Below are 50,329 nucleotides of genomic sequence, written 5' to 3' on the forward strand. Positions count from 1 at the left end.
TTGCAAAAGGATATGAAGCAGGTGTTGCAAAGGCCAAGAGCTTAGCAAAGTCACAAGAATTTCCAAAAGGATATGAGCAAGTTAAGAGCGAGACTTTCTCAAGTAAACCAACAAATAGAGTGATGTTATCAAATAGTGTTAACGGAAGCCTTTTCTTAGAGAAAGCCTTCTCAATGGCACAAGAATTTGTTTCACCAGCTTTTGAAGCATTAGATTTTATCGCTCCTGAATACACAGCGTCTCCTGAGTCTTTAAGCTCAGCTTTCAACTCTAAAGTTGATCAAGAGATCGCAAAAACTCAAAGAGAGATCGAATCTTATGAAAATGATCGTGCAAAAACAAAAGCGCTTCCTCAGTATGCGTACACTGCGCCAACTCGTATCGATATCGATGAAGACTTCAAAAATTGCTTTGATGTTTACAAAGGTGTTAATGAGTTCAAGAAAGCATGTGGTGCTTCTTACGATGCCGCTTATAAAGCTGAATTTAATGTTAGTCACAAAGATACTTACTTCGCAGGCTACGTGGACTTCTTTGAGAGTTCTCGTGATGAAGCTGCCGCTGGTAACTTTGGGGCCGAAACGCAAAAAGGTTTCGACAAAGCTTACAAGACTGCCTTTGCTGAAGCTCGCTTAGAAGGTGAAGGGGTTGCATTCAAAAATGGTGCAGCTGATGGCCAGGAAGCTGGATTTGATGAAAATATCCAAGCAGCTAAAGAAGAAATGCTTGCTCTTGGTAAGTCACAAGCAAAGAAGCTATTTGCTAGTAACGCTGTTGTTCGCCTTAACCAAGTAGCACAAACAAGTGTTAAAACTGAAGATGCAAAAGGTCTAACTCAAGACGGGAAATTCTCTGTCGGACTTGGGCTAGTAAACTTCGGAAAGCTTGCTTCAAACCGCGGTGCGATTAGTGCAAAAGTAGTTGCAGCAACTTCAAATGTTGAAATCGTAAACTCTCGTGCAAACCTAAGAGTTCTACCTGCACAAGCACAAATTGAGCTAACTGATGTTATCCAAGCGAAGGTTGCAAATAACGCTCGTCCAGGATCAGATATCGAAATGAAGATTGAGTTAACTTACCCAGGTGATGAGCTAAGTGGAAGCTACACGGAAATTGCAACATTCAATGCAAACGTTGTGGTAAATCCAGAAGTTCAAGTAGCCCTTGATTTTGATGACAAGGTTAAGGATCGCAAGTGTACGCTAGGTCTATTTAACTGTAAGTTTAGAAGCCACGATGTAAAAGTAAAACTAACTGGTCTACGTGACTTTGTTCCAGGAAGCTATGATGTTGCAATCAGCGTTCTAGAAGGTGACAAATTTGTTGAACTAAAGAAGGGATCAACTAAGGTTGCAGCTCCTGGTCGCGGTGTAACAGCAACTGGTGCATTAACTTACAAGTTTAAGAAAAAGACAAAAGACGACAAACTTAAGTTTAAAGTCGATGTTTCTTACAAAGGCGAATTACTACAGTCCAAGGTATTCGATGTAAGAGCAAAATAGAAAAAAAGCCTCCGCAAGGGGGCTTTTTTTTTGCTAAAATTTTCCCATGAAAAAACTAATCCTAATTGCAATTTTAAGTCTTAGCTCTTATGCAAATAACTGCTCAAGTCTTGAAGCCATCGCAGACACTTTTAAAAGTGATCTCAAGGCCGAGCTTCAAAAGACATTCTATCCCGAAGACGCCGAAGGCCAGGCCCAATTTCGCACAAGTGTTGGCCAGAAGCTTAACTACCTAAAGGCCCTAAAGCATCAGGTGGATGTGTGTTATCAAGACTATCAAATGAAGGATGAGGTTTATGATTGTGGCCTTTCTGCTGATCTTCTAAAGTCACGCCACCCTGGAGGTCTAACGACAAGTTATACCGGAGCGATCTCTACTGATGGTGATTGCATGGCCTATCTCTTTCTCGGGCATACCATGACTCGAAATCGAGAAGGCAAAGTCGTGCTAAAAAACCTTGGTGGAAAATTTGATCTTAATACACTTTTTAAGTGCCATGGTGCTTACACAACAGAGGAAGATTCATTTCGAAAGATGATCTTATCAGGTGATAATTTCTTTGTGATGGATCAGTACATGATTTATCGCACCGATGTGAAGGTTCTTGGTAAAAAATATGTGACGCAAAACCTTCTTGAGGTTGATTATAAAGATTCGGAGATTGTTTTTAATTACGGCGCAGCTGAACTTGCCATCTCCACAAAGGATGGAAGTGTCATTCGCACAAATTTCCTGACGATGGATGAAGTGAGTGAGGGAAGTTGTGAGACTTCGTATAGCAAAAAGAATAACTCGATCTATCCACGCACAAATATTGACGAAGAGGCGTGGGGATTTAAGTTAGAGTACGTGGCATACTGAGATTTATGATATGAGAGCAAAGAAAGTTTTAATCACAGGCTTTGATGCCTTTGGAAATAATCTCATTAACCCTAGTGGGGAGGTGGTGGAGGCGACTACGGCCAACTTCTCACACCTTGAGGTTCACAAATTAATTCTACCTACAGTTTTTGAAAAGAGCCTGGCCATCTTAAAGAAGGAGGCCTTCTTTTTAAATCCCGACTATATCATCTGCTTTGGCCTTAACGAAAAGGCCCAGGAAGTAAACCTCGAAGTCCTCGCTCACAACCTTAACGATGCAAGCATCGCAGACAACGAAGGCAATTGCCCCGTAAACGAAGTGATCTTTGAGGGAGCAGCTGCAACTTATGATTCCACTCTTCCCATAGGAGAGATTGAAGACGCCCTTCTTGCGGCCCAAATTCCCGTGGCCATCTCTCGCGACTGCGGACGCTTCGTGTGCAATCACGTCTTCTATGGCATTCGCCACATAATTGAAGAAAAGAAGATGCGCGCCAAGGCCGGCTTCGTTCATCTTCCAAGCTTTGAGACCATGGGGCTCGCCGAGCAGGTTGAGGCACTTGAGGTGATTTTGGCGGTGCTTAATCACTAAATTTAAAAGGGCGCAGTTTTCACTACGCCCCCGAAATCACAATTTCCGTAAGATTAAAATAATTTTAACTACATAGATTATGATTTCTACAATTGACCATAAGTCATCCATGACTTTCTCCTTGAACTCCCATCATTGGGAGGAGAAAGTGGAAGCTCGGTCAAAATTATGATACACTCACTTTATAGACGTCCCCGAAAGGATTTCTACAATTGACCAAATCAGAACCCCGTTTTTACGGGGTTTTGCTTTTTCTGGCTATTCAAGTCTATAGAACTCATCAATTATTTCACTTAAAATTGTTTCTATTTCAATTTGGGAGTATTTCGTTTTTGAGATGAGATTGGAGTAGCTTTCGTTAAATTCAATATTTACGAGGGAGACTCTATGAAGAATTTGAGAATTATTTTAAAGAGTTACAAGTAAATTTTGGAAGACCTCAATTTAGAGACTAGGAAAAAGAGAATGAAATTTTCAAATAAAACGAGCTTATATTTATGGCCATGCCTTTTACTCTCACCAGTACTAGGATATTTCTATTCAATTAATTATTTACAGGGGAAGTTTAGCATAAGCATTTCAATCTTATTCTTTCTCATTGCATTTATGATTATCGTTTCAATATTTGGCTTCATTTACAATTCAATATTAGGACATGAGAGTGGGGTTAGTATTGGAAAAATAACCCAATTTAATCAAGTTCGTTCATTATTGGATTTACTAGAATATTATGCTGGCGTTTCACATATTGTTGGTGCGATTACTGTTGCAGGGATAACTTTTTATTACCTTGCTCTGAAAGGTACAAATTTTGAATTGGGAATGGCCTTGGCGGTAAGTGCTTCACTTTTTAGTGGGTTTCTTTATCTCTTTGTTTCCCAGTTACTTGTGGATTTATTTAATTATAGATCAAAGACAAATAAGGAGTAATACGATGAAGGGGATGCATCTTAAAAACTCTGGTAGACCACAGTTTGGAAACTTGGAATAAATTATGAAAAATAAAACATTGAACAATTTAATGATTTTCACTCCACTTATTGCAGCAGCACATTCTGTGATAAAAAGTTATAGTGAGTATTCAAGCCATGACAGTTCAGCTCTCATATGGATATTTATTTTACTTGAGGCTTTGCTTTCTCTGTTTTCTGTTTTTGCAATAGAACTCATTATTCTAGGAGTGATTTATAACACTGTAAGAATTATGAAGCCTGCAGTTAGAAGTGATATAGAAAATTGTAATGAACTTGGCTCTCTATTTAAAAAGGTGGTTTTAAATTCTCACAATGTGGAAATACTTGGTTATATTTTGATACTCAATCTATACCTATATAAGAATGTTGATTTAGAGCTCGGTTATATTCATGGAATTATTCAACCACTACTTGCTGCGATTTTATTAGTATGTTCCCTAGTTCTAATTAAGAACCTGATCTACTTTGGTGCTTCTTTAGTTAATCTAGAAAATGTAGATGAAAAACAAAGATATGTGCACAGCGTTGATTGTCGATGGATTTCTTTTCAGATATGAAATGCTGTGCTATACTGCCGCTTACGTATATTTGTTCCAAATATCCACAAGTCAAAATCTAATGGGGGTGCCCTGGTTTCGACGGGATGGTTGACAGGTATCCGGGCGTGTCCAGGTTGGTCTCCACGGTCCTGGTAAAAAGGAGTCCACCGTTAATTGCAGACGATTATGCAATGCCAATGGCTGCCTAATTAATTAGGATTAGTCTTGTGAGGCGCTACTGCCAAGAAACAGAATGTAGCAATCCAGTTGAATCTGCTGGTTAACTAGGTTTCGAGCCTGCCGGGGCATCTCGTTAATCACTCACCGGGGTTTGCCGAGGTCACGTATCACGGACAGTCTTGTCTTCTGACGATAAATGAAGACTACGCACGTAGGCCGCTATCAAGACGCTATTTCGGACGTGGGTTCGATTCCCACCACCTCCACCATCTAGAAACGGTCTTGGCAAATCACTAAGCCAAGCCGCCAAACTAGCAACAATCATTTTTTGAATTACAACTCTTCGAATTTTCGGTTCTACTCCCTTAATGGTGGAACGCACTGCACTCACGACCTCAACAACAGACATTCAATACTTTCAATCGATAGTTATTAAAGTTCCTATATCCGTAAGCCCGCTTCTGGAGCTGCTTACAAACATTGTTATATCCTTCAGTTCTGGCATTTGTAATACGATTCTCAAAGTAATTCAAGATCTCATCTTTCCATTCCATGAGAGTTCTTCTTAATCTCTGTAATTCTTTAACCTTAGAAAAGGCAAGGCCATCAAGTAAAATTCTTAAACTTCGTCTTGCTCTTTGATAACCTTTACATCGATAGATCTTAAGTAAGGCCTCTTTCGCATAGTAAACTGACTCTAAATCAGGATGATCTTTTAGCCATTTTTCAACGGTTCTTCTCGTATCATAATCAAGTTTAATAGCACTTTTTAAAAGTAGTTTTCTTATTGGATTCTTTCTCTTATCACCAGTAATTTCTTTTCTATATTTATTAATTGCAGGATTCAAAAGTCTCACTACATGGAACTTATCTGCAATTATTTTTGCATTTGGAAAATGATGTTTAATGAAGCTTTTATAGGGCTTTGAGAGATCGCAGACAGCGTTTTTTACACGCTCTCTACCTGGAATATAGCTAACCATTTTACAAAGCTCTCCAACATTTCTTGTAGGAAGAAGCTCCTTTGCTCTCTTGTTATTGTAATCAATAATCAAAGTTGCAAAGTCCATATGGCCACGCTTTTTATTTCTTAACCATGAGTGTTCATCAATACCAATTGTTCTTGGCCAAGGATCATCTTTTCGTTCACGCCACTTGAGTTCTAATTGCTCATAGTGTTTTTTATAAATCGTTTTATTTCCGAGCTTCGTATGATGTGAAACGGCCTTCATGTTTGCAAACTTATCACAAGTATAAAGAACCTCTCTGGCCATTCTAACAGTAACTCTAGCGCGTTTAGGAATCCCATCAATATTTTCAGTGAAGACTTTTTTACAACCAAGACCAACACATCTAAATCGTTTTTTGGTTATTTTAAGCGTTTTGAGTCGACCAGACTGTGGAGCATCTCTTATCTTAACGACGCGCTTGTCGTGTACTTTAGACGTTTCTAAGCCGCAATGAGGGCAGAATGCAGAGCTCGTCGTAGTTTTGCATTCATAAATAACAGATTTTCGAACTTGAACATTCGAAAATCTAGTAAGTTCTAGTTTCGGTAATAGTAAAAAATTAGTAAGCTTTTTATCGGGCATGATAATTTCCTCTGTTTAAAATTAAGTGTGGTAACTCAATTATAAACGATCGAGATTTCATGCCTGTTATCTAGTCTTTAACGCGGTGAAAACACCTTTAAGTGTGAAGAGCCGAATTTTCTCGAATCGTGTTGTGATTTGTCCAAGTTAGTTTCTTGATTTTGAAGATCGTATGAATGGAAGGTGGCTCGGGTTGTTGAGGCGGCAATTAGCATGATGCTAATTGAAGCCGAACATCCCTGACGAGCGAGCAGGATGCGAGTGAGAGAGGGCGGTTCCCTATTTTCGTAAAGGTATGATATATTTCGTTTAATCCAATTTGTAAGTATTGTATTTTAATTGATGAAATTAGAAGGAAGTATTGTGATTGAGAATCTTAAGTATAAAGATTATGTAATTTGTTATTTAGACGTATTGGGCTTTTCAACTAAAGTGAATAGGTCTGTAGATTGTAAGAATAGTCAGTTTGATATAATAGGATCTTATCTTCATACAACATCAACAATAGCAAAATTCTTTGAAACAGAGGATGAGATAGATGAGGATTTGGGGTTAAAGATAGTTGTTATTAGCGACTCTATAATAATTACTGCTCCAATTAAGGATTTACAAAATTCTGATGAACTATCTAAGGCAATTAAAGGAGTTAGTATTTATGCCGGAAGGCTAGTTGTAATGCTAATGAAGCTTAACTACTTCCTTCGTGGAAGTGTGACGGTTGGAAAGATATATCAAAATAAGCACCAGATTGTCGGTCCTGGCTTAATCAGTGCTTACAAAATGGAAGAAGATTTCGCGAAGTTTCCTCGAGTGATATTAGATATGAGTGTTGTAAAGAGATTTTATGGTGGAGACTATGACAAATTTAATCGGGAACTAAATAGGTTTACATATTTTGGCGTTGATACAAATACCTATATTAGACGAACAGAGTTTTGGGATACATATTATCAACCTTATTTTGATGACTGTGTTTTTCTAGATATTTTTTGTATTATTGAATATTTCGAATCTCCTTTTAAGTCTACTTTTAAAAGAATCTATGATTATGTACTGGAAGGTACTTTTGAAATGCCGAACATTGCTGAAAAGTATTGGTGGTTTTTAAGGTATTTAGTTGCGAGGTTAAAGGGACCATATGTAGATAATTCTCTTCCTTTTAAAAATAAAGATTATGAAGAGCTAATTAAAAAGTATGGGGATGTTTAACAATATGAAATCTAATAGTATATTTAAGTTTATTAAACCAGAGTTTCTTGAATCTGTTCTAGATGGAAAATTATACTTTTCAGATTTTAATTCATATAATGATCCTTTCGAGGGAAGCTTTAATCACAATATTATATATAAGAACTCTTCAAACTTGGATCCTGTTGTATTTAATCGATCACATGAGTTCTTTGGTTTTTTTCGATCTTTTCTGGCTACATATAGGTCTTGTTGCTTTTGTAATAACGCGAATGAGATTTTGATGTGGTCGCACTACGCAGATAATCATAAGGGTTTATGTATCGAATTTGATCGTGATGCTATTTGTGAGATTGGAGATTATGTTCAAGATGTTAATTACTCTTTAGATATTTCTAAGGTACATATTTTAAGTTCAACAACAAAAAAAGAATTTGAATTAATGACTTTGGATAGTTTGTTTACTAAGTCTTTGCTTTGGTCATATGAGAAGGAGTTTAGAGTCTTAAAAGAATCATCTGAAAACTTTATAGAATTTCCAATCTCAGCTATAAAGTCCGTTATTTTTGGGATTAGTAATGAGAGTTTTCGTGATCAGAAACTTTTAGAAAGGTTTTCTAAAATGGGGATAACTGTTCAATATGCTAACAAGTCTGTTGATAAGTTCGAGATAGATATTGATAATGTAAGAAGTGTAAAGGGAATGGTCACATATGATTTTGAATCATAATGAAAACCAGTATTAATTCAAATTTTATTTTGTTTCAAGGGATGGATTCATATATGAAACTATTGTTACTAGATTCATAAAAGAATATTCTCCCTATGCCACTTTAATGCTTCTTTTAAAGGTTGTGCATTAGCATTAGATGGAACGGAAATACTCACTTTATTGTATTTAGCAAGCGGAGAGTCTTGGTCAACTTTGGATGAGAGAACAACTTTATATTCATCTGAAATAGAAAATAAACCTAAATCAAATGCCCAATGTAAATCTTTAGACAGTAATAATGAGTTCGCAACATGAAACGTTCCGCCTTTTGACCAGGGAACAATATGAGCAGCATCTAAGCAGTATTTGTTCTCATGTGTAATAGATGTTTTTTTTATTGCACACTGATGTTTATAGTGAAATAGCGCTTGGCTCCTAAATGTTGTTTGCAAAGAGTTATCTCTGGTTTCGGTTTGGGTTATTTTAGATTTTTTTGACTTTACCCCAATAAAGGGACTTTTAATTTTTCCAACATCATTCTCAGTATTACTATGTGATATTTGTTGGCTGTTAGTATGGCCTTTTATTTTTTTTCCTTTTGAACTACCTAACTTTGATTTTACAGAGAGGTACTCATCAGTACCTTTTTTATAGTAGTCTAGTTTTATAACAAAGGGAGAATCTTCATAACTGAACGCAATAATATCATCCTTCTCTATCTGAGACTTTAAAAAATCATTAAGATAAATACGACATTCTCTTTTATTCGGTTTATTGGTAAATGAGTTATATAGTCTGAATGAAATTGGTATAAACACACTGTTGTTAACAAGAATTGTTGTTTCTACGACAGGGTTACTTTCAGTTTCATCAAATTCTAGAAGGTCACACCAGAAAGACTTTGGTACAAGAAGGGCTGTTCCTCTTGTTGATCTTCCTTGAGAGTCTAAACCTAACTCGTTATTATTAACGATTTTAAATACTTGTTCCATAACCTCTTATCGGAAAATAAGAGGTTATATTTAGAGATATTTTTGAATCTGTTTGAAGTTAGTTGACCTTTTTGATTCCATAGCTTCAAGTTGAACAGATAGAACTGTTGCAATCAACTTCGCAAATTTAGGTGGTACAGCATTTCCAATCATTTTATAGTTCGCACCCATACTTTCCGTGAATACAAAGTCATCATCAAAAGTTTGAAGAGCTGCACACTCTCTAACAGTTAAAGATCTTCCTTGTTTATGATCGGGATGGATATGTCTTAAGCCATCTTTATAGAGGTGAGCAACAATTGTTTTGCTCGGTTTATCCCATTCTTGGACACAGTACTTGTGAACGTTAGATTTTTTCCCTGTTAACTCTGTGTATAACGCTTTTAATGACTCTGTTGAATCATATTTTCTAACTTTGTTTAGTTTGTCTTTTGCAAGTAATTGAAAAGCTTTAATATCTCTTTGCGAGTGGAAACGTGGTGTGTGGTTTGGAAAGAATTCATTTGTTAGATGGGAAACCTTCGCATTATCATCTTTCTTGTTGATCGTTAGTTTAGGTAAGTGAGAAATAGCATCTCTAACAGTAGTTTTAGTATCAATTTTAAGAGAAGGCATAAAGTTTTTGTAAAAATCGTTTATAAAAGATTGGGATGCTTTTTTGCCATATCTTTTCGTATCTACACCAACTAAAATAACTCTCTTTCTATCCTGAGGAACTCCGTAATCAGAAGTGTTAAACACAGCTTCTTTAAAGTTCTCAATAATAGTGTATTCCGCATCTTCAAAAGACTCTTTTATTCTTTCAGTAATTGGGATTCCTCCAGGTGAGGCAGATAGCATTCCTGGAACATTTTCGAATACAAAGATTTTCGGCCTAAAGTGCGTAACTAGCTTGACATAACTTTCAAATAAGTAGTTTCTATAGTCATTCTTCATTCCATCTGGACATCTGATTCTTCCTGCAATTGAGTATGCTTGGCAAGGAGGACCTCCAACAATAAAATCAAGTTCACCTTTTTTGAACATTCGACCAATACCTTTCTTGGAGAGAGGATGAGGTTGATCGTTATCTTCATACCAACCAGTAAGAAGTTCAGAAACATCTTGTAGGTCAAACTGAAGTACCGATTCGTTAGGGTCTTTATGATTCCACTTGGTTTTCAATCTATGCTTTAATGTTTGTAAGGGAGCTTTATCCCAGTCTATATGTAGAGGAATATCAAATTTCTTTGTTTGAAGAAAACCTTCTGATAAACCACCGCAACCACAAAATAGGTCTATTGCTTTATACTTGTTCATTGTAAAATCGTTCCTTTAAGTTTTTCTGCTATAGCCTTCGCTAGTAAAGGTGGAACAGCATTTCCAACCTGTCTGTTTTGACTTGTTCTACTACCCGTAAAGATAAAGTTGTCAGGAAAAGATTGAAGCCTTGCATTCTCCCGTACTGTAGGAATTCGATTCCATTTATAGTGGAAATGATTTCTATGGCCAGTATCAATTGTTTTACTTGGCTTTTTGCTGTGGTACCTTGTCCACGCTTCATTAAACTTTCTGCTTTCACCAACTCCTGGCGGAAGATCTTTGTGATTACCACCTTCTGGAACTTGTGAAATTACATTTATCACCTCTGGTGTATGCTTAGAAGCAACATGATTATAGAGAACACTAGACTCAGATCTCATTAACTTTTGATATTCAGACTTAGGCTTCTTTGTATAAGGCTGCTCTTCTTGACCAAACTTAGTCCCGCAACTTAGAGGAGGCAGATCTGAAATAGCATCACCGCAAGTTACTCTTGTATTCTCACAGTTTACTGGTTCAGGGAACTCAAATTCACCAAGTTCTTTTTTTATTCCAACTATGAAAAATCGTTTCCTGTTTTGTGGTACTCCATAATCTGAAGCTAAAAGAATTTTCGAATTAACATTGTAGCCTAGTTTAGTGAAGGTCTGGTATATGTCTTCCTTCACTTTTCCTTTGTATAGAGTAGCAAGTCCAATAACGTTTTCTATGATGAATGCTTTTGGCTTTGCTTGCTTAACAATATCTACATAATACTTATAAAGCTGGTTTCTTTTGTCATTTGGGTCCCTTGTACCTGTTAAAGAAAAACCCTGACACGGTGGTCCACCAATGACAACATCTATCTTACTATTTGCTTGCTTTAGAAGATCCTTTGGACAAACTTCGGTAATGTCAGCACATACACCTTTTGCTCTTGGATGGTTAAGTGAAAATGTTTTAATTGCGTTTGGCTCATAGTCTAGACCTAAAACAACATTGAAACCTGCCTGCTCAAAGCCGTAGGAGAAACCTCCGCAACCACTAAAAAGATCTAATGTATTTAATTCGCTCATATGTCCCTAAATTTTTTGTGTGTTGATACTTATAGATTAGTTTAAAAAATATTAATCGGGAAGATTTATTATTGATAATGTTACTTTTCTCCAGCGGAAGGAGTGCGTTATAAATTTCACATGGCCTATAAACAAAATTCCATCTAAAATAATTAAACTATGTATAATTAAAAACTTATGAGGTTTGTGCAGCACGATGATATATGTAAGACTTGTAAACGCTAATGAAATAGGAATTCGTAAAGCTGGGAAAAGTAAAAGGGCTGGAAGTTTTCTAATGGTTTCTAAAAAGTGCTTAGACTTTCTTCCTGAATTAAACGCTAAGGTACCTGATGATACAATCAGAGTTCAATATATTTCTCCAAATGATCAAAACATAAATTTAGTAGAGTATGTATGGCACAATAAAGCTTTGCATGAAGAAAGAAGTACTCGAAATGAATACAGGCTTTACTTTAGCAGAGACTTAGATGCCCAAAATTATATAGAGCCACAAGATATTGTTGTTATGAAGAGAGTTAAAGAAAGTAGTTTTGATGGCTTGAAGCTATTTTTATTTAAAAAAGAAAAAGATAAAGAATATGATTTGATTACTGAAATCATTGGATCCAAAACTCATTCTCTCCATGAAAAGCTAAACATTGACTATATTGATAATTATACGTTCTGCTCTGAACAGTTAGATTCAAGTGTTGCTATTGATAGTAAAAGAGAGAGTGTAGTACATATGCATGAAAACAAAGATGAAGACCCTGACATCATAAATCCTTCAGCAGCTTCAATGATCGAAAATTTGAGATCATTTGGATATAGCCCAGAAGAAGCTATAGCAGACATAGTTGATAATAGTATATCCGCAGAGGCAACTAATATTCATGTTGATATTCAGTGGCATGGCACAAACTCTTATATATCAATTATGGATGATGGTATTGGAATGACAGAGTCTGAGTTAATTCAAGCGATGAGGCCAGGATCGAAAAACCCAAATGCAGATAGATCCAGTAGTGATCTAGGTCGATTTGGCATGGGGTTAAAAAGTGCTTCATTTTCAATAGGTAAAGATCTAACGGTAACAAGTCTAAAAAATAAAGAGCAAAGCACGAGACGTTGGGATCTAGAATATGTTGCTGAACATAATAAGTGGAAAGTATTAAAGACAGCGAAAGAAAACTCAATGTTTAACTCAGAACTTATTTCGGAGTCGGGAACTATCGTACTTATCGAAAGTTTAGATCGTTTACTAAGTTTAAACGGTTCAAAAACGATAATAAATAATGAGGATTTTTTCAGAATTGCAGAGAAGATATCTTTCCATCTATCATTAGTTTTTCATAGATATTTAGAAAAAGAAAATATTGCAATTTTCGTTAATGGTAAAAAGATAAAAGCATTCGATCCGCATTTTAGTTTTAGTGGAACTCCTTTATTTCACAGCGAAGGAGAAAATGTCGAGATAGAGAGTTTTATTGTTGATCGGGAAGAAAATTTATCAGTGCCGACTCAAAGAACCATTAAGAGAACTACTGGATTCACTCAAATGCAAGGGATATATATTTATAGAGAAGATCGTCTTATTTCTTATGGAGGTTGGCTAAACCTTGGTCGTAGACAACAAATGAAAATAAATGATGATTATGCTCTGGGCAGAGTGATAGTTAATTTAAAGAATTCGGAAGATAAAAATTGGAGAATTGATATTAAAAAAAGTACGGCTCATCCTCCTTTAAATGAACTTCCAAATCTGAATAGAGCGGCTGAGATTGCAAGAAAGACTTCAAGTCAAAATATCAATAAAGTAATTGGTAGAGATAAAAAGAAAGAAAACTTCGAAGGACTTTGGTCAAAAAGTGAGAAAGGAATAAAAATTGACCGTGGTAACTCTTTATATAGGCAATTAGCTAGTGATGATGATGTAGGTGAGAAATTTATGGAATACATTAAAGATTTAGAAAAGAAGCTCCCTCTATAAATAAAGGAAATTAATATGGATATTAATGCAGTTATGGACATGACACGAATTTATATTAAATCGAACTTCGTGGACAAGGGTGAATTACCTACAAAAGAGATTATTCAAAACTCAATAAAAGAAATGTGTGAAAAGTTTGGTCTATCATTATCAGAAGAGGATCTTAAAAAAAATATTGATATATTAAGCTTGAACTTTTCTGTGGAGATAGAAGGTGCTTCTCATGTAATTACTGATAATGAGGACCATATTGAGTGGTTATCGCAGGAAAGAGGTAAAATTGAATGGAAGTTTTGGAACCGTTATGAAAAGTACTTACTCCAGGATAAAGGGCTTCCTGAAAAAAGTGTTAAGTCTATAAATAGAACAACAGATAAAGCACTTTCTTTGCTTGAAAACCCTAATAGAGAAGGAGCCTGGGATAGGAGAGGTTTGGTTGTAGGTAGTGTTCAGTCTGGAAAGACAGGAAATTACACTGGATTAATTTGTAAAGCAGCTGATGCTGGTTATAAAGTAATTGTCGTACTTGCAGGAATTCATAATGATCTTAGAGCACAATCGCAGTTAAGGCTTGATGAGGGATTTCTAGGTTATGAGACTAATATTGATGGAGATGGTCCTAGGAACAAGATTGGTGTAGGATTTATCGACCCAACTCCTAAGGTTAATACGATTACAAACCGTAGTGAAAATGGCGATTTTCAAAGATCAGCTGCAAGTCAGTTTAACATTGAGCCTGATCAGATCCCATTACTATTTGTTGTTAAAAAAAATAAATCAATTCTAGATAACTTAAATAGTTGGGTTTCAACTTTTGCTGATGCAGGTTCTAAGAAAGTAAAAGATACTTCAATACTTGTTATAGACGATGAGGCGGATCAAGCATCTGTTGACACTAGTGAAGATGATCCAAGTACTATTAATAAGTTAATAAGAAAACTTCTAAATTCTTTTGAAAAAAGTGCCTATGTAGGATACACAGCAACTCCTTTCGCTAATGTTTTAATAAGTGATTCCAAGGATCATAATGATCATGGAGAAGATTTATTTCCAAAGAGTTTTATCTTAAGCCTTCCAATCCCTAGTAATTATGTTGGACCTCATAAGATATTCTCAGCAAGTGCTGATCAAGACTATCCAATAATTAAAAGTCTATCTGACGATATTGATAATTCGTCTGAGTGGATACCTAGATCTCATAAGAAAGATCTAGTTCCAACTTACCATGGAGCTGAAAGGATCCCTCCTTGTTTGGAAAGAGCCATCCTATCTTTTATTCTTTCGGTTTCTGCAAGAAGTATTCGAGGGGATGAAAAAAAGCATAATTCAATGTTGATTCATGTTACTAGATTCAAAGAAGTTCAGTTAAAAGTTACTGAGCAAGTAATGGATTATGTTGATGATATAAGGGCGAGAATCAATCATGAAGGTGATGGAGATAGCTCAATATTAAATCAATTAAAATGTCTATGGGAGGAAGATTATCTTTCTACGACAGAAGCGATCAGAGGAGAAGCTGATATTCACTGGAGTTCAATTAAGCACGAGATAGACAACACACTAGATAAACTTGAAGTTAAAACAATAAATGGATCATCAAAGGATGGTTTGGATTACCTAAGGGAAGACTATCCTGAATGTGTAATCGCAGTAGGAGGAGATAAACTCTCAAGGGGTTTAACACTAGAAGGGCTGTCTGTAAGTTACTTCCTAAGGCAATCAAAAATGTACGACACATTAATGCAAATGGGAAGGTGGTTTGGTTATAGACCTAGGTATGATGATCTATGTCGATTGTTCACAAACACTTCAATGGTATCAAACTTTCAATCAATCTTAATGGCGTCAGAAGAGCTTGTAGAGGAATTAAACGAGATGAGTGAGTTGGGAATGACTCCCAAAGAGTTTGGTCTCAAGGTTAAGGTGCATCCAGGTTTACTTGTAACAAACAAAATGAAAATGAGAGATACTCAGGAAGTTGATGTGTCATTTGCAAGTGGTGTCGCCGAGTCTACTGCAATGAACCCTAATGATTTAGAGAGAAATTGGACGGGGCTTAATAAGTTTCTATCGGTTTGCAACTTAGAGGATTCAGTAAATTCTAAAAGACTGAATAATCAATATATGAAAAAAGGCTGGAGTGATATTATTTATCTTAATAATGTAAAAGGCTTAGATGTTGCAAACTTTTTAACAGAGTTTAAGACACATGAATCTTCTCGAGCAGTAATACCTGAAATTATAGCTAAGTATATTAATTCGCAGATCACTAATGGAGAGTTAGTAAACTGGACTGTTGTAGTCCATTCTGGGACAGGAAGTAATGTTGACTTTGATGGTGGTTACTCTATTCAATCTTCTCAACGTAAAGTTTTAAGTTTTGATGATGAAAAAGTTACCTTTAGACGATTGGCCAGTAAAAATGATGAGTTTATTGATTTAAATGATGAACAAATTATAAAGAAAGTTAATCTATGGGAGTCTCGAGGTGAGGAGAATATAAAACTTAAGGATGTTCACAGTAGACAAATAAGAGATAAATCTAAAGGTTTATTAATGTTCTATATCGTTGAACCTCTTGATAAAAATAAAGAGGTAATTGCACTGGACTATCCTCTTGTTGGTTTCATGGTTAGTTTTCCAAGATCAACAACTGCTAAGTCTGTAAAATATAGAGTTAATAATGTTTGGATAAAAGAAAATATGTCATGATAGATCAAATAAAGAGTACATTTGAAGAATTAGATAAAGAGAAAGAGAAACTAAAAAACAAAGATAATACAATAGAACGTTCAATATTAGTTGATTCAGATATTCGCTTTAATCTTTACTATACACCTTCTAATAACAAAAGAGGACTTAGGATTATACTGAACTCGGAAGAATCTAAAATGAACTTTAAAGTAGAATCAAATGGTTTTAGCTATAAATACGTAAATTGTTCTATCTATATTGAAGAAGAAAGAGAATATATTACGAATATCTTTAAAACATTCGTTTCAGAGCTTCTCCCTGAAGGCTCAATTGGAAGTAAGAAGCTCTTCTTAGATACTTTGAAGAAGAAAGTTTTAGAGTGGAGAGATTTTTTTCAAGAAGTAAAAAAAATAAATATAAGTAATAGTTACGTTAAAGGCCTAATTGGTGAATTAAGCTATTTGAAATACTTGATTCAGACAAACAAAATTGAAAGTTTGGATTCATGGTCAGGCCCAGTCGGTGCTCGATCAGATTTCTTCATTGGTGGAAACCGTATTGAAGTGAAGTCAACCACTTCATCAAACCCAGTTAAATTTGCGATATCTAATCTCAGGCAATTAGAGCTAGATAACGATGATCTATTTATCGTTTTATATGAATTAGCGGCAAATGAAGAAGGACTTTCGTTATTTGATCTAGTTGAGAGCATAGATAACTTGTTAATAGATAGTCATTTAAGCTCAACAGACTTTTATAAAAAACTAGAGTTAGTCGGTTGTTCTTCGGATGTTCTGGAGTTAACTAGGAATGATAAATTTAAAATTTTAATGAACTCAAAGTTTGAAGTCACTGATAGCTTTCCTCGCCTTACAACAAACACTGTTCCACAATATCTTGTCGATATAAAGTACTCAGTGTTAAAGGATGGTATAAAGGACTTTGAAGTAGATTTTAATTAACATAGGCTCGAAGTGCTTTAAGTTTTTTTAATATAGATTTGAAGAATCGTAGATAGATATAAGTTAAGTACACTAAGTAAAGGAATAGCTAAGAAAATAAAGGTTCCAGGTGCTTTTTCTTTGCGTTGAGTGTTTCTAGATTTTTGAAAAAGCACCTGGAACCAATATTACTTTTAACTAAAGCTAGTTACAAGGCTAACACTTATAAGTATATTCTTAGAAATCCAGTAAAAGCTAGTCTTGTTACTGAAGTTCAAATGTATACTTATTCATTTTGTTCTTAGTTTGGTAATGATATCAGTTATCAATGTATGAGCTTGTTAATTTATTTTCTTTTTATTTGTATCGTTTAAATGAAATACTTGAATGGCTAAACGATAGTTTTAATATAGATGAAGACAAAAGTATTTCGTAGGGGTTACTTCGACCTGAATTTCTTTACGGTAAAGATACTAGTAACAGACTTGTTGAGCCAGAGATGATTCATCCAAAATATGTTAAGTACGATCGTTTGTGGAAAGAGATCATCCTAAACCAAAATACTAATTCAAATAAAACATCTCTTTTCTAGATTCTACTCATAAAAGCATTTTTGTGTAATTTTAAGGGACTGCCTCGTGAACCTTCTCTCTTTAATGAATTGATGATTTTATTCAACTTTTACTACTGACTTTGTCGATTAATAGCTACTGAAATTTAATACTAGGTTACGCAGTGTCTTGGAAAGGGTACTTGGAACTATTATCCTACAGTAAAGTCTCTTATTGTGAGATAATTTGGTCTTTTTAGATCAGTGTAACTCGGAACCATTACCTCATGAGTTCATATACTTTTAACTTGAGGTGTCTTTTTCTGTAATTAAGCTCGTAGTATTTTCCATTTTTCATAAAAATACTACGAGCTATAATTATTAACATGAAGGTTAACCCGAAATGTATTCAAGTAATTCTGCCTGCATAGCCTTTATCATTGTTTCAGATCTTTTTTCACCAATTTGATGGATTTTTAGAAGGTCATCTTTATTTACAGTATGTAAATCCCTAATCGTTGTAATATTGTTCTCCATAAGTTTTTTTATTTGCCATTCCGTGAGTGTAAGTACTGTGATAGGTTTCGCTAAAATACTTTCAAGTGACTTTTTATAATGTTTATCATTTTCAATGATAGCAATGATATCTTTTATTTTATCGTATTCTTTATATCCAGCTCCAAATTTAGTAAACTGCCTTATTGATATCTTGTTGAAGATTTCTTTCGAGGATTGGTGTGGGTTAGGAGCGAGTGCAATTATGCATCCATATTTAATTTCATAACGAGTTCCAATTTTTCCATGAGCTCTATTTGTTGAATCAATTTTCTTTATTATTCCAGTGTAAGTTAATAGTCTTAAGGACTCTTTCACTGTTTCTGGAACATCTTTATCGATCCAAAAGTATATAGTTGATTTTTTATTTTCATTCACTGTCGGAATTACTTTTTGCTCTAGGAAGTCTCTTCCCCAGTCGATTAGCTCTTTGTGTCCCTTGTATTTTTCTCCTAGCTCAGTATGTTCCGACCAAATTTTATTTCTGTAGAAGTCTTTGACCTCTTTGTTTACTTCGTTTGTGTTTAGCTTTGTAAGACTTTGGTATGTTTTAAATAGAATCCTGGGGTTACCTGAGCATGAATATACAAGCGTGTTAAAAATATCTTTATTGTTATTTATTACATTAAGAATTGAGTTGTCAGATTGTTTACTAAACATCTCATAAAAATAATCAAGGTAACCTTCTTCTGTAACACTTCTATCTAGTACTTGATAGCTACAATCATGCGTAAGTTCAAATGAGTTTCCAAAATGAGTAACTCCCGGGTATATCGCAGCATTACAAGTTATATATGAGGACCTAAGATCTTTAAAAAGGTTGAAGAACTGTCTTTGTTGTTCTGGTCTGAAGACATGCGCTGCTTCATCAAAAAAAAAGACTACTCTTGTTAATTTATTTTGTCGGCAGATTTCTGTAATGGCCTCTTTTACATCTTCAATGTCAGGGAGGTTATTTAGCTCTATCGGGCATTTATTGGTGTCTTTGTAAGACATCTCAAATGATCTTATAATGTCTTTAAGTTTATCTTTGATATTCTTACTATTGCTTTCTGAATAGTTACTTAAAAGTGAATTTGAATAGTCTGAAATTACTGCACCATCTTTGATTAACTTATTTAGTAATGCTCGTATAGTTTTAGCGAGCATCCAGTGGTAAAATTGTAGGCTGTCATCAGTGTTAATTAATGAGCTCATGTTAAATGATATGAATATGGGTAGAGTATCTCTTTTTTGCTCTAGCTCCAATTGTGCTATTTTCATCAAAAATGACTTGCCGGTTCCTCTTGATCCCTCTAGTAAACAAGGTTCTGAAGAAACGAGGTGCTCTATTATTTTTTTGTCACTTTCTCTTAGAACTGCGATTTTTTCAATCTCTTCATCTTTTATACTTTCTGTTCGTAACTTTAATTCACTCAATTTTATATCTCCTTTCTTAGTGTTTGAAGTATTCTTTAATTTTTGGGAATTCCTGAAACTTTTCGTATTCAAAATTGTCTGAGTCGATTTCTTTATAATTTTTTATAAACCATGTCGTTATGAAGATTTCAGCTACACTTTCTGTTAAAGTATAGTAAGAGTCTATTTCAGTGAGGTTTAATTTTAAAGCGGGGTCTTTAGTTGTCCATGTCTTATTATTTCCGTGGACATATTCAGAAAGTTCCCTATAGGTTTTATTAGCTTTTTTAAATAATCTATCTCTTTCAGCCTCAATTCCCGGGGAATGTAGTTCAATGAATTTTTTTGAAAATAGTCCGTCTTCTTCGGATGTCATTCGACTCCATGATATATCGTGTTTGTTGTTTACCCATGCCAGTTGATCTAATTTGAAGAGGCTTAAGAATATTGATCCAAGCGATATTTCAAATGTTAGCCTTAGTGACGAAAAAGCTTGCCTGTATAAGCCTGATAAAAGACAGATGTTTGAGAGTTGTAACTGGTGTGCCGCGTTTTTTATCATATTCTTTTCAATGGGGTCTGTTGTATTTGTTTCTAAGTAATACATAAGGTCAGAATAATGATTTGGAATAGACGATTTATTACCTAGTTGATCTAAGCTCTGTTGAGTAATAGATTTTAATTCATCTAATACCATGAGATAATATTTATCAATCATTTTGCACTCCTCTTTAATCGTTTTATCGTCTATTTATTAATTTTTATTATCTGTTTTTTATGTTTATACTTTGACTGTTTAGTTTTTCTAGATGTGATAATTAGTTTTGTCTTCTATGTGTCTGATTTAATGATGTTTCATGTGTCTCATGTGTTAAGTAAAATATTTAAAACCGAGTCACATTACTATCAATTTTAAATATTATTTTTTTTAGTTTTCAAAATTTTTAAATATATTGATTAGTAGAAACTGTTATGGATTCACCCCACAAATCTCCCTCGCTCCCGTTCCCCCAAAAGCGCACACGTCTCCATCTTAAAAACACGATGCCTATACTTCGCAAACAACCTATAACCAGTGTTTCTCACAAACCCAGGCATAAACCTAGGGCACCCAATCACAGGATAGAAAGAATCAAGCTCACCAAAGATTTCAAGCACTGCTTGTGATTCAATCAAGGCCTGATCTCCTTTTTTTACAATCATTGTGTCTTTATTTTCCAAATCTTCCAAATGTGGAGAGTCTGCAAGTTGGGGAAGAGGAATACGTCGTCATCGAGTCTAAGAAGCATAAGAATATCCCAAATACCTATTTAGATCATGGGCCTTATGACAATGCCACTGAGTCCTATTTTAAATTTTTAGGACGAGAGATGGATTACTCAAGACGGTTTATGGGTGATGTCTATAGTATTGTTGATGGAGTAGCCCTTGGGCTAGGTCGTGCCGTTATGTCTAAGCATATTGTGGAAGAGGATAGACGGTTTAAGATTGTCAAAGCCAAGAAGCGCTATGTGCGTCCAATTGTATTATCGTACTTTAAGCAAAGTTATTATACGCCATTACATACATTGGCCTTAGATCTGCTGACTTAGTTTTATCTAACAAAAAGGTGCATGGCACACTATCGTAATTTCTTAAGAAAGCATATAGGTTTAAGAGCTATCTACAAGTTATTGCTACAATTAAATATATTTAAACCAAGCGTGATTTATTGACGATAAGAACTCTATAAATTCAGATGGATAGAGGGGGAGTCGTGCCTAACTTAAAAGTAAGAAATGAAATATCGGACTTATTGCGTATCTTAATTTATTTTTTTTTAGCGTACTATATTAGTGATTTGGGGATGAAGTTCTTTGTGTATGGGATTTCATCTATTAGACATGCCATTCCATTTTATCTTTTGAATACGGCCCTGCTTTTTGTTGGATTACTAGCAGCCTTTTTGTCTTTGGTATTTCTCTTTAAAAAACATAAATGCTTTTTTCAATCTTTTAATATATTTTTGGGATATTTACTCTGTTTTCAGATTGTAAATTATAGCGTCAGATACTTCCTTCATGGGAATATTCGTCTTCCAGCCAACGTATCTATGCACTACCAGTTGATGCTTCCTATGATGTATGCTTTAGGATGGAAATTTTTGAATATCAGAAATTTAACAGCTGGGATTAATCGAAAAGTTAAAAATCAGGAAAGAAGTTATTCAGATGACTTTAATCTTGGTTGGATGAAGTATTTTATAAGCTTTTACTTAATCATGTCAGGGTTTTCTATTCTAGCAGAAACAGCAATCGAGTTTTATCGTTTTATGATATTGAGAGGAGCATTTCTTGAAGGAGCTTTTGACCCTCTGTTTTCTATTCCTGTTGCTTTCTTGAGCTTCTATGCTGTAATTTTATTATTTAGACGTCGTACTCAATTTATTTTCACATTCAAACTTATCATATTTTCAAAACTATTTCTTAGTGTCGTGGATATTTTGAGTGCTCTTACTTTTAAAACTAATTATAACAAACACGGATGGCAAAGTCTTGTTGCTGGTCTTGTGTGGAGTGTAGTTATTGCGGGTCTTTGGTTTGCTTATGTTTATCGTTCTAAAAAGCTATCGAAATATTGTATTTACTAAAAAAAGGTGCCATGCACCTTTGGTTTCGCAAGTGCGTAACCATTGGAGCATGGCATTTTATTGACTTTATTGAGAAAACTAAAAATGATGCAAAAAAAGTTTAGAAAATTAATATATGTATTTTTAGTACCAAATATCGCCTTTGCAAACGCAGCAATACCTGTCGTGGCATTTACATTTGTTGAAATGTTTACTCTATTAATACCGATTGTAATTATTGAAGCAAATTTATACCAAAGTCGATTGAAATTGGGCTGGAAGCAAAGTTTGTGGGGAACATTCTTAGCAAATCTAGCAACGACATTCATAGGCCTACCCTTAGCATGGATACTTTATTTTATTCCTTCAATCTTAGCTCTCTTAGGTATTGGTTATATATTTCCCGAGCTTCTAAAAACTTACTCTGTTTTAGCAGAGCTATTCAAAGGAGTATTCGGTGCAGTTTTACTGCCTTATTTAGGAGCGCCTAGTAAGACAGCAGAGACAGATATGTTTTTTTCATCTTTTATCGCACAGGCCATTATGCTATTTCTAGCTTTCTATGTTTCTGTTTGGATAGAAAATTGTATTCTTCGAAAGTTATATAAAGAAATTGATCAGAGTGATTTAAAGCAGATTGTTAGACTTGCAAATATTCGCTCATATCTTCTTCTTTTTGTTCTTCTTATAATTGGACTTTTATTCTTTGTAATGTAGGAAGAACTAGAAATGGAACTAATGTTTTTATGTGCTTTTATATTTCTCGTTTTGTTAATTCACAAGGGTTTAAGAGGGGAAAACAAGACAGCTTTACAGATGAGGTTATTTCTAAATAACGAAGAATACCATCGCATTCACAATATAATAATTCCTTCTTCTAACGGTACAACACAGCTCGATCATATTGTGATTTCAAAATATGGCGTTTTTATCATAGAAACTAAAAGTCACAAGGGATGGATATTTGGTGATGAGAATCAAAAGAATTGGACTCAGGTACTTTATAAAAGAAAGTTTTCATTTCAAAATCCACTAAGACAAGTATATCGACAAAAGAAAGTCTTATCAGAATTTCTAAGTTTAGATGAAAGCAAGATTTTTCCTATTATTTACTTCAACGGTAAATGTACTATTAAGACTTATCTACCAGATAATGTCATTAGTAGTGGTCTCGATACACATATAAGAAGTTATAGAGAACTAATATTCTCTGATGAAGAAATCAGGGCGATCACTGAAAAGATAGATAACTTTAAATTGTCTTCAAATCTAAGATTATCTGATCACTTAAGATCATTAGAACGTCGCCATAATTCAATGGTAACTTGTCCAAAGTGTGGAGGTAAGCTCTTAAAAAAAGTGGCCCGAAAAGGGAAGTATGCAGGAGGAGAGTTTCTAGGCTGTATGAATTATCCTCGATGTCGATTCATTAAGAATCTATGTTAGAATATGAGTATGAAGAAAGAGCAGCATATTAAAAAGACAAAATATTTTAAGCTTGAGATATTCTTTGCAATTGCTGCCATTGCTTTTGCTATTTATGTGAAGCTGAATACGACAAATGAGGCCCATCGCTATCCTGCTGGCTATCCAAGTCAGCTCATTTTAAAGCATAATGAAGCAGGTGATGTATTCATTATTAATTAAGGATCAAAATGGAAGGAAATGTAAGAGACCATATCGAAATAGGCGAGCGAGTCCGTATCGTCTTAAAGAAAGATCAACGAACAGGAAACCTTACTGAAGGTGTTGTTAAGGATATTCTAACGAAGTCAGATTACCACCCACACGGTATTAAGGTTCGTCTTGAAAGCGGAGAGGTTGGGCGAGTAAAAGAGATTCTTTAGTATCTCTTGTTAGCTGAGCTCCAGTGTAATCGGTGCATTCTTATACTTGTAACTCTCATCCAAGCTACAAGAGTTTACAAATATGATTCCACCAAAAATATCAGTGCCGTAGCCTTCGTGGATATGGCCAAAGGCATGCACGCGAGGCTGTACTCGTTGGATAGTTTTGAGCAGGTCAGTGCATCCGACACGTTCACCATTTGCACATAAGTCCATCACAGCGCGAGGTGGCCCGTGGGTGAGGAGGATGTCAGTATCATTTGGGATTAAGTCCCAATGTTTTTGAATCTCAGGTCCTCGGTGCCTGTTAAATGCCCAGTCATGAAACCACGGCTGAATAGGTGAGCCCCAAATTTTAAATCCTTCAATTTCAATTCCTGAATCATTTAAGTAGATGATGCCGTTGTCTTTTAAGATTGCTTCGGCCTCTTCCTTTCTTTCATCATCAAAGCAGAAGTCGTGGTTGCCAGCGATGACGATCTTGTGTTTGAAGTCAAGACCTGCTACAAATTCTGCAAATGCTCTCGTATCTTCCAGCGAGCCACGGCGTGTGAAGTCTCCTGTATGAAAGAGGATATCCCCTGATTCGAAGGGAACTTCGCTGTGGCGATTATGAGTGTCTGAGAAGAAAGTTAGTTTCATTTAGGTATAATAGCATATGTTTTAATATACTGGCCTTAAATCTAATTTGATAAATATCAAAATAAATATTGACCTTTCTACTTCTTGAGTCTATTTTGACAAATATCAAAACAGATTCAGGAGGTAAAAATGAATTTTTTGGATGAATTGAAAGAACTTTCAAAGCAGGCATCGAACCTTTCAAGAGGAAAAATCGATATCAACGTTGAAAGAAAGATTAGAGAGAATGTTTTTGAAATTATGGAAGAGCTTTATGGAAATGCTACGACTGCTAATTTCATCAAGACGACAAAACTTATGTACCGTGATTGGTCACAGAGCTATAGCGAAGACATAAGATTTGGCCGTGATGAAGATGCAGATAAGGCGATGGTTAAGCTTAGTACATTTGAGTGGATCGTATCTCTTCCATCTGTGCAAGAAATGCGCACATCCCTTGGCGAAGGTTAAGAGATGAGTCTTGCGAACGTATTTAAAGTTTTAGGTGATGAGGCGAGATTAAGTATTATCAGAAGCCTGGCAGAGAAAGATCTCTATGCAGAAGTTCTTGCAGAAAGACTTTCTCTGTCTCCTGGAACGATTACGCATCACTTGAAAAAGCTTGAAGCTGTAGGACTTATTAAGTCGCGTAAGGAGCAGTACTACAAAGTCTTCTCACTACAAAAGAAGATGCTTGATAAGAATATCCTAAGTTCAATTTTAGAGGTTTCAATTTCAAACGAAGATGAAAATGAAGTTCAATATGAACAGAAGATCATCAAGTCATTTTTTAAAAATGGTGTGCTTAAGTCGATCCCTGTACAGCGAAAAAAACGACTCGTTATTTTAAAGCATCTCTTACAAGAATTTAAAAAGGGCCGTGATTACACAGAAGCTGAAGTTAATGAAAGGATTGAAAAGTATAACGAAGACTTTTGTACAATTAGACGTGAGTTTATTGCAGAGAAGCTAATGGAGAGAAAGGCCGGCATCTACCGCGTAAAAGCTTAATGCTGGCCAATTTTTGTACATTTACAATTTATTCAACACTTTACTTCGTTCTCAACCCATAACTAGCTGATTATCCACACCTCAAAAGCCCACTTCTTAGAAAAAACTGGCTTCAGTCTTGCTGTATCTAATTACTGATACAATTCTTTTAAAAGTTAGGGATTATGAAGCACTCATTATTTTTATTCACAATTTTGGCCTTGCAGTTATCTATTTGCAATTTCGCAATAGCGAGTGAGTCTGCGATTCCGACGTCAATGGATTTAAGTAGTATTCAGTCCTCAGTTAAAAATCAAGGAAACCGAGGGGCGTGTACATTCTTTAGTGCTACCTCCTTATTAGAAAGTGAAATCATCAAACAGCAAAATATTGAGATAAATATCTCAGAACAATTTTTGATTTATGCTACCAAGAACTATGCTCGTTATGGAGAATTTGAAGAAGGCTCTAGTGTCATTAGAAATCTTTATGCAGCAAAAAAGTATGGGATCACTTTTGAGCAGGATCTACCTTATCAACAAAGCTGGTTCTCACCGGGCATGCCATGCTCGGAAGACGCCTCTGTTAGATCATCTGGTTATGAATGCTACCACCATAATAGCAGTGCCGATAAAAATAGAATTATCTCATTAGGGAATAATTTAGAAATCACTGATCTAGACGATTATGAAAATCAAAGATCTGATCTAATTATTTCATACCTCGCTAAAAATAAACGGCCAGTATCTGTTAATATCGTAATTAATGATGACATAATGCTTAGTTCGAAAAATGGAGAGATCAAATATAATACAAGACTAAGAGATGAATGCAATATTTCTAATCAGTGTTTTGCTCACTCCATCGTCATAACAGGTTATAACCTAAAAGATAAAACTTTTAAGTTTAAAAATAGCTATGGAAAAAGCTGGGGAAGTAATGGATATGGAACAATTACCTTTGAGTATATTAATAAACTCTATGGGGCCCCTGAAATTATGGCCGTCGAGCTAAAGAAAAAATTGAAGCTTATTATGCCGAAAGTGCCAGCAGCTACATCTCCTAAGGTATCACTGAAGTCAGATATTGATTTTGATGGTAGTGACATAAATATAAAAATCAATGGAAGGGCAGAGTACTTACCAAAAACACAGTTTAAAATTCAGTTTGCAATTGTAAGAATTGATGAAGCCGGTGAGCCAAAAATCATCACACTTGATGAAAGGTTTGCTACGTTGTTTCACTATGCAACAACTGATGATTCTGGAAATCTAGATTTAGATGAAATTAAAGAAGTAAGTTTTAAAAACGTAAGACATAAACTCAAAAAGCTAAAAGAAGAGCTCTACCTATTCACTCTAGTTAATAAAGTAAGTGATAAAGAAGATGAAAATATTGACTATACCTTTAATAAGCTCACTTTTCCCGCTTATGTGGAAACATTCAAAGACTGTTCTGAAGCATCAAAAACAGGTCCTAATCCTGACAAGCAAAAATGTTTTGATAAATTTAAGGGCAGCTACACGCTCCAAGAGTGTCTATCTCATGCAACGCTTTTTGATATTATCTATATGGATAAGGTTGCTAGTTGTTTTAAAGAGCTTAAGGGGCAATCTAACTTCTCTCAATGTAGCAGTCTCATTAGATCGATTCCTAAGAGCATGGACAAGTACACTCAACTTGAAAATTGCAAAGACATTTATGAGGGCGAATACACCGTATACGAGTGTAAGAGTGCTGCAAGATTAATGTCTGATGGCTACTATAGGGATCAACAGCTAACGAAATGTGAGCTAGGGTTTTAAAAATGATCTATCATAAGTCACTGTAATTATATTGTTTTAAAAGGTTTTTCATAGCTGAACTTAAGAAAGGCTGATTTTTTTAATTAATTTAATCTATCGGTGCGTCATCTGTTGGTCTATAACTCCTTCAACAAAACAAAAAGAAAAGGAGAATACAAATGAAAAAGACAATGATGATTTTACTTAGTAGCTTAATTCTTTCACTAAACACTTTTGCTTCTACAGAGGTTGAAAACTCAAGACTTGTTAAAATCGTTACTCAACTTGAGACGTTTATTGGTGAAGATAATGAGCTTATGGCCGATTCTCAGATTAAATTAATCTTCGAAGAGAGTTTAAATAATTTAGATGATTCGAAAGTTATTCTTTCAAATATCCTCGAACTTGATGAGAGATTTGAAGTAACAATGGATGATGAATTCGCCAATAAGTTAGCGATTTTTTCAGCACTACTTCATGAAGTGATGCTAGCGACTAGACCTTAACTAAACTTTAAAGAGATCCATCGTGTAACAGAAGACATCCTCTTGGGTTGTCTTCTTTACTACCTCACGTATCTCTTCAATGGCCTTTACCATGATACCATTTACCTTTGGCAGATCTTCCTTAGAAAGAGTGATAACAGAGGAATAGTGAAGCTCATCTTCAGTTGCTCGGTCCATACTTTCCATCGCACGCAGACGCCAATTTGAGTGATGTCTTGCAATCATTGGAGAGTTCTTTCCAAGGTGAAAACTTTTTGATGTAAGCTTTATTTTATCACCGTCATTAGTAATAAGCCCCGCATCCAAAAGGAAGTCGATAACCTTTGCCACAGTCTCTGTGGAAATTGAAAAAGTTGCAGCGATCACTTCTCTGTCATACTGCTTTGTGATTGAGAGGTAGGCGTGGATCGCAAGATAATGCCAGCTTGAGTAGTATTCGTATTGCTGCTCTTTTGTTAGCTCTTTCTTATCAGTTAGGCGTTTACTGAGGTCTTTTGAGTCTTTGACAAGTTCATCTATCTTGACCTTGTAATAGTCACTTAATCTCTTATTTCCAGCGCGCTGATAATTAACTAGCGTTAAATAGAACTCCGTCTGCTTATTTGATAGAGACAGGAAATCTGCTGTGAGCAATGCCTGCTCAAGACTAAAGTGAGCATCTTTGTTTAGGACTTGTGAGATATAGGCCGTTTGGCAGGCCAGTTTTTCAGCAAGTCTCGACCTTGTCCCGCGCACCCGTTTTCCAAGCTCTTCAAGAGCATCAATAGTGAAATCTTTGTAATTTTGATAACTGAAAATATCCATAAGTTCTCGTTATTATTGGCTTGTATTCTCTTCTTCGTAGTATTAGTTAATACTTTAGCATATTTTTAGTTAGCTTTGGCATCGTTGTGTATTTATTAAATACAGGGCCTATAAATTAAACACTTTGCCCTTTGCTAAATTGCTTTTGGTCTATATTGAAACCATGAAGACACAAAAACTTATTTCACTAATTGGACTATGCTTATGCTTGAATCACCAGGCCTTTGGTGTAGAAAGTTTGGATATTAAGCATAAAGTTCAAGTGGATTTATCAAAGTATAAGACACTTCTTGATATTAAGAAGTTTAATCTTCATAAGGAAAAGCCTCAGCAACTAGATTTAAATTCATTTTTAAAAAAGAGTGTGCAGGACAATTCAGATGAGGGTGGCTTTGAGAGTTCTGGTGGAGGAACGATTGTTAAAACAGGAGTCGGTGCACCTATCTTATTAGACTTTGCTGTTTATGATCAAAACTTTGTTGATGAATTTAATTATTCTCAAGGTTCATCAGTTGTCTTGAAAAAACATGCCAGTGTTCTTGGTTATGAGAAATTCACTTTTGACCGTATTAAAGAAATGGAAATATATCCACTTTTAGAAGAGAGAATCGAGAAGTGGCAAGAGAGTAGTCCTTTGATTACTCATGGGATTAAGTCCGCCCTAAAGGGAGCTGATTGGAGATTTACTCCACATCGAGTTAGAAGCTTTTATGAGGGAGAGATTTTTCAAGGTGCAGTTTTTTATTCTGGAGATAAAGGCGCTTGGATTTCTACGCCTGTTTGGAATAGTGTCGGTGACTTTTCAAAAATAGGGCTTCTTATTCATGAAGCTTTAAGACATATGAGTATTAGCTATGGTGATAAGTTAAGTGAAGAAGTAATCCATGATATCACTTACCGAATTACCCTTACTGAACCTATCGAGGGTGAAACCCTTGACTCTAGGGCCTATTATCATAAAGACTCAATTACGGCGCTACACTATAAGAGTAAGGATAAGCTTGCTCAAAGCAAAGAAAGACTAAGAAATCTTATTCTAGATGAGAGATTAACTAACGATCCTGAGCTCCTTTCTATTATTCAAAATAGCATCGATAATATTGACAACTCTAAAGTTCTAATGGAGAACGTAACGGCCCTTGATAAACTTTATGAAGTGACATTTGAAGATAAGAAGGCAAATCTCTTACTTGATCTCTCTAGTGGCATTCACGAAGTCATTACTAGTCAACTTCGTGTAAAAGCTTCAAGGCCTGCCTTAGAGTTAACGGATGCTATTCGATCAATGAACTCAATTATCAGTCTAGAAACAATAAGTGAGAGCTTAATAATTGATTATATTGAAAGTGGTAAGATTCCTTATGAGTTCTATCAAGTGAAGGAGCGCCTTCAATTTTTAAATGAAATTCAGAAACTAAAACAGCGACATAAGAAGCTACTTGAGAGAGGTGCCTTAATTGAAGCTTATTAGTTCTAGAGATAATAAGTAATAATTTGATTTTATAGTTTTTGCGATATACCCTAGGGGGGTATGTGTAATATCATGCTACCCATAGGAGAAATTATGAAATTATTTATAGCTTTAATATTATCTTTAAACGTTTTTTGCCATGAGTTAGAATATCAAAATTACCTAAGTCTTCAGAAGTCATTAGTTGAGGGTGATTTAAATAAGGCCTTAAAGTCTTGGAAAACGATGTGTACGAAAGAACTAGGTCACTATGCTAAAGATTATAAATACGGTGACTGTGATAAGAATATAAAAAGTGTCAGCGCTTTAAGAGATTCATTTAAACTTCTTTCTGAAATTTATATCAAGAATGGTAAGTCACTTGAAAATAGCGATCTTAAAATCGTTAAATGTCCAATGGCAAAGGCCCGTTGGATTCAAAAAGGATCTTCTGTTAAGAATCCATATTACGGAAAGAAAATGCTTACTTGTGGTGAAGTGGTCCAAAATTAGGAAGTTCTAGATTAATGAGAATGATAAAGAGTACTATTCATCCAGATATTGGATCGAGGGAATCGATTGAAGAAAAGAGTGTCTTCAAACGTCTTGCTACAAGGGCCATTGCTCTTAATGGTGAGATGATTCTCATGCTCTATACTGAAAGGTATGATGACTATAGTCTTCCTGGAGGGGGTCTTGATAGCGGTGAAGATATCAAGGCCGGGATGATTCGTGAGCTAAAAGAAGAAACTGGCGCTCAAAATATTCGAGAGGTCAAAGAGTTTGGTATCTATGAAGAATTTAGGCCATGGTATAAACCAGACTTCGATATCCAGCATATGATTTCATACTGTTTTACTTGTTTTGTGGATTACGACTTAGGCCAAACGCAGCTAGAACATTATGAAGTGAATAATGGTATGAAACCAAAGTGGATAAATATCCACGATGCAATTGCTCACAATGAACAGACCATTGCCTCAAGTGGGAAGAAAGGCATGTCCATTGAACGTGAGACTTATCTTTTAAAGCTTATACGTGAAGAGTTCTTATAAGTACTAAAGATTAATACAATCGTAAGTATCAAAAGTCTTTGACTCAATATCGTAAAGGTATAGCGCTTCAGAATACTTCTTTGTGTAAGCAGCGTATAGTCCACCTGATTGTGGATTTCCACAGTAGTAGCGCGTGTCATGTTCAAGTCGATAAAGAGCAGTAGAAGCTGAACTATATTTTTCAACGTCTTTTTGTGCTTTTAGGTAGGCACTTTGAACTTCATCGTAGAACGGAAGTTCTGGTGTGAATTCAACACATCTGTATTCTTTGAGATTCCTCAAGTCAGTGTTATCAATATAGTAGTAAAGTTTAGAATCTTGTTTGAAATAGATCTTAATGTGAGACTCGTGTTTCCCGCAGTAAAGGGCACCATCTCTTGGGCGGGCCGTGGCAGTGAAAGAGACAGCTAGTAGTAATAGAATGATATTTAATAATTTCATAAAATTGCCTTTGAATAATCTTTTTTAAATATATATACCAAATTGATTAGGTTTAGTTAGAGAGTGTATTTTTGACAATATTTGAACAGAAAGGCGTATGGAAAATATCCAGGAACCTCATTAGAAGCTCCTGGAATTATTAGATTGTATGTTAGTTTTTTTCAATCGAAGAAGTCTTAGCGTAGTTAATCGCTGTCGTAAGCAGAAGACCTACAAAGAATAAGACGCTTAGGCTTGTTTGGAAATTAAAGTCTTTAACTCCAGCAATCTCCATTCCGCCAATTGCAAGGATACCAAAAAGAAGAGCAAATAGAGCGTCTCCCGTGATTAGACCTGCGGCCGTTAGGATTCCTCGGTGAGTGATCTTTGTCACTGACTTTGTCCCAGCTAGTCTTGCAAGAGAACCTAGAAGAATTCCCGTTCCGATATATGAAGGAAGATAGATTCCAACTGCAAAAGCAAGAGAGCTTAGGATTACACCCTTACGCTTTCCGATGATCTCAACAATAACTGCAAGAAGTCCAAGACCTGTTCCTGCAAGAACTGGCATCATTGGAATATCACTTTGAATAAATAGTGACTTTAGTACAGTTGCAAAGAAAGCTGCCTGTGGTGCTGGTAGGGCTTCGCTTCCAAGAGTTCCTGTTTCATGAGCTACGTAAATTGCTAGAGGAACAGAGATTGCACCACCTAGAAGACCTACGATTTGTCCCACAAAAGAGCTTGAAACCTTTAGGCCATTAAATTGCATTGTCTTATAATCTTGTGATGAGTCGTTAGATGCACAAATGGCAACACAAGCTGCAACAATAATTGGAACTAGAAAGTAAACACCTTGGATACCTTCAAGACCAATTGCAAGTCCTACTAAACTTAGAACAAGCATTCCCATAAAAACGGTTCCACTTACAGGTGAAGCAGATGATCCAACTTGAAGTGATAAAAGTGCACCTAGGCCACTTAGGAAAAAGATAAGCAGTAGGGCAACGATTCCAAGTGCAACAAGTCCTACAAGTGTTGCTCCTGAATACATCATCATGGCTACTAGTAAGAATGCACCAAAGCCAATTGAGGCCAGAAGTTGTTTTCTTACGCTTGCTGGAATTTCTAATTGGTCAGCATCAAAGTCTGCTTCTTTATTAGCTAGAGCGTTGCGAGTTTTTCTACCTTCAATAATATAAGCAATTAGTGAGTAAACTACGGCAACAACCATGGCAGCACCACCAACCCAACGAAAAGTTGTCCCTGGCATATTTTGGGCCGCTGACATTCCCTTAACGACTGCGTTCAGAAGTCCTCCGAAGAAGATTAGGATTGCCGTCGGAACAGTAAGAAGGGCTCCAATACCAAAGTAAAGTGGGTTAATTGGAAGAGGAAGTTTAGTTTCAACTCCACTTAGAGTGAACTTAAGATCATAGATACTTGCTTTTAAAACTTTTATTTGGCTTAGAAAGGCCATCACAAATCCAAATGCTAGACCTGGAATAAGTGAGAATTTTAAAGGTGGACGGGCCTGAGGATTTTCTGCAGCTGTTTGGATAAGGCGGTCACAAGCGACGGCCTCTGGAGCTGGAAGTTTTGGATCTGTTAAGAACCTCTGTGTTGCAAGGCCCACAAAGCCCCAACCTAGGAAACATCCGGCAGCGGAAGCTAGGACGAGTGATAGAATATCGACTGGAGGAACTGGTTGTCCTAATTCTGCAGCTAGGATTTGAACGATTGGCGCAACGAAGGCGACACCGGCCGTTACTGCGACTCCTGCTGAACCTGTTACTTGGGCCATGGCAAGAAAGCCTTTCATGTCGCTTTTAAAGAAGCTCCCCATTGCGACCCAGCCAAATAAGACGACAAGAGGGCTGATTCCTGGGGTAATTCCTGCTTTTAGTGCTGAAAAAACAAATGCTGAACCGAGCACAAAGGAGATGACGAAGCCGAAGGCTATCCCAGCTTTTTTTGATTTTAACGATGGTTCAATAGCATGACTCATTTACTTCCTCCAATTATTATTTAGTTATAATTATAGAATCTCTTTACTGCTTAGATTTAGCAAGTATTATGTATGTATGACGAAAATTGATAAAGAAAAGCTTACAGAAGAAATGAATTCTAAGAATCGTGAATGGCTAATTGAGTCTGATGGTGTTTCAGCGCTCTTTATTCATAATCTTGAGAATTTTGCCTATCGCTACCTTGAAACCTCGACAGATAAAGGGATTAAGTGTGTTGTTGATGGGGATGTATTTCGAGTGCAATCTTGTGAGCCGTCAATTTTGGAGGCCCTAAAATGGGATAATCCAGAACTTAAAAAATCTCTCATTGAGCTATGTAAGAAGTATCCTGGAAAGGCTTCTCAAGGGCTTAGGATTAATCTGTGCATTGAAACAAAGATGCTAGGGGAGCATAAGAATGAATGCTCTGCCTTTATTAAGTGCCAACTTCCAAGTGGTGAGAGCACAACTCTCTTTGAAAAGACGACGTCGATGAGCTTTGATGACCCGATTGAGCTTAGAAATAAGCATGCGGCCCTTCTAGAAGACGTTTCAGTAATTTTTTAAAAACGGTGCCATGCTCTTTTTGTTGTGCATGTGCGAAACCAAAGGTGCATGGCACCTGAGATATAAGGATGGCCATGAGTCAGCAACAATATATTTTTGTATGTACAAATCCAGGAAATGAAATTCTTTTAAAAGAAGAGATTAAGATATTTTATCCGGAATTGGTTTTAAGTTTTTCTAAGAAAGGCTTTGTCACATTTAAGAATACGGGTGTTGCATATGACTTGAAAACAATCTCGCAACTCCAACTTACATTTGCAACACGTAGTGGGATCTTCTATGGAAAATCGACTCCTGAAAATATTGTAAATGATGTTAAGGCATCAGGGCTTGATAGTGAAAACTTCATGATTCACAGTTTTACAATTGGGTGTGAGAGCGAATTTGATGCTCAAGAGGCCTTTGGACGTGAGGTAAATGGCTATAGTGCTGAAGGTAAGACTGTTATTGATTTAATTGCCCTAGGCCCAAATGAAATTTGGTTTGGTGCTCATAGTGTGGCCAATGGATGTACTCGCTATCCTAACTCAGTGGTTGAAGTAAATGTGGCCGAAAATGCACCTTCTAAAGGTTATTTAAAACTTGCTCAAATCATAAAGCTATACGCAATCAAATTATATAAAGGGGATTTGTGGCTAGACTTTGGTTGTGCTCCAGGTGGTGCATCACAACTTCTTCTTGATGAAGGTTGCAAGGTTGTGGGAATAGATCCTGCAAAATTAGACCCAGAGGTCGCTAATCACAAAAACTTCACACATATGAAAAGATCAGTGCAGGACCTTTCTCATGAAGATCTACCTGAGGAAGTACGCTGGATTCATGCGGATATTAATATTAATCCTAAACAGTCTATTAAAGAAGTCCTAAGACTAGCAAAGAAGTATAACCGAACATTAAAAGGAATTATCTTTACTGTTCCAGTTGTAAAGATGGAGTATATCGAAAACCTCGAATCATTTGAGGATCAATTCTACGATTGGGGATTTCATAATATCATTAGTCGACAAGTTCCTTCCCACAAAAAGGAGTACGTTATTATAGCAACAAGATAGCTATAAATAGGTACTCATATGCCAAAGAAGTTAGTCCCAAGGTCAGTGTTAAAAATTGTGTCGATGCACAAGTAGCCGCAATTATTGGTGGCATGGTTCTTTAGTTAACTAGGTTAAATAAGCTAAAATCTTTCTAATGAATTATATTTGAAATCTTAAGATATCTTTGTAAAATACTTAACAAAGTTAAATATTAACAAGGTTACGCATTATTAAAGATTCATTATCTCGTAAATTTATCGAAGTCATCCCATCATCCATGAGCATTATTAGATCTTATATTAAAAGTGCAAGTGAGTCAGAGCTTAGCTTTCCAAAATATCGAATCCTTGCAAGGGTTGATAATGGCACATGTTCAGTAAGTGACCTAGCTGAAATCATGTGTGTATCTTGTGCTGCCATTTCAAAATTAGTGGATACCTTGGTCAATGATAAATATATATATCGAGAGACTTGTAAAACAGATCGAAGAATCACGAATCTAAAAATTACATCAAAAGGCAAAAAGAAGTTTGAAAAAGTCAGAAGTGCTGCCAGCTGTCGCTTTTTAGAAAACCTAGATGAAATTGATTCATCTGAGGTTAAAAGAGTATCAGATGCACTACTGGTAATTGAAAGTTTTGTTAAAAATATACAGGAGACTAATTCTTGAAGTTTTATAAAATTGGATTATTGTTTTTTACACTTGTTCCTTGCTTAAGTAGCGCTTCAGTTGAGGATCTTTATTTAAAATCTTTAAAAAAGTCAAAACAAGTTGAAGTATTTGATCTTACAGAGAAGAAGACTATTTCAGACCTTGCAACTGTAGAGTCAACGCTTTATCCGTCAGTTGATATTGTAAATACTAACACCTATAGTGAAGAGTATCGCAATGTTACAACTCGTAATAATGAAGTTGATTCAGAAGTTTTCCTTTCTCTAAATCAGAAACTATTTCAAGGTGGAGCTGAGTTTGCTCTGTATGACTATAATAAAATTGTACCAAAGCAAGCTAAAGCTCTTACTAATAGAAGTCTTGCAGAGTACTACTCTCAATTCACATCGCTTTTCTTTCAAATGTCTTCCGCTATTGAAGAAAAAGAAAGAGTCGATGCGTTATTAGAGAACCTAAGAAAGAGGGTTAGTATTGTTAGAGGTAGAACAAAAATTGGACGAGATCGCAAGGCCGATTTATTTGCTCTAGAGTCCCAATTACACCGCCTCGAAGCAGGACTTGTACAAAGTAAGGCACAGGTAAAGACTTCGATGACTGACCTTATGAATTTTTCTGGACTCGACAATATTGCTGAAGTGAAAGATAGTGTCGATCCATTAAAGCTAACGCTTTCATTAAATGTCGACCTTGAGAACACACCTGAACTAAAAAGTTTGAAGTATGATTATGAAGCTTCTATTGCAGAAGCAAAGATCGAAAAGGCCGCATATTATCCCCAGGTTGATCTTAGGGCCAATTACAATATTGATAAGAACGAGATTGGAGAGCGTGATTGGGGTGTAAGTCTCAATGTTTCCTTAAATTTATTAGATTTTGGTGAAAGAAAATCTCGAGTTGTAAGTAAGAGAATCGCTTCACAAATCAACAAGGCCCAAATTGATTTCAGTAGACGTAATACGAAAAATCGTTGGAATGCATTTGTTCAAAATTTTGAATATAAGAAAAATGAGTTAAAAACACTTAGAAAAGCATTGCTTCGAAGTCGTGCTTCGTATCAAGAGCAGTTGAAAGATCTAAATAAAGGCCTTGTTACACAGATTGAAGTTATTAGGTCACTAGATGATGTCATCGATCTTGAGAAGCTAGCGATTAGATCGTCTCTTGAAGTTAAGTCTTTATATTATCAAGCGAATGCTTACTTAGGTAATATCCCTAAAATTTAAGAAGGTTATATATGAGTTTATCATCATTATCGATAAGAAATCCTGTATTTGCATGGATGTTAATGTTCTCTCTCATTCTCTTTGGAATCTTAGGATTTAGAGAATTGGGAATTAATGAAAACCCAGATGTTGATTACCCATCAATTTCAATCGCCTACCAATATGAAGGGGCAACCCCAGAAGTTGTGGAAAAAGACGTATTAGAGCCGGCCGAGTCTATTCTTGTTTCAATGCAAGGGATTAAAGATATGACATCTACTGCTGGACGTGGGCAAGGGCGAATTGATTTAGAGTTTACACTTGATAAAGATATTGATTTCGCACTTCAGGAAGTTCAAACTCTTCTAGGACGTGCTCAAAGACAGCTTCCTGACGATGTCGAAACTCCAACAGTTACAAAATCCAACGCAGCTGATGATCCAATTCTCTATTTAGCTCTTGTTTCAGATACTTTAACTGAAAGAGAACTAAATATTTTGTTTAAAGATGGTGTTATTGATCAGCTGACCACAATCGAAGGTGTCTCTGAAGTTCGTGCTTTTGGTGCGAGAGAGCCTATGATGAGAATTGATGTTATTGCTGATAAGCTAGAAGCGTTTCAATTAACTCTCTCTGATATTGTTCTTACACTCCAACGAGAAAGTGTTGAGCTACCTGCTGGTAAGTTTGAGACGGTTTCTAATGAGAAGAGTTTAAGGGTTTTGGGTGAAGGACGAACAGTTGAAGACTTCAAGAATATGATTATCAATCGACGTGGTGGCCAAGCTAATTACGTACCGATAAGACTTTCTGAAGTTGCAAATATTTACGCTGGTGTTGAAAATCGTACACGTATCTCACGTGTTAATCAAAAGCCATCGCTATCGATGCCAATTTACAAACAAAGAGGTGTTAATGCAGTTGATGTTGCGGATAGAGTTAAAGCGAGAGTTGAAGAGATTTCTAAGAACTTGCCTGAGGGGACAAATCTTTCTGTAAACTTCGATAGAACTTCTTTTATTAGGTTATCAATTGATGAACTTCTTCAAAACCTTGTTCTATCAGTAATCTTAACTTCTTTAGTATGTTGGCTGTTTTTGAACTCAATGTCGGCAACAATAAATATTCTTCTGGCCATTCCTACTGCCATTATTGGAACGTTTTCTTTTATGTACTTAATGGGATTCTCATTAAATACATTCTCTCTTCTTGGACTAACCTTAGCAATCGGTATTGTTGTTGATGATGCTATTGTTATGTTGGAAAATATTGTTCGCTACGCCAAGAAAGGACATGATAAGGTACAGGCAGCTTTTAAAGGAAGTCGTGAGATTGCATTTGCTGTTCTTGCCACGACTGCTGTTCTTGTTGCAATCTTTGCACCTATTACACTAATGCCTGGAATCGAAGGAAGGTTCTTTAAAGAGTTTGCTTTAACAATCTGTATTGCTGTATCTCTATCTTCTCTAGAGGCCCTGACTCTAGCACCAATGAGATGTTCACAATTCTTAAATGTTGCTTCAAAAGGAATCTTTGTTCACGTTTGGGTTGATAGGGCGGTAGAGTTTGGGAATAAAGTTTACATGGGAATTCTTAAGTTCGCACTAGGTCATAGAATTAAAGTTCTTCTTGTATCGACAGCACTGATTCTTGTCGCTTTCTTATCTCTTAATCATATCGATAAGGAATTTGCACCTGAGTCTGATCGTAGCTTCATGTTTGTAATTTTCATCGCTCCAGATGGAAAGAGCTTAGATTACACAAATGAGAAAGTTAAAGAGTATGAAGCAATCGTCTCTAAAAATGAAAATATTCAAAGAATGATTGTTGCAGTTGGAGGTGGACGAGGTGCTACTTCTGGAAACCGTGGTTTTGGTGTTTTAATTCTTAAAGACCGCGATCACAGAAAGCTCACTCAATTTGAAGTTGCAGCCCAGTTGAGAAAAGAATTATCTGTTGTTAAAGGTCTAAAGATTATTATTAGAGATCGTATGGGATCTGCCATTGGTGGCCGAAGAGGAAGTCCGATTGAGTTTACAATTACGGGGCCAGATGCCGCTATTCAAGCACAATTATATGAACAACTAGAAAAGGGGATGAAAGAATCTGATCTAATGGTTGGAATTCGTTCCGATGATATCGGACAGCTTCCTGAAGTTCACATTATTCCTGATCGAATTAAAGCACAACAACGTGGTGTTGAAGTTAATACTATTGCAACTGCTCTTAATGTTGGAGTTGCTGGTTCGGCCGCAACAAAGTATACGGAGCGTGGTAGACGTTACGATGTATTTGTTCAATTAGCAGAGGAAGATCGTACACGCGAGAATATCTCGTCACTACTTCTTCAAAATAATCGCGGAGAATTTGTAACTCTAAATGATGTTGTAAAGATCGAAGATGCATTTGGGCCACAGTCTATTTACCGTGAAAATAGGGCAAGAGGGATTCGAGTTGATGCCAATTTAAAAACTGGTGTTGCTCAAAGTAGGGCGATTGATTATATCAAAGAACTTGGTGCGAAAGTATTACCAAAGGGTTACTACTTAAAGTTTTCAAAAGATCTAAATGAATCACTCTTTAGTGTTTTAATGATCATGGTTTTAGGACTTGTTATTGCTTATATGGTTCTGGCCAGTCAGTTTAATTCTTTTTCAGATCCACTAACTGTCTTTCTGGCAATACCATTTGGGTTAGCCGGTTCATTCATCGCACTATGGTTGTCAGGAAGTACTCTGAATATCTACTCGATGATTGGTATCTTACTCACAATGGGGATTGTTAAGAAAACTTCTATTCTTATCGTTGAATTTTCAAATCAACTAAGAGATGAAGGTAAAGAGTTAAAGAATGCAATCTTAGAGGCATGTGAAACACGCTTTAGGCCTATCATTATGACTACTTTTACAACTCTTGCATCTGCTGTACCTGCAGCGGTAATTGTAGGAGCTGGTTCAGAAACAAGAAGGCCAATGGCCTTAGTTATTATAGGAGGGGTTTTTCTCTCAACTATTTTTACACTAGTTGTTGTTCCTTGTTTCTATTCTTTGATAGCAAGGCCTAGAAGAAAAATTTTAGAAGAACTTGATTAAGAGATGCCACAGGATCGCAGTAACGATCCTGTGGTGTATTATGCTTACTTTAGGTCTTTTAAGACATTAATAATCTTTTGATAACTCTTGCTTGTGTACTGACCATTTAAAAAGGTAATGAGTTGTTCACTTGAAAAATTTTGCCCCTTATCCTTTGTTTCGAAGAAAAAGTTTACAAAAGACTCAGAGATCATCATGACTTTTGAGAGAGGGGAGATATCATCACCTGGATCCATGGCAAAGCCTTCTCCGTTTCGAGTACCGTGGTGTTGTAAAATTATTTGATCGACACCATTAGGGAGTTTCGTAAGCTTTGCAACTTGCTCCGCAGCTAGCTTGGCATGCATGAGAATATAGTTGAGATTCTTCTCACTAACATCGAGTTTATAGGCAAGGTCTTCAACTTCAAAAGCATCTGGATGTTCTTCATAGACAGGTGCCAGAAAGATGTCATGAAAGAAGAAGGCGCATGCCAGTTTTTCTTCTTGTGCAGAGTTACCCCAAGAAACTTGTTTTAGGATAAACTGACTTACATATGTAGCTAAAATAGAATGGGTGTATAAGTACGAAGATTTATTAGCAAGAAGATAGGCCAAGAGTTTCTCGAGCTCGCTAGATTCTTCAATAACTTCTTTGATGATTTTTACACAAGTAAGACTTACTTTTGTAACTTCTTCTAGATTAGCTTGATCACTCAATAAAACCGAGGCGAGTGATTCTAAAGAAACTTCAACAGCCTTTAATTTTTCTTCAGGTGTTGCAGTCTTTTTTAGGTGTAAAATTAACTCCATGGTTAAGTGATTGATACATTGGAGTCTTTTTTCAGGCTTAACGTAGACCTGATCATCCTCTGATTGAATATCTTTATCACTTATTTTTTCATCTTTTGAAAATGTTAATTCATATTCGTCGTTCTTGCGTAGATAAATATCACTATAGGCTTGGTCTGTGAGCTTTAGAAGTTCGATTGGGAGTGGATAAAATTCTCCTACATCTAAGGCAACCATATCCTTGGCCGTAACACTCATAAGTTTTGCGGCAGCTCTGACAATGGATTTAATATCGTATCTGTTCGGAATATAGACTACGGATGGAGGAATTGTAGAAGCCGAGTCCTTATCCACTTGATTGTTAAACATAATGATATTGGACTTTAACTTAACAGAGGGGATCATTTCTAAGATTTCATCAGAAATTTGAGGGAATTTATCGAGGTAGTTTGCACTGACGATGAGGTCAATATAATTCTTTCTTGCAAGGAGATTTTGAATCTCATTTTTGTTTTTTGCAACGACTACTTTCAAACCAACGTATGCACTTAAGTTTGCAGCATATACTGAACTTAAGATATTTTCATCTGAAATAATCAAAACTCTAGATCGCATATAATTCCCATCGTATTTATTCACATGTATTATATACTATTATTTAATTTAATTAAGCTAAAGTTGTTAGGAGAGCAGAAATGATAAGAGCATTGTATATTACTGATGAAGATATCAATAAAGACAATTATCTAAGAAGTAATCTGCCTAAGGATGTAGAACTAGTAAAGGTTAACTCTAAAGAAGAGGCTATTGATCAAGTATTAAGTAAAGGGCCTTTTCAAATTGGCCTAATTGATGTTGAAAATAAGAATATTTCAGCAATGGACTTAATGACGACTTACAGTGAACTTGTTGATGATATGGACTTTGTTTTCTTTGGAAATTCGTCTTTATATGCTGGCAATATCGAATCTCAATTAGATGATGAACTGATGCATCTTGCTCATCATCTTGAGTATCCATTTAATGAGGAAGCGCTAGAAAATATCTTTATGGATATTATTCTCAAATATAAGAGGATTGAAGAGAATGCTGCCGTTATTGAGATTGATGAGTCAGAGTTTGCTCCTTTAAAACTTCGAAGCCTATACTTATTTAAATCAATACCTGCTGATGCATATATTAAATTTACTTCACATAAATTTATGAAAGTAATTAAAAAGAATGCAGTCATCACAGAGGCCTTGATTCAAAGCTTTGTTAAAAGAAAAGTAAAATTTGTATACCTTTATAAAAGTGATCAATTACAAATCTTGGAAGACGCTATTACTGAGATGTATATAACTTTGGATAAACATAAGGACACAAAGGTCTTACTTGAAAATTTAATAAGATCTGTTGGAATTATCCATTCGTATTTAAGATGGATTGGTACTGGAGATGCTGTCTTATCTCTTGTTGATAAGGTGATTGAAAAATGTGAACTGGTCATTGAAAAAGAACCTGATCTATTGACACTATTAAGTAAATTCCCTTTCACTGCAGGAGATGTGGCAGAAAAGAGTCTTCTCACATCGCTATTTGGCTGTAGTATTCTTGAGTCCATAAACTATAAGGCAAGTGGGACAAGATCAAAAATCATTCTAAGTGCTATCCTATGTGACTCGACTTTAGAAAACGATGATTTATGTAAAATCAATTCAGTGAAGGATCCAAACCTAAGAATGTTCTCCGAAGAGGAACAAGAAGAGTTTAAGATTCATCCTGTTAGAGAAGGGGAGCTCGCGAGCCTTTTTACAAAGTATCCTGAAGTTGACTTCATTCTTCACCAGCATCATGAACAACCTGATGGTAGTGGCTTTCCTGTAGGGTTACGAGGGAAAAAGATAACTTTAATCTCTGCCATTTTTATCCTTTCCAATGACTTTGCTTCTTATATAATACAAAGAGGCCTAAAGAGGTCGGTACTGAGAAAAGCTGCAGAAGTTTTAGAAGAAAAATATGCGTATGTACCATTTAAAGAGCCTTTTAAAATGTTAACTAAGAAATTGGCCTAAGAATGACAACTAAACTAATCCCCTGGGGCGAAAGCGAAAAAGAAAAGTGGTTCAAAGAACAAACGATCAAGAGATCATATCTTGAAGAAGTCGTTTCAAAGATCAAAAAGTTAGAAGAGCATTTTGAAATTTTACAATATGGCGCTCTTCCATATGATGAAGAAAAGTATCCACTTTTTATCATTAAAAGTAAGAACTCTTCACCAGATAAAAGAACGGTTCTGATTACTGGTGGTGTCCATGGTTATGAAACTAGTGGAGTTCACGGTGCCCTTGGTTTTCTAGAAAGAGAAGCTTTAAATTATATTGATTCATTTAACTTCATCGTTACTCCATGTATCAGCCCCTGGGGGTATGAGACCGTCAATCGTTGGAACCCAAAGACAGTTGATCCAAATCGCTCCTTCTATGTAAATGGGCCAGCACCAGAGTGTAACCTCGTTATGAAGGCCATTTCTGATTTAGGTGTTGAGATCTTTGCCCATTTTGATCTTCATGAGACGACAGATACTGACAATACTATTTTTAGGCCGGCCCTAGAGAAGAGGGATGGAATTCCTCAAGATGTTTGGGATATCCCTGATGGATTCTATCTTGTTGATGATAGTGATAATCCTACTCCTGAGTTTCAAAAGGCGATCATTGATTCAGTTCGCAAGGTCACACATATTGCTCCTGCTGATGAAAGTGGCAAGATTATAGGATCTGCTGTTGAACAAGAGGGGGTTATCAATTATGCCCTAAAGAAACTTCATCTCTGTGCATCTTTTTCCAATGCAAAGTTTTGTACAACGACTGAAGTCTATCCCGATAGTCCAAAGGTTACCGACGAGGATTGTGTAAATGCACAGGTCGCAGCTATTGTTGGTGGGCTTGATTATTTAATCTCTAGAATATAGAGTCATCCCCTGATCTAACAGAACAAGATAAAGGCGCAGGTCGAACTCAACTTGATGATAATTAGGCTGCATATACTCACAAAGTTTATAAAAGGCCTTGTTATGGTCCTTTTCCTTAAAGTGGGCCAGTTCGTGAACAACAAGCATTTCAAGCATCTCACGAGGAGCATTTTTTAGAGTGCGTGAGATTCTCATCTCGTGCTTCTTCTTTAGCTTACCACCATGATTTCGACTAATATAAGTGTGGGTTCCAAGAGCATCGTTAACGAGATCTTTTTGCTTTTCGTAGATGACCTTGCTCAATTGAGGGACATTACGCATGTACTTGTCCTTAAGCTCATTTGCATACTTGTAGAGTAATTTGTCAGAGTTGATTTCATGCGGATGTGGGTACTTATTTAAGAGGTATGACCTAAGATTACCACTGGCAATCAAATCCTGGATTTGCTGTTTCAAATGTTCCGGATAATGTCGAAAGTACTTTTCAATAGGCATACCCACTCCGATTAGTTAGAAAGTTTCTAATGGAAGGTATTCAACACCATTTTTGGTTGAATGACTATGAAATAAGATAAACTCTTTAGTTTCAATACTAAATTCAGGTATGTGAAGTGTTTGAATAAACTCTTCTACTTCATCCTCACTAATTCCTCGCTCCATTCTGCCCAAAGTGAGGTGAGGGGTGAATTTCATCTTATCCATTTTTAGTTCTAGGTCTTGGAGAACCTCTTCTACCTTAGCCTGTAGCTTCATTAGCTCTTCATTATTTTCGACACCCATCCATATGGGAGTACCGCGACGATGAGGATGAAAGTGGCCCAAGGCCTTGAAGCTCAATGGAAAAGATGAGAAGTTAATTGTATCAAGCTGCTCTTTGATTTGTTCTAATAATTCATCTGAAACCTCGCCAATGAATTTCAAGGTTAAGTGGAGATTTGCCGCAGGATAGCGGTGAAATTTAGCATGGACCATCTTCACATTCTTCAATTTTTCCTTTGCGTCCTTGGGTAAATCAATGGCGACAAAAACTCTCATGATTGATTTCCTATAAGCAAGATCCTACTTTTATTTGCACATATTTGTGTCTATCACTACATTCAAATATTGCTATCTTAGCATGATTAAGTATTCGGAATTATTCCATTTAGTTAAAGTTTCTTTAGAAAAGTTAAATTCGGATTTGATCCCGTTTAAAATACCAAAGGTCATATCATACTGGTTTTTTTATAAGGGAATTAAATGAAAGATTTATTTAGAACGTTCGTTGTTATTAGTTTTGGATTACTTACATTCAATCATGCTTATGCCGAAATTAAAGGTCATATTGATGCAGTTAAAGTCGTCAATAATAAACTAGTCGTAAGTGGGTGGGCCTGTGACCAGACAGTTAATCAATCCATTAATGTGCATATCTATGCTGGTGACTCTTTAAGTAATAAGAAGATTCTTTCAAATTTTAAAGCAAGCAATCCGAGTGAAGCAGCGGTTTCAAATGTTTGTCAAAATACTTTCACTAAACATCGTTTTGCTCATACCTTTAGCGACGATCAATGGAAAACCAATGCAGGAAAGCTTGTCTTTGGTTTTGGGATCTCTTTGACTGGTGGCCCAAATTTACAAATTGGAAAAAGTGGATACTTTCGAATTCCTGCCTATGTCTCCGATAGAAAGATTAGTGAGCTATTTACAACAAATGGCCAAAATTTAACGATTCCATCTGGGATCACTGCCACTCTCGATCGCAATATTAACGTAGGTTTATTGCAAGTTGATGGAGAGTTTAGGTGTCCTGATAATTCTTCAAGTTACCGAATCATCGCTAAAGCAATTTTAGTAAATGGTAAGTTTATTTGTGGGACGAGTGGTAAGAGATTTCAAGGGAAGCTTAGAATTGAACTTGCTGATGGCCTTGAATTAAATAATGGCAATCATTCAATGGGAAAGAGGGCCTTCGCAGTTCACGGTCAAGGGCAATTACATTTACATGGGGTTTATCGTAATAGTGGGATTATTAAGCTCGCTAATCATGCCAACCCAGGTAATACAACAATTACACTTTCAACTAATGTAAATTGGAAGAAAGATGATGAGATTGTTATTTCTTCAACTTCATTTGATATGAATGAAGCAGAGAGAGTTAAAATTGTTTCCGTTAATAATAATGTTGTCTCTCTTAATAGAGGACTTAATTATAAGCACTGGGGTGTTAATCGTACTTTAAGCCACAGTGGGAAAAGTTGGACGCTAGATAATAGAGCAACTGTTGCAAATCTAACTCGAAATATCGTGATTGCATCTCATGGCACTTCTCATGCGTCTTCATACCTTGGTGGACACGTCATGGTTATGGGAAGCGCTAAGGCATATGTTGATTCAGTTCAGTTTTCTAAGCTTGGACGAATGGGGGAGATGGCAAGATATCCATTCCATTGGCATATGGTAGGAAATGCAAGTGGACAGTATATTAAGAACTCATCTGTTACTGACAGTTATCAAAGATGTATTACCGTTCACGCAACAAATTACGTAAGTGTCATTGGAAATGTTTGTTATAACCACTTTGGTCATGGTTATTTCCTAGAAGATGGTAATGAAGTAAAGAATACTCTAAGTCACAATATTGGACTGGTTTCAAAGAAAGTTCCTGAATCGAGGGCATTACTAATTTCAGATGTAAGAGGGGTTTCGGGAAGATTTCCTAGCCCTTCGACTTATTGGATTTCAAACCCAGATAATACTGTTGCATATAATGTAGCCGCTGGGTCTGAAGGAACTGGTTTTTGGATGGCATTTGAAAAAAATAGAATTTGTTCTCCTGACGGACTTTGTTCAACACCAATAACGAATAATACCCTAAGGTATGACAACAATACGGCCCACTCAAGTAAGGTCGGTCATACATGGGATGGGGCACCAGATGGTGCTTTAAGAAATAATCCAAATAATCCTGAAGACAGGGAACTTATGAGTGCTCACTACGGGCCTTCTAATTACCCAGTGTTTAAAAATCTCGTTGCTTTTAAGAATACTGAAAGTGGGATTTACTTTAGAGGAAGGGCCGCTCAATTTGATAATGCTGTACTAGCAGATAATCGTTGGGCCATCTTTACAGCTTACTCGCAGCGTTTTACGAACTCGGCAATTGTTGGGCAAAGTGCAAATAATTCAAATAAAGATAAGGGAATTCTTGCTAGTGCACTTCCTAGTAACTCATTTGTCTCGGGAATCGTTGTCTATGATGGGCCTTTTGAATTAGATAACGTAACATTCTTTGATTATCCAAGTACACAACAAACTTATAGTAATAGGAATATCACTCCAATACCAATTACCAATATTGGGGGAGCTAATCGATTTGAAAATAAGGTTCGTGGCCTAAAGTTTGCCTCAACACCATGGAAGAGATTTTACTATGAAACGAATAATCAAAACTGGATTGATTCGGCCTATTCAATGTCGGTTAGAGACCTCGACGGTTCTTTAACTGGGGTTAGTGGTTCAGTAGTCGTTCCTTATAATAATTTTAATAATAGTGCTTGTAGTGCAAGAACTGATTGGAATGCGTATGTTTGTAATTATAATTTAGGTCTTTTCACTTTCCGCTCTGTTAAAGGAAGAAATGGTGTTGAAGATAATAATAAAATCTACTTCACTTTGAAAAGAGGAGCGCAGTCTAAGGTTCTAACATCGATTGCTTCAAGTAATTGGAATAATAAATTTAATACTATTGTTGGAACTAGTGATATCTATCAAGTTGATTTTGAATCAGTTCCTTCTCTCGATAAGCAATTTAAAATTAACTACCAAGCTGAAAGTAATCAGGCCACAAGTGCTGTTGTCCAAATCGTTGGTGGGAATAATTGTGATCTCCTAGGAGCAACGAAGTTACAAAGTTTAGCGGCCCTAAGAGGTTACAATGGAAATGGGTACTATGTATCTGGCAATTCTATTTATCTTAGAATGAAGGCGACAGTTAAGCACCCTTGGCATGCTAAAGCTCCTCTTAGTAACTCATATTATCGAACTATGGATATAACGTGTAGGTAGTGATGAAAATAATCGCAATCATATTGGCATTTTCCATTACGGGGTTTCTGTTTCTAGACTCGGAGGTTAAAGAGCTCGAAGAGTCTGTAACAGAAAGCACTAGTAAAGAGCTTGTCGAAAAAGAAGAGGCTCAAAGTTTTGAGTTAAGTTCAGATAGCAAGATAGAAGTTGTGGATATTGAGGAAAGAATAGATGAGCTTGAGTCAAGAATTTATGACTCAGAGAACTCTTCGGGAAAGGATGCTAATGATACTAGAATGATTATTTCAAGTATCAAAGAAAGTCATGGGCAAGAAATTGATACTTTAGACAAGTTATCAAATGCAGAAAGGGCATATATATCTTTGAAAAATATGGCACCGGAAGATTTCTATAAATTGTCTTATCAAGATAGAGATAAATTAATGTTGGAGTTTGGTGGTCGAGAAATTCTTAGTGAGTATTACTATAAGTATGAAGTCCTCGGTGAGAATTATAACTTACCATCTTTCGATGAAATAAGTCAGATGAAAAACCTTGCTCAATTAGAACTAGTTGATGAAGGGGATCCAACAATGATGATTAGCGAATAAAATACGTAAGAGAAGTTAATCTTTAGTCTTCTTAACTGGTTTTGTTGCTAGCGTTTTTAGTAGAATAAGCTCAACTCCAGTGACGGTGAAAGAGCTTATGCAAAGAAAGGTCTCATTTCGTAATTTAGCAGGCCTTGTCGGTCGAGCGACAGGACTAGGTGAGAAGGAAGTCACAAAGCAGCGCTCAAAATTTGGAACAAATGAAATTGTCGAACGAGTAGGCAGTCCGTGGCTTGAGCTTATTGTGGATACGCTGAAGGACCCTATGGTTTGGTTCCTTGTCAGCATCTCTGCAGTTTTCTATTTTATTGGGGAATTTAGCGAATCCCTTATTTTAATTCTAGCTACATTGCCACTAATCTTCATGGACGCTTTTCTTCACTTTCGAACGCAAGCATCAACTGCTGGGCTTAGAAGTCAGCTCTCTTCAAAAGTTACGCTCCTCAGGGAAGGCAAGGAGGTTATCGTTGATTCTCTTGATATTGTTCCGGGAGACCTCGTTGTGCTTTCAAGTAAGAATCTCTTCTTACCGGCCGATGGTTATTGGGAAGAAGTGGACTCGTTACAGGTTGATGAGTCAGTCTTAACAGGAGAGGCATTCCCCGTAAAAAAATCTTCGATTGAATTTGACCCCTTTGTCACGAGTGGAGAAGCCTTCGTAGAGACAAGTATTTTAGGCTTTGCTGGAACAAGGGTCTTAACAGGCAAGGGAGTCTTAAGGGTATTATCTACTGGCAAGAGTACTTCCTATGGTGAAATTGTTCAGTCTGTTGTTAAGATTTCTCACGAAAGAACACCTCTTCAGTCATCAATTTTAGAACTCACACGTTTATTGGTCTATGCTTCTGTCGTTCTATGTTTGGCCATCGCTGCAATCAGATTTTATCAAGGACATGGATGGCTCGACGCTCTCTTAAGTGCTGCAGTCCTTGCCGTTGCCGCTTTGCCTGAAGAGTTTCCTGTCGTGTTCTCATTCTTTTTAGGTGTTGGCGTTTACCGATTAGCAAAGCACCATGCTCTCGTTCGAAGGGCCGTATCCGTTGAAAATATCGGTCGTGTCACTCAAATCTGTACCGATAAGACCGGTACCATAACCATTGGTAAGCTTGAGTTGGCCCACTTTGTTACATCAGATAACTTTTCTCAAACTCAAATTTTGCTAATGGCCTTAGCGGCATCTAATGCTGAAGGCAGTGATCCGGTCGATATCGCTCTGATATGTGAAGCAAAACTTAGAGGGATCAATATCCCTAAGAGACTAAATGTTATTCCATTTACAGAAGATCGAAAGCGTGAGTCTGGGTTCTTTCTTTACGATAATGATTTAACTTGTGCCATTAAGGGCTCGCCTGAGGTTGTCTTGTCAAAGTCAGACCTTTCACAAAATGAGAAACTTAAGTGGATAAAAGAAGTTGAGGATCTAGCGAAGGGCGGCCATAAAGTGTTAGCTGTTGGCGCCATTCAGGTGTCGCAAAAAGATGTGGAATCTTGCTTAGAGCCAGAAGGCGGATTCACACTTTATGGAATCCTTGCATTTGAAGATCCAGCGCGACCAGAAGTGAAAGAAGCAATAAATTATTGTCAGGATAATGCAATTAAAGTGCTTATGATAACCGGTGATCACCCCGACACTGCAGGTGCAATTGCAAAAGATGTGGGATTGATTGATTCTAATCCTATTGTCGTTTCGGCCGAACTTGAACCAGAAAAGCTCGAAGATGAGTG

47 protein-coding genes and 1 other RNA gene are annotated in these 50,329 nt (G+C 36.2%); 34 read left to right on the plus strand and 14 right to left on the minus strand.

The genetic code is table 11. The features are described from left to right. The 6 genes from ABMA79_RS07620 to ssrA all read left to right on the plus strand — a co-directional run. The coding region (locus ABMA79_RS07620; protein WP_393091479.1) for a hypothetical protein at window positions 1–1,502 on the plus strand (1,502 nt) is incomplete at its 5' end. Window positions 1,503–1,548: 46 nt separating this feature from the next. Beyond that, the gene (locus ABMA79_RS07625) at window positions 1,549–2,364 is read left to right on the plus strand and encodes a hypothetical protein (protein ID WP_393091482.1); all 816 of its coding nucleotides are present in this window, start codon (window positions 1,549–1,551) and stop codon (window positions 2,362–2,364) included. Between the two features lie 10 nt (window positions 2,365–2,374). Next, window positions 2,375–2,956 (plus strand): pyroglutamyl-peptidase I, encoded by a 582-nt coding sequence (locus ABMA79_RS07630; RefSeq protein WP_393091485.1) that lies wholly within the window; start codon window positions 2,375–2,377, stop codon window positions 2,954–2,956. Window positions 2,957–3,421: 465 nt separating this feature from the next. Beyond that, complete coding sequence (locus ABMA79_RS07635; protein ID WP_393091488.1) at window positions 3,422–3,886, plus strand: hypothetical protein; 465 nt, start codon at window positions 3,422–3,424, stop codon at window positions 3,884–3,886. A gap of 64 nt (window positions 3,887–3,950) precedes the next feature. Continuing rightward, entirely contained in the window at window positions 3,951–4,487 is a 537-nt protein-coding gene (locus ABMA79_RS07640; RefSeq protein ID WP_393091491.1) for a hypothetical protein, read from the plus strand. A gap of 63 nt (window positions 4,488–4,550) precedes the next feature. Next, window positions 4,551–4,918, plus strand: a transfer-messenger RNA (tmRNA) gene (gene ssrA / locus ABMA79_RS07645). A gap of 126 nt (window positions 4,919–5,044) precedes the next feature. On the opposite strand, the gene ABMA79_RS07650 is transcribed toward ssrA, so the two are convergent. Beyond that, entirely contained in the window at window positions 5,045–6,241 is a 1,197-nt protein-coding gene (locus ABMA79_RS07650; RefSeq protein ID WP_393091494.1) for an ISL3 family transposase, read from the minus strand. 342 nt (window positions 6,242–6,583) lie between these two features. On the opposite strand from ABMA79_RS07650, the gene ABMA79_RS07655 reads away from it, so the two are divergent. Together ABMA79_RS07655 and ABMA79_RS07660 are read left to right on the plus strand one after the other, a co-directional pair. Then, a complete protein-coding gene (locus tag ABMA79_RS07655; protein ID WP_393091496.1) occupies window positions 6,584–7,450 on the plus strand; it encodes a hypothetical protein in 867 nt (288 codons plus the stop codon). A 262-nt stretch (window positions 7,451–7,712) separates the two neighbouring features. After that, a complete protein-coding gene (locus ABMA79_RS07660) occupies window positions 7,713–8,159 on the plus strand; it encodes a DUF2971 domain-containing protein (RefSeq protein WP_393091499.1) in 447 nt (148 codons plus the stop codon). Between the two features lie 74 nt (window positions 8,160–8,233). On the opposite strand, the gene ABMA79_RS07665 is transcribed toward ABMA79_RS07660, so the two are convergent. The 3 genes from ABMA79_RS07665 to ABMA79_RS07675 are packed head-to-tail and all read right to left on the minus strand — an operon-like array spanning window position 8,234 to window position 11,490. Next, window positions 8,234–9,133 carry an HNH endonuclease gene (locus ABMA79_RS07665; protein ID WP_393091502.1) on the minus strand — a complete coding sequence of 300 codons (900 nt, stop codon included), beginning with the start codon at window positions 9,131–9,133 and terminating at the stop codon, window positions 8,234–8,236. Between the two features lie 30 nt (window positions 9,134–9,163). Then, on the minus strand, window positions 9,164–10,432 hold the full coding sequence (locus ABMA79_RS07670) for a DNA cytosine methyltransferase (protein WP_393091505.1): 1,269 nt from the start codon (window positions 10,430–10,432) through the stop codon (window positions 9,164–9,166). Continuing rightward, window positions 10,429–11,490, minus strand: coding sequence for a DNA cytosine methyltransferase (locus tag ABMA79_RS07675; protein WP_393091508.1), 1,062 nt, complete (start codon window positions 11,488–11,490; stop codon window positions 10,429–10,431). Before ABMA79_RS07675 ends, ABMA79_RS07670 begins: the two co-directional genes overlap by 4 nt. A 196-nt stretch (window positions 11,491–11,686) precedes the next feature. Between ABMA79_RS07675 and ABMA79_RS07680 the strand changes: the two genes are divergently transcribed. The 3 genes from ABMA79_RS07680 to ABMA79_RS07690 are packed head-to-tail and all read left to right on the plus strand — an operon-like array spanning window position 11,687 to window position 17,118. After that, window positions 11,687–13,462, plus strand: a complete 1,776-nt coding sequence (locus ABMA79_RS07680) for an ATP-binding protein (protein ID WP_393091511.1) — start codon at window positions 11,687–11,689, stop codon at window positions 13,460–13,462. Window positions 13,463–13,477: 15 nt separating this feature from the next. Next, a complete protein-coding gene (locus ABMA79_RS07685) occupies window positions 13,478–16,174 on the plus strand; it encodes a Z1 domain-containing protein (protein WP_393091513.1) in 2,697 nt (898 codons plus the stop codon). Further along, window positions 16,150–17,118, plus strand: a complete 969-nt coding sequence (locus tag ABMA79_RS07690; protein ID WP_393091516.1) for a PD-(D/E)XK motif protein — start codon at window positions 16,150–16,152, stop codon at window positions 17,116–17,118. Before ABMA79_RS07685 ends, ABMA79_RS07690 begins: the two co-directional genes overlap by 25 nt. 922 nt (window positions 17,119–18,040) lie before the next feature. Here the strand turns inward: ABMA79_RS07690 and ABMA79_RS07695 are convergent. The 3 genes from ABMA79_RS07695 to ABMA79_RS07705 form a co-directional block, all read right to left on the minus strand. Further along, window positions 18,041–19,621, minus strand: a complete 1,581-nt coding sequence (locus ABMA79_RS07695; RefSeq protein WP_393091519.1) for a helix-hairpin-helix domain-containing protein — start codon at window positions 19,619–19,621, stop codon at window positions 18,041–18,043. Between the two features lie 16 nt (window positions 19,622–19,637). Then, window positions 19,638–20,318, minus strand: coding sequence for a hypothetical protein (locus ABMA79_RS07700; RefSeq protein WP_393091522.1), 681 nt, complete (start codon window positions 20,316–20,318; stop codon window positions 19,638–19,640). A 260-nt stretch (window positions 20,319–20,578) separates the two neighbouring features. Then, a complete protein-coding gene (locus tag ABMA79_RS07705) occupies window positions 20,579–20,830 on the minus strand; it encodes a DCC1-like thiol-disulfide oxidoreductase family protein (protein ID WP_393091525.1) in 252 nt (83 codons plus the stop codon). Between the two features lie 2 nt (window positions 20,831–20,832). Between ABMA79_RS07705 and ABMA79_RS07710 the strand changes: the two genes are divergently transcribed. The 6 genes from ABMA79_RS07710 (at window position 20,833) to ABMA79_RS07735 (ending at window position 24,055) form a co-directional block, all read left to right on the plus strand. Beyond that, window positions 20,833–21,192: a hypothetical protein gene (locus tag ABMA79_RS07710; RefSeq protein WP_393091528.1), complete on the plus strand. Its 360-nt coding sequence runs from the start codon at window positions 20,833–20,835 to the stop codon at window positions 21,190–21,192. A 164-nt stretch (window positions 21,193–21,356) separates the two neighbouring features. After that, window positions 21,357–22,229, plus strand: coding sequence for a hypothetical protein (locus ABMA79_RS07715; RefSeq protein WP_393091530.1), 873 nt, complete (start codon window positions 21,357–21,359; stop codon window positions 22,227–22,229). An 84-nt stretch (window positions 22,230–22,313) separates the two neighbouring features. Continuing rightward, a complete protein-coding gene (locus tag ABMA79_RS07720; RefSeq protein WP_393091533.1) occupies window positions 22,314–22,925 on the plus strand; it encodes a hypothetical protein in 612 nt (203 codons plus the stop codon). A gap of 21 nt (window positions 22,926–22,946) precedes the next feature. After that, complete coding sequence (locus tag ABMA79_RS07725) at window positions 22,947–23,654, plus strand: NERD domain-containing protein (protein WP_393092454.1); 708 nt, start codon at window positions 22,947–22,949, stop codon at window positions 23,652–23,654. A 9-nt stretch (window positions 23,655–23,663) separates the two neighbouring features. Further along, window positions 23,664–23,855: a hypothetical protein gene (locus ABMA79_RS07730; RefSeq protein ID WP_393091536.1), complete on the plus strand. Its 192-nt coding sequence runs from the start codon at window positions 23,664–23,666 to the stop codon at window positions 23,853–23,855. An 8-nt stretch (window positions 23,856–23,863) separates the two neighbouring features. Then, entirely contained in the window at window positions 23,864–24,055 is a 192-nt protein-coding gene (locus ABMA79_RS07735; RefSeq protein WP_393057470.1) for a YwbE family protein, read from the plus strand. Between the two features lie 9 nt (window positions 24,056–24,064). On the opposite strand, the gene ABMA79_RS07740 is transcribed toward ABMA79_RS07735, so the two are convergent. Continuing rightward, window positions 24,065–24,697, minus strand: a complete 633-nt coding sequence (locus ABMA79_RS07740; protein WP_103218352.1) for a metallophosphoesterase family protein — start codon at window positions 24,695–24,697, stop codon at window positions 24,065–24,067. Window positions 24,698–24,826: 129 nt separating this feature from the next. Between ABMA79_RS07740 and ABMA79_RS07745 the strand changes: the two genes are divergently transcribed. The 4 genes from ABMA79_RS07745 (at window position 24,827) to ABMA79_RS07760 (ending at window position 27,956) form a co-directional block, all read left to right on the plus strand. Then, window positions 24,827–25,147, plus strand: coding sequence for a hypothetical protein (locus ABMA79_RS07745; protein WP_393091539.1), 321 nt, complete (start codon window positions 24,827–24,829; stop codon window positions 25,145–25,147). Window positions 25,148–25,150: 3 nt separating this feature from the next. Continuing rightward, window positions 25,151–25,687: a metalloregulator ArsR/SmtB family transcription factor gene (locus ABMA79_RS07750; RefSeq protein ID WP_103218350.1), complete on the plus strand. Its 537-nt coding sequence runs from the start codon at window positions 25,151–25,153 to the stop codon at window positions 25,685–25,687. A 257-nt stretch (window positions 25,688–25,944) separates the two neighbouring features. Then, the gene (locus ABMA79_RS07755; RefSeq protein ID WP_393091542.1) at window positions 25,945–27,471 is read left to right on the plus strand and encodes a C1 family peptidase; all 1,527 of its coding nucleotides are present in this window, start codon (window positions 25,945–25,947) and stop codon (window positions 27,469–27,471) included. 158 nt (window positions 27,472–27,629) lie between these two features. Beyond that, window positions 27,630–27,956, plus strand: coding sequence for a hypothetical protein (locus ABMA79_RS07760; protein WP_393091545.1), 327 nt, complete (start codon window positions 27,630–27,632; stop codon window positions 27,954–27,956). Here ABMA79_RS07760 and ABMA79_RS07765 read toward each other — a convergent pair whose 3' ends face one another. Further along, a complete protein-coding gene (locus ABMA79_RS07765; protein WP_393091548.1) occupies window positions 27,957–28,760 on the minus strand; it encodes a TIGR02147 family protein in 804 nt (267 codons plus the stop codon). It lies immediately after the preceding gene. Between the two features lie 163 nt (window positions 28,761–28,923). Here ABMA79_RS07765 and ABMA79_RS07770 point away from each other — a divergent pair, with 163 nt between their 5' ends. The 3 genes from ABMA79_RS07770 (at window position 28,924) to ABMA79_RS07780 (ending at window position 31,265) form a co-directional block, all read left to right on the plus strand. Beyond that, window positions 28,924–30,231: a hypothetical protein gene (locus ABMA79_RS07770; protein WP_393091551.1), complete on the plus strand. Its 1,308-nt coding sequence runs from the start codon at window positions 28,924–28,926 to the stop codon at window positions 30,229–30,231. Between the two features lie 93 nt (window positions 30,232–30,324). Further along, window positions 30,325–30,723, plus strand: a complete 399-nt coding sequence (locus ABMA79_RS07775) for a hypothetical protein (RefSeq protein WP_392859136.1) — start codon at window positions 30,325–30,327, stop codon at window positions 30,721–30,723. Window positions 30,724–30,737: 14 nt separating this feature from the next. Beyond that, window positions 30,738–31,265 (plus strand): NUDIX hydrolase, encoded by a 528-nt coding sequence (locus ABMA79_RS07780; protein ID WP_393091554.1) that lies wholly within the window; start codon window positions 30,738–30,740, stop codon window positions 31,263–31,265. Between the two features lie 3 nt (window positions 31,266–31,268). Here the strand turns inward: ABMA79_RS07780 and ABMA79_RS07785 are convergent, their stop codons facing one another. Continuing rightward, entirely contained in the window at window positions 31,269–31,706 is a 438-nt protein-coding gene (locus ABMA79_RS07785; protein ID WP_392859142.1) for a hypothetical protein, read from the minus strand. Window positions 31,707–31,857: 151 nt separating this feature from the next. Continuing rightward, entirely contained in the window at window positions 31,858–33,693 is a 1,836-nt protein-coding gene (locus ABMA79_RS07790; RefSeq protein WP_393091557.1) for a hypothetical protein, read from the minus strand. Window positions 33,694–33,769: 76 nt separating this feature from the next. On the opposite strand from ABMA79_RS07790, the gene ABMA79_RS07795 reads away from it, so the two are divergent. From ABMA79_RS07795 to ABMA79_RS07815, 5 genes are all read left to right on the plus strand, one after another. Then, window positions 33,770–34,261: a hypothetical protein gene (locus ABMA79_RS07795; protein WP_393091560.1), complete on the plus strand. Its 492-nt coding sequence runs from the start codon at window positions 33,770–33,772 to the stop codon at window positions 34,259–34,261. Between the two features lie 74 nt (window positions 34,262–34,335). Then, window positions 34,336–35,313 (plus strand): SAM-dependent methyltransferase, encoded by a 978-nt coding sequence (locus ABMA79_RS07800; RefSeq protein ID WP_392859153.1) that lies wholly within the window; start codon window positions 34,336–34,338, stop codon window positions 35,311–35,313. A 259-nt stretch (window positions 35,314–35,572) separates the two neighbouring features. Continuing rightward, window positions 35,573–35,965, plus strand: a complete 393-nt coding sequence (locus ABMA79_RS07805) for a MarR family winged helix-turn-helix transcriptional regulator (RefSeq protein ID WP_393091562.1) — start codon at window positions 35,573–35,575, stop codon at window positions 35,963–35,965. Then, window positions 35,962–37,191: a TolC family protein gene (locus ABMA79_RS07810; RefSeq protein WP_393091565.1), complete on the plus strand. Its 1,230-nt coding sequence runs from the start codon at window positions 35,962–35,964 to the stop codon at window positions 37,189–37,191. Before ABMA79_RS07805 ends, ABMA79_RS07810 begins: the two co-directional genes overlap by 4 nt. A gap of 11 nt (window positions 37,192–37,202) precedes the next feature. Then, a complete protein-coding gene (locus tag ABMA79_RS07815) occupies window positions 37,203–40,262 on the plus strand; it encodes an efflux RND transporter permease subunit (protein ID WP_393091568.1) in 3,060 nt (1,019 codons plus the stop codon). Between the two features lie 44 nt (window positions 40,263–40,306). On the opposite strand, the gene ABMA79_RS07820 is transcribed toward ABMA79_RS07815, so the two are convergent. Next, window positions 40,307–41,647, minus strand: a complete 1,341-nt coding sequence (locus ABMA79_RS07820) for an HD domain-containing protein (RefSeq protein ID WP_393091571.1) — start codon at window positions 41,645–41,647, stop codon at window positions 40,307–40,309. Between the two features lie 80 nt (window positions 41,648–41,727). On the opposite strand from ABMA79_RS07820, the gene ABMA79_RS07825 reads away from it, so the two are divergent. Next, window positions 41,728–43,086, plus strand: coding sequence for an HD domain-containing phosphohydrolase (locus tag ABMA79_RS07825; protein WP_393091574.1), 1,359 nt, complete (start codon window positions 41,728–41,730; stop codon window positions 43,084–43,086). A gap of 2 nt (window positions 43,087–43,088) precedes the next feature. Next, a complete protein-coding gene (locus tag ABMA79_RS07830) occupies window positions 43,089–43,985 on the plus strand; it encodes a M14 family metallocarboxypeptidase (protein ID WP_393091576.1) in 897 nt (298 codons plus the stop codon). Here the strand turns inward: ABMA79_RS07830 and ABMA79_RS07835 are convergent. Both ABMA79_RS07835 and thpR read right to left on the minus strand, forming a co-directional pair. After that, on the minus strand, window positions 43,968–44,480 hold the full coding sequence (locus tag ABMA79_RS07835; protein WP_392859166.1) for a M48 family metallopeptidase: 513 nt from the start codon (window positions 44,478–44,480) through the stop codon (window positions 43,968–43,970). The two genes, ABMA79_RS07830 and ABMA79_RS07835, sit on opposite strands and share 18 nt — an antisense overlap. 15 nt (window positions 44,481–44,495) lie before the next feature. Beyond that, a complete protein-coding gene (gene thpR / locus ABMA79_RS07840) occupies window positions 44,496–45,020 on the minus strand; it encodes an RNA 2',3'-cyclic phosphodiesterase (RefSeq protein ID WP_393091579.1) in 525 nt (174 codons plus the stop codon). 204 nt (window positions 45,021–45,224) lie between these two features. Between thpR and ABMA79_RS07845 the strand changes: the two genes are divergently transcribed. The 3 genes from ABMA79_RS07845 to ABMA79_RS07855 form a co-directional block, all read left to right on the plus strand. After that, a complete protein-coding gene (locus ABMA79_RS07845; RefSeq protein ID WP_393091582.1) occupies window positions 45,225–48,032 on the plus strand; it encodes a G8 domain-containing protein in 2,808 nt (935 codons plus the stop codon). Window positions 48,033–48,034: 2 nt separating this feature from the next. Beyond that, window positions 48,035–48,604 (plus strand): hypothetical protein, encoded by a 570-nt coding sequence (locus ABMA79_RS07850; protein ID WP_393091585.1) that lies wholly within the window; start codon window positions 48,035–48,037, stop codon window positions 48,602–48,604. 97 nt (window positions 48,605–48,701) lie between these two features. Further along, on the plus strand, window positions 48,702–50,329 hold a 1,628-nt coding region (locus tag ABMA79_RS07855), incomplete at its 3' end, for an HAD-IC family P-type ATPase (protein WP_393091588.1).

The sequence above is a fragment of the Halobacteriovorax sp. HFRX-2_2 genome, assembly GCF_043196705.1.
In the GTDB taxonomy this organism is placed as follows: Bacteria; Bdellovibrionota; Bacteriovoracia; order Bacteriovoracales; family Bacteriovoracaceae; genus Halobacteriovorax_A.

Excerpts from the sequence above, each read along its gene's own strand:
- ABMA79_RS07790 (WP_393091557.1), bottom strand. The coding sequence starts at position 33,693 with ATGAGTCATGCTATTGAACCATCGTTAAAATCAAAAAAAGCTGGGATA.
- ABMA79_RS07825 (WP_393091574.1), top strand. The coding sequence starts at position 41,728 with ATGATAAGAGCATTGTATATTACTGATGAAGATATCAATAAAGACAAT.
- ABMA79_RS07650 (WP_393091494.1), bottom strand. The coding sequence starts at position 6,241 with ATGCCCGATAAAAAGCTTACTAATTTTTTACTATTACCGAAACTAGAA.
- ABMA79_RS07745 (WP_393091539.1), top strand. The coding sequence starts at position 24,827 with ATGAATTTTTTGGATGAATTGAAAGAACTTTCAAAGCAGGCATCGAAC.
- ABMA79_RS07750 (WP_103218350.1), top strand. The coding sequence starts at position 25,151 with ATGAGTCTTGCGAACGTATTTAAAGTTTTAGGTGATGAGGCGAGATTA.
- ABMA79_RS07730 (WP_393091536.1), top strand. The coding sequence starts at position 23,664 with ATGAAGAAAGAGCAGCATATTAAAAAGACAAAATATTTTAAGCTTGAG.
- ABMA79_RS07805 (WP_393091562.1), top strand. The coding sequence starts at position 35,573 with ATGAGCATTATTAGATCTTATATTAAAAGTGCAAGTGAGTCAGAGCTT.
- ABMA79_RS07670 (WP_393091505.1), bottom strand. The coding sequence starts at position 10,432 with ATGAACAAGTATAAAGCAATAGACCTATTTTGTGGTTGCGGTGGTTTA.
- ABMA79_RS07800 (WP_392859153.1), top strand. The coding sequence starts at position 34,336 with ATGAGTCAGCAACAATATATTTTTGTATGTACAAATCCAGGAAATGAA.
- ABMA79_RS07665 (WP_393091502.1), bottom strand. The coding sequence starts at position 9,133 with ATGGAACAAGTATTTAAAATCGTTAATAATAACGAGTTAGGTTTAGAC.
- ABMA79_RS07720 (WP_393091533.1), top strand. The coding sequence starts at position 22,314 with ATGATGCAAAAAAAGTTTAGAAAATTAATATATGTATTTTTAGTACCA.
- ABMA79_RS07660 (WP_393091499.1), top strand. The coding sequence starts at position 7,713 with ATGTGGTCGCACTACGCAGATAATCATAAGGGTTTATGTATCGAATTT.
- ABMA79_RS07795 (WP_393091560.1), top strand. The coding sequence starts at position 33,770 with ATGACGAAAATTGATAAAGAAAAGCTTACAGAAGAAATGAATTCTAAG.
- ABMA79_RS07635 (WP_393091488.1), top strand. The coding sequence starts at position 3,422 with ATGAAATTTTCAAATAAAACGAGCTTATATTTATGGCCATGCCTTTTA.
- ABMA79_RS07815 (WP_393091568.1), top strand. The coding sequence starts at position 37,203 with ATGAGTTTATCATCATTATCGATAAGAAATCCTGTATTTGCATGGATG.
- ABMA79_RS07675 (WP_393091508.1), bottom strand. The coding sequence starts at position 11,490 with ATGAGCGAATTAAATACATTAGATCTTTTTAGTGGTTGCGGAGGTTTC.
- ABMA79_RS07830 (WP_393091576.1), top strand. The coding sequence starts at position 43,089 with ATGACAACTAAACTAATCCCCTGGGGCGAAAGCGAAAAAGAAAAGTGG.
- ABMA79_RS07640 (WP_393091491.1), top strand. The coding sequence starts at position 3,951 with ATGAAAAATAAAACATTGAACAATTTAATGATTTTCACTCCACTTATT.
- ABMA79_RS07770 (WP_393091551.1), top strand. The coding sequence starts at position 28,924 with ATGAAGACACAAAAACTTATTTCACTAATTGGACTATGCTTATGCTTG.
- ABMA79_RS07700 (WP_393091522.1), bottom strand. The coding sequence starts at position 20,318 with ATGATTGATAAATATTATCTCATGGTATTAGATGAATTAAAATCTATT.
- ABMA79_RS07780 (WP_393091554.1), top strand. The coding sequence starts at position 30,738 with ATGAGAATGATAAAGAGTACTATTCATCCAGATATTGGATCGAGGGAA.
- ABMA79_RS07735 (WP_393057470.1), top strand. The coding sequence starts at position 23,864 with ATGGAAGGAAATGTAAGAGACCATATCGAAATAGGCGAGCGAGTCCGT.
- ABMA79_RS07775 (WP_392859136.1), top strand. The coding sequence starts at position 30,325 with ATGAAATTATTTATAGCTTTAATATTATCTTTAAACGTTTTTTGCCAT.
- ABMA79_RS07850 (WP_393091585.1), top strand. The coding sequence starts at position 48,035 with ATGAAAATAATCGCAATCATATTGGCATTTTCCATTACGGGGTTTCTG.
- ABMA79_RS07845 (WP_393091582.1), top strand. The coding sequence starts at position 45,225 with ATGAAAGATTTATTTAGAACGTTCGTTGTTATTAGTTTTGGATTACTT.
- ABMA79_RS07760 (WP_393091545.1), top strand. The coding sequence starts at position 27,630 with ATGAAAAAGACAATGATGATTTTACTTAGTAGCTTAATTCTTTCACTA.
- ABMA79_RS07740 (WP_103218352.1), bottom strand. The coding sequence starts at position 24,697 with ATGAAACTAACTTTCTTCTCAGACACTCATAATCGCCACAGCGAAGTT.
- ABMA79_RS07680 (WP_393091511.1), top strand. The coding sequence starts at position 11,687 with ATGATATATGTAAGACTTGTAAACGCTAATGAAATAGGAATTCGTAAA.
- ABMA79_RS07785 (WP_392859142.1), bottom strand. The coding sequence starts at position 31,706 with ATGAAATTATTAAATATCATTCTATTACTACTAGCTGTCTCTTTCACT.
- ABMA79_RS07630 (WP_393091485.1), top strand. The coding sequence starts at position 2,375 with ATGAGAGCAAAGAAAGTTTTAATCACAGGCTTTGATGCCTTTGGAAAT.
- ABMA79_RS07725 (WP_393092454.1), top strand. The coding sequence starts at position 22,947 with ATGTTTTTATGTGCTTTTATATTTCTCGTTTTGTTAATTCACAAGGGT.
- ABMA79_RS07755 (WP_393091542.1), top strand. The coding sequence starts at position 25,945 with ATGGATTTAAGTAGTATTCAGTCCTCAGTTAAAAATCAAGGAAACCGA.
- ABMA79_RS07625 (WP_393091482.1), top strand. The coding sequence starts at position 1,549 with ATGAAAAAACTAATCCTAATTGCAATTTTAAGTCTTAGCTCTTATGCA.
- thpR (WP_393091579.1), bottom strand. The coding sequence starts at position 45,020 with ATGAGAGTTTTTGTCGCCATTGATTTACCCAAGGACGCAAAGGAAAAA.
- ABMA79_RS07765 (WP_393091548.1), bottom strand. The coding sequence starts at position 28,760 with ATGGATATTTTCAGTTATCAAAATTACAAAGATTTCACTATTGATGCT.
- ABMA79_RS07820 (WP_393091571.1), bottom strand. The coding sequence starts at position 41,647 with ATGCGATCTAGAGTTTTGATTATTTCAGATGAAAATATCTTAAGTTCA.
- ABMA79_RS07835 (WP_392859166.1), bottom strand. The coding sequence starts at position 44,480 with ATGCCTATTGAAAAGTACTTTCGACATTATCCGGAACATTTGAAACAG.
- ABMA79_RS07685 (WP_393091513.1), top strand. The coding sequence starts at position 13,478 with ATGGATATTAATGCAGTTATGGACATGACACGAATTTATATTAAATCG.
- ABMA79_RS07655 (WP_393091496.1), top strand. The coding sequence starts at position 6,584 with ATGAAATTAGAAGGAAGTATTGTGATTGAGAATCTTAAGTATAAAGAT.